This window comes from Marinomonas rhodophyticola (assembly GCF_026113935.1).
GTDB classification, from domain to species: domain Bacteria; phylum Pseudomonadota; class Gammaproteobacteria; order Pseudomonadales; family Marinomonadaceae; genus Marinomonas; species Marinomonas rhodophyticola.
Map to the genome: position 1 here is coordinate 459,397 of NZ_JAPEUL010000004.1, position 57,671 is coordinate 517,067.

Annotated in this window: 53 protein-coding genes and 6 pseudogenes (2 of these 59 only partly in view); 28 read left to right on the forward strand and 31 right to left on the reverse strand. The window is 43.2% G+C overall.

Annotated features, from left to right (window positions below):
• On the reverse strand, positions 1-989 hold the start of the coding sequence (gene rapA, locus ONZ52_RS02900; RefSeq protein ID WP_265217187.1) for an RNA polymerase-associated protein RapA. The gene continues 1,840 nt to the left of window position 1, outside the view; 989 of the gene's 2,829 nt are visible here — the first part of the coding sequence; its start codon is at positions 987-989; the stop codon falls past the left edge of the window.
• Between the two features lie 2 nt (positions 990-991).
• Positions 992-1,609, reverse strand: a complete 618-nt coding sequence (locus ONZ52_RS02905) for a YigZ family protein (RefSeq protein ID WP_265217189.1) — start codon at positions 1,607-1,609, stop codon at positions 992-994.
• Between the two features lie 139 nt (positions 1,610-1,748).
• On the opposite strand from ONZ52_RS02905, the gene ONZ52_RS02910 reads away from it, so the two are divergent.
• Together ONZ52_RS02910 and ONZ52_RS02915 are read left to right on the forward strand one after the other, a co-directional pair.
• Positions 1,749-2,075, forward strand: coding sequence for a hypothetical protein (locus tag ONZ52_RS02910; RefSeq protein ID WP_265217190.1), 327 nt, complete (start codon positions 1,749-1,751; stop codon positions 2,073-2,075).
• A complete protein-coding gene (locus ONZ52_RS02915) occupies positions 2,057-3,061 on the forward strand; it encodes a DNA recombination protein RmuC (protein ID WP_265217191.1) in 1,005 nt (334 codons plus the stop codon). Before ONZ52_RS02910 ends, ONZ52_RS02915 begins: the two co-directional genes overlap by 19 nt.
• Positions 3,062-3,277: 216 nt before the next feature.
• On the opposite strand, the gene ONZ52_RS02920 is transcribed toward ONZ52_RS02915, so the two are convergent.
• The 7 genes from ONZ52_RS02920 to ONZ52_RS02950 form a co-directional block, all read right to left on the reverse strand.
• On the reverse strand, positions 3,278-4,444 hold the full coding sequence (locus tag ONZ52_RS02920; protein WP_265217192.1) for a cation diffusion facilitator family transporter: 1,167 nt from the start codon (positions 4,442-4,444) through the stop codon (positions 3,278-3,280).
• A 300-nt stretch (positions 4,445-4,744) separates the two neighbouring features.
• Complete coding sequence (locus ONZ52_RS02925) at positions 4,745-5,641, reverse strand: recombination-associated protein RdgC (RefSeq protein ID WP_265217193.1); 897 nt, start codon at positions 5,639-5,641, stop codon at positions 4,745-4,747.
• Between the two features lie 2 nt (positions 5,642-5,643).
• Positions 5,644-6,222, reverse strand: coding sequence for a thymidine kinase (locus ONZ52_RS02930; RefSeq protein ID WP_111606654.1), 579 nt, complete (start codon positions 6,220-6,222; stop codon positions 5,644-5,646).
• A gap of 97 nt (positions 6,223-6,319) precedes the next feature.
• The gene (gene ybfE, locus ONZ52_RS02935) at positions 6,320-6,649 is read right to left on the reverse strand and encodes a LexA regulated protein (RefSeq protein WP_265217194.1); all 330 of its coding nucleotides are present in this window, start codon (positions 6,647-6,649) and stop codon (positions 6,320-6,322) included.
• A 96-nt stretch (positions 6,650-6,745) separates the two neighbouring features.
• Positions 6,746-7,711, reverse strand: a complete 966-nt coding sequence (locus tag ONZ52_RS02940) for a carboxy terminal-processing peptidase (RefSeq protein WP_265217195.1) — start codon at positions 7,709-7,711, stop codon at positions 6,746-6,748.
• 80 nt (positions 7,712-7,791) lie between these two features.
• Positions 7,792-7,965, reverse strand: a complete 174-nt coding sequence (locus tag ONZ52_RS02945) for a hypothetical protein (protein WP_321160264.1) — start codon at positions 7,963-7,965, stop codon at positions 7,792-7,794.
• 14 nt (positions 7,966-7,979) lie between these two features.
• Complete coding sequence (locus ONZ52_RS02950; protein ID WP_265217196.1) at positions 7,980-8,702, reverse strand: carboxy terminal-processing peptidase; 723 nt, start codon at positions 8,700-8,702, stop codon at positions 7,980-7,982.
• A gap of 216 nt (positions 8,703-8,918) precedes the next feature.
• Between ONZ52_RS02950 and ONZ52_RS02955 the strand changes: the two are divergent.
• Positions 8,919-10,215 (forward strand): annotated as a pseudogene (locus ONZ52_RS02955) (M18 family aminopeptidase).
• 74 nt (positions 10,216-10,289) lie between these two features.
• On the opposite strand, the gene ONZ52_RS02960 reads toward ONZ52_RS02955, so the two are convergent.
• The 3 genes from ONZ52_RS02960 to ONZ52_RS02970 all read right to left on the reverse strand — a co-directional run bounded on the left by ONZ52_RS02960 (position 10,290) and on the right by ONZ52_RS02970 (position 13,039).
• Complete coding sequence (locus ONZ52_RS02960; protein ID WP_473482582.1) at positions 10,290-11,201, reverse strand: TolC family protein; 912 nt, start codon at positions 11,199-11,201, stop codon at positions 10,290-10,292.
• A 73-nt stretch (positions 11,202-11,274) separates the two neighbouring features.
• Entirely contained in the window at positions 11,275-11,616 is a 342-nt protein-coding gene (locus tag ONZ52_RS02965; RefSeq protein ID WP_265217197.1) for a TolC family protein, read from the reverse strand.
• A 196-nt stretch (positions 11,617-11,812) separates the two neighbouring features.
• Entirely contained in the window at positions 11,813-13,039 is a 1,227-nt protein-coding gene (locus tag ONZ52_RS02970) for a hypothetical protein (protein WP_265217198.1), read from the reverse strand.
• A 149-nt stretch (positions 13,040-13,188) separates the two neighbouring features.
• Between ONZ52_RS02970 and xni the strand changes: the two genes are divergently transcribed.
• Complete coding sequence (gene xni / locus ONZ52_RS02975) at positions 13,189-13,980, forward strand: flap endonuclease Xni (protein ID WP_265217199.1); 792 nt, start codon at positions 13,189-13,191, stop codon at positions 13,978-13,980.
• Positions 13,981-14,082: 102 nt separating this feature from the next.
• On the forward strand, positions 14,083-15,564 hold the full coding sequence (gltX, locus tag ONZ52_RS02980; protein ID WP_265217200.1) for a glutamate--tRNA ligase: 1,482 nt from the start codon (positions 14,083-14,085) through the stop codon (positions 15,562-15,564).
• Between the two features lie 99 nt (positions 15,565-15,663).
• Here the strand turns inward: gltX and ONZ52_RS02985 are convergent, their stop codons facing one another.
• From ONZ52_RS02985 to ONZ52_RS03040, 12 genes are all read right to left on the reverse strand, one after another.
• Positions 15,664-17,553 (reverse strand): methyl-accepting chemotaxis protein, encoded by a 1,890-nt coding sequence (locus tag ONZ52_RS02985; protein WP_265217201.1) that lies wholly within the window; start codon positions 17,551-17,553, stop codon positions 15,664-15,666.
• A 268-nt stretch (positions 17,554-17,821) separates the two neighbouring features.
• The gene (locus tag ONZ52_RS02990) at positions 17,822-18,136 is read right to left on the reverse strand and encodes a DUF3301 domain-containing protein (RefSeq protein ID WP_265217202.1); all 315 of its coding nucleotides are present in this window, start codon (positions 18,134-18,136) and stop codon (positions 17,822-17,824) included.
• A 242-nt stretch (positions 18,137-18,378) separates the two neighbouring features.
• Positions 18,379-18,915, reverse strand: coding sequence for a flavodoxin (locus ONZ52_RS02995; RefSeq protein WP_265217205.1), 537 nt, complete (start codon positions 18,913-18,915; stop codon positions 18,379-18,381).
• Positions 18,916-18,928: 13 nt separating this feature from the next.
• Positions 18,929-19,816 carry a helix-turn-helix domain-containing protein gene (locus tag ONZ52_RS03000; protein WP_265217206.1) on the reverse strand — a complete coding sequence of 296 codons (888 nt, stop codon included), beginning with the start codon at positions 19,814-19,816 and terminating at the stop codon, positions 18,929-18,931.
• A 162-nt stretch (positions 19,817-19,978) separates the two neighbouring features.
• The gene (locus ONZ52_RS03005; protein WP_265217208.1) at positions 19,979-20,407 is read right to left on the reverse strand and encodes an AAA-type ATPase lid domain-containing protein; all 429 of its coding nucleotides are present in this window, start codon (positions 20,405-20,407) and stop codon (positions 19,979-19,981) included.
• 17 nt (positions 20,408-20,424) lie between these two features.
• Entirely contained in the window at positions 20,425-21,165 is a 741-nt protein-coding gene (locus ONZ52_RS03010; RefSeq protein WP_265217209.1) for a sigma-54-dependent transcriptional regulator, read from the reverse strand.
• A 7-nt stretch (positions 21,166-21,172) separates the two neighbouring features.
• A complete protein-coding gene (locus ONZ52_RS03015) occupies positions 21,173-21,352 on the reverse strand; it encodes a response regulator (protein WP_265217210.1) in 180 nt (59 codons plus the stop codon).
• Position 21,353: 1 nt separating this feature from the next.
• Positions 21,354-23,432: a PAS domain-containing sensor histidine kinase gene (locus tag ONZ52_RS03020; RefSeq protein WP_265217211.1), complete on the reverse strand. Its 2,079-nt coding sequence runs from the start codon at positions 23,430-23,432 to the stop codon at positions 21,354-21,356.
• 82 nt (positions 23,433-23,514) lie between these two features.
• On the reverse strand, positions 23,515-24,465 hold the full coding sequence (locus ONZ52_RS03025) for an AEC family transporter (RefSeq protein ID WP_265217212.1): 951 nt from the start codon (positions 24,463-24,465) through the stop codon (positions 23,515-23,517).
• A 21-nt stretch (positions 24,466-24,486) separates the two neighbouring features.
• Entirely contained in the window at positions 24,487-25,164 is a 678-nt protein-coding gene (locus ONZ52_RS03030) for a response regulator (protein WP_111606598.1), read from the reverse strand.
• 31 nt (positions 25,165-25,195) lie between these two features.
• Complete coding sequence (locus ONZ52_RS03035) at positions 25,196-25,366, reverse strand: ATP-binding protein (protein WP_265217767.1); 171 nt, start codon at positions 25,364-25,366, stop codon at positions 25,196-25,198.
• Positions 25,303-26,601 carry a HAMP domain-containing protein gene (locus ONZ52_RS03040; RefSeq protein ID WP_265217213.1) on the reverse strand — a complete coding sequence of 433 codons (1,299 nt, stop codon included), beginning with the start codon at positions 26,599-26,601 and terminating at the stop codon, positions 25,303-25,305. Before ONZ52_RS03040 ends, ONZ52_RS03035 begins: the two co-directional genes overlap by 64 nt.
• A gap of 50 nt (positions 26,602-26,651) precedes the next feature.
• Here ONZ52_RS03040 and ONZ52_RS24540 point away from each other — a divergent pair, with 50 nt between their 5' ends.
• The 5 genes from ONZ52_RS24540 to ONZ52_RS03060 all read left to right on the forward strand — a co-directional run bounded on the left by ONZ52_RS24540 (position 26,652) and on the right by ONZ52_RS03060 (position 30,172).
• The gene (locus ONZ52_RS24540; protein WP_321160241.1) at positions 26,652-27,182 is read left to right on the forward strand and encodes an acyltransferase; all 531 of its coding nucleotides are present in this window, start codon (positions 26,652-26,654) and stop codon (positions 27,180-27,182) included.
• Positions 27,183-27,298: 116 nt separating this feature from the next.
• Positions 27,299-27,733 carry an acetyltransferase gene (locus tag ONZ52_RS24545; RefSeq protein ID WP_321160265.1) on the forward strand — a complete coding sequence of 145 codons (435 nt, stop codon included), beginning with the start codon at positions 27,299-27,301 and terminating at the stop codon, positions 27,731-27,733.
• 110 nt (positions 27,734-27,843) lie between these two features.
• Entirely contained in the window at positions 27,844-29,010 is a 1,167-nt protein-coding gene (locus tag ONZ52_RS03050; protein WP_265217215.1) for an aminotransferase-like domain-containing protein, read from the forward strand.
• 189 nt (positions 29,011-29,199) lie between these two features.
• The gene (locus ONZ52_RS03055; RefSeq protein ID WP_265217216.1) at positions 29,200-29,916 is read left to right on the forward strand and encodes a YebC/PmpR family DNA-binding transcriptional regulator; all 717 of its coding nucleotides are present in this window, start codon (positions 29,200-29,202) and stop codon (positions 29,914-29,916) included.
• 49 nt (positions 29,917-29,965) lie between these two features.
• Positions 29,966-30,172 (forward strand): DUF1289 domain-containing protein, encoded by a 207-nt coding sequence (locus ONZ52_RS03060; RefSeq protein ID WP_265217217.1) that lies wholly within the window; start codon positions 29,966-29,968, stop codon positions 30,170-30,172.
• Positions 30,173-30,185: 13 nt separating this feature from the next.
• Here ONZ52_RS03060 and ONZ52_RS03065 read toward each other — a convergent pair whose 3' ends face one another.
• Positions 30,186-31,313 carry a glycosyltransferase family 4 protein gene (locus tag ONZ52_RS03065; RefSeq protein ID WP_321160242.1) on the reverse strand — a complete coding sequence of 376 codons (1,128 nt, stop codon included), beginning with the start codon at positions 31,311-31,313 and terminating at the stop codon, positions 30,186-30,188.
• Positions 31,314-31,589: 276 nt separating this feature from the next.
• Here ONZ52_RS03065 and fabV point away from each other — a divergent pair.
• A pseudogene (gene fabV / locus ONZ52_RS03070) lies at positions 31,590-32,793 on the forward strand (enoyl-ACP reductase FabV).
• 280 nt (positions 32,794-33,073) lie between these two features.
• On the forward strand, positions 33,074-33,475 hold the full coding sequence (locus tag ONZ52_RS03075; RefSeq protein WP_265217218.1) for a hypothetical protein: 402 nt from the start codon (positions 33,074-33,076) through the stop codon (positions 33,473-33,475).
• On the opposite strand, the gene ONZ52_RS03080 is transcribed toward ONZ52_RS03075, so the two are convergent.
• The 5 genes and pseudogenes from ONZ52_RS03080 to ubiG form a co-directional block, all read right to left on the reverse strand.
• Positions 33,461-33,718, reverse strand: coding sequence for a hypothetical protein (locus tag ONZ52_RS03080; RefSeq protein ID WP_265217219.1), 258 nt, complete (start codon positions 33,716-33,718; stop codon positions 33,461-33,463). The genes ONZ52_RS03075 and ONZ52_RS03080 overlap by 15 nt on opposite strands.
• Positions 33,651-34,340 carry an insulinase family protein gene (locus ONZ52_RS03085; protein WP_428981160.1) on the reverse strand — a complete coding sequence of 230 codons (690 nt, stop codon included), beginning with the start codon at positions 34,338-34,340 and terminating at the stop codon, positions 33,651-33,653. The genes ONZ52_RS03080 and ONZ52_RS03085 overlap by 68 nt, the downstream gene beginning before the upstream one ends.
• Before the next feature lie 21 nt (positions 34,341-34,361).
• Positions 34,362-36,487, reverse strand: a pseudogene (locus ONZ52_RS03090) (insulinase family protein); the annotation flags it as partial.
• 73 nt (positions 36,488-36,560) lie between these two features.
• Positions 36,561-37,304, reverse strand: coding sequence for a YciK family oxidoreductase (locus ONZ52_RS03095; RefSeq protein ID WP_265217221.1), 744 nt, complete (start codon positions 37,302-37,304; stop codon positions 36,561-36,563).
• 20 nt (positions 37,305-37,324) lie between these two features.
• Entirely contained in the window at positions 37,325-38,047 is a 723-nt protein-coding gene (ubiG, locus tag ONZ52_RS03100; protein WP_265217222.1) for a bifunctional 2-polyprenyl-6-hydroxyphenol methylase/3-demethylubiquinol 3-O-methyltransferase UbiG, read from the reverse strand.
• Positions 38,048-38,369: 322 nt separating this feature from the next.
• On the opposite strand from ubiG, the gene gyrA reads away from it, so the two are divergent.
• The 6 genes and pseudogenes from gyrA (at position 38,370) to rpsA (ending at position 48,214) form a co-directional block, all read left to right on the forward strand.
• Positions 38,370-41,057 (forward strand): DNA gyrase subunit A, encoded by a 2,688-nt coding sequence (gyrA, locus tag ONZ52_RS03105; RefSeq protein ID WP_265217223.1) that lies wholly within the window; start codon positions 38,370-38,372, stop codon positions 41,055-41,057.
• A 75-nt stretch (positions 41,058-41,132) separates the two neighbouring features.
• Positions 41,133-42,212 carry a 3-phosphoserine/phosphohydroxythreonine transaminase gene (serC, locus tag ONZ52_RS03110; protein ID WP_265217224.1) on the forward strand — a complete coding sequence of 360 codons (1,080 nt, stop codon included), beginning with the start codon at positions 41,133-41,135 and terminating at the stop codon, positions 42,210-42,212.
• 42 nt (positions 42,213-42,254) lie between these two features.
• Positions 42,255-43,377, forward strand: a pseudogene (pheA, locus tag ONZ52_RS03115) (prephenate dehydratase).
• Between the two features lie 94 nt (positions 43,378-43,471).
• Positions 43,472-45,646: a bifunctional prephenate dehydrogenase/3-phosphoshikimate 1-carboxyvinyltransferase gene (locus tag ONZ52_RS03120; RefSeq protein ID WP_265217225.1), complete on the forward strand. Its 2,175-nt coding sequence runs from the start codon at positions 43,472-43,474 to the stop codon at positions 45,644-45,646.
• A 19-nt stretch (positions 45,647-45,665) separates the two neighbouring features.
• Positions 45,666-46,349 (forward strand): (d)CMP kinase, encoded by a 684-nt coding sequence (cmk, locus tag ONZ52_RS03125; RefSeq protein ID WP_265217226.1) that lies wholly within the window; start codon positions 45,666-45,668, stop codon positions 46,347-46,349.
• Between the two features lie 181 nt (positions 46,350-46,530).
• Positions 46,531-48,214: pseudogene (gene rpsA / locus ONZ52_RS03130) on the forward strand (30S ribosomal protein S1).
• A gap of 402 nt (positions 48,215-48,616) precedes the next feature.
• Here the strand turns inward: rpsA and tsaA are convergent.
• Positions 48,617-49,129, reverse strand: a complete 513-nt coding sequence (gene tsaA, locus ONZ52_RS03135) for a tRNA (N6-threonylcarbamoyladenosine(37)-N6)-methyltransferase TrmO (RefSeq protein ID WP_265217227.1) — start codon at positions 49,127-49,129, stop codon at positions 48,617-48,619.
• A 344-nt stretch (positions 49,130-49,473) separates the two neighbouring features.
• Between tsaA and ONZ52_RS03140 the strand changes: the two genes are divergently transcribed.
• From ONZ52_RS03140 to ONZ52_RS03180, 10 genes and pseudogenes are all read left to right on the forward strand, one after another.
• Complete coding sequence (locus tag ONZ52_RS03140) at positions 49,474-50,733, forward strand: glutamate-5-semialdehyde dehydrogenase (protein ID WP_265217228.1); 1,260 nt, start codon at positions 49,474-49,476, stop codon at positions 50,731-50,733.
• Positions 50,723-51,388: a nicotinate-nucleotide adenylyltransferase gene (gene nadD / locus ONZ52_RS03145; RefSeq protein WP_265217230.1), complete on the forward strand. Its 666-nt coding sequence runs from the start codon at positions 50,723-50,725 to the stop codon at positions 51,386-51,388. The genes ONZ52_RS03140 and nadD overlap by 11 nt, the downstream gene beginning before the upstream one ends.
• A 14-nt stretch (positions 51,389-51,402) precedes the next feature.
• Positions 51,403-51,756 carry a ribosome silencing factor gene (gene rsfS, locus ONZ52_RS03150; RefSeq protein ID WP_265217231.1) on the forward strand — a complete coding sequence of 118 codons (354 nt, stop codon included), beginning with the start codon at positions 51,403-51,405 and terminating at the stop codon, positions 51,754-51,756.
• Positions 51,757-51,766: 10 nt separating this feature from the next.
• Positions 51,767-52,234 (forward strand): 23S rRNA (pseudouridine(1915)-N(3))-methyltransferase RlmH, encoded by a 468-nt coding sequence (gene rlmH, locus ONZ52_RS03155; RefSeq protein WP_265217232.1) that lies wholly within the window; start codon positions 51,767-51,769, stop codon positions 52,232-52,234.
• Between the two features lie 10 nt (positions 52,235-52,244).
• Positions 52,245-54,128 carry a penicillin-binding protein 2 gene (mrdA, locus tag ONZ52_RS03160; RefSeq protein ID WP_265217233.1) on the forward strand — a complete coding sequence of 628 codons (1,884 nt, stop codon included), beginning with the start codon at positions 52,245-52,247 and terminating at the stop codon, positions 54,126-54,128.
• A pseudogene (locus ONZ52_RS25195) lies at positions 54,118-54,562 on the forward strand (FtsW/RodA/SpoVE family cell cycle protein). Before mrdA ends, ONZ52_RS25195 begins: the two are co-directional and overlap by 11 nt.
• Positions 54,562-55,239: an FtsW/RodA/SpoVE family cell cycle protein gene (locus ONZ52_RS25200; RefSeq protein ID WP_428981150.1), complete on the forward strand. Its 678-nt coding sequence runs from the start codon at positions 54,562-54,564 to the stop codon at positions 55,237-55,239. Before ONZ52_RS25195 ends, ONZ52_RS25200 begins: the two are co-directional and overlap by 1 nt.
• The gene (gene mltB, locus ONZ52_RS03170; protein ID WP_265217234.1) at positions 55,236-56,267 is read left to right on the forward strand and encodes a lytic murein transglycosylase B; all 1,032 of its coding nucleotides are present in this window, start codon (positions 55,236-55,238) and stop codon (positions 56,265-56,267) included. The genes ONZ52_RS25200 and mltB overlap by 4 nt, the downstream gene beginning before the upstream one ends.
• A gap of 14 nt (positions 56,268-56,281) precedes the next feature.
• Positions 56,282-57,226 (forward strand): septal ring lytic transglycosylase RlpA family protein, encoded by a 945-nt coding sequence (locus ONZ52_RS03175; protein WP_265217235.1) that lies wholly within the window; start codon positions 56,282-56,284, stop codon positions 57,224-57,226.
• Positions 57,227-57,307: 81 nt separating this feature from the next.
• Positions 57,308-57,671, forward strand: partial view of a D-alanyl-D-alanine carboxypeptidase family protein gene (locus ONZ52_RS03180; RefSeq protein ID WP_265217236.1) — the start only. 785 nt of this gene lie beyond the right edge of the window; only the first 364 of its 1,149 coding nucleotides appear in the window; it begins with the start codon at positions 57,308-57,310; its stop codon lies off the right edge, out of view.

Sequence of the window (57,671 nt, forward strand, 5' to 3'; positions counted from 1 at the left end):
TGGTAATGATCCGCATCCAATAGCTGCAGACGAGAGAAGTGTTCGCGCTCGCCCGTTTGTTCCGGCGTCGCACTAAGCAATAAGATCGATTCTGTTTTGGCGGCTAAACGCGCCACGACTTGATAGCCAATGCTAGGTGTTTCTGGATGCCAAGCAAGGTGGTGGGCTTCGTCGACAATGACCATATCCCATTCCGCATCCAACATGTGTTGAGTGGCTTTTGGGTGTTGGCTCGCCCAATCGATTGGTGAGATCACAAACGGTTGTTGTTCAAACGGGTTGTCGTCGCCTTCGATGAAGTCTTCGTACACGGATTCGTTGATCAGTGAGAAAGGCTGGTGAAAGCGACGCAGCATTTCAACCAACCACTGATGTTGCAGGTTGGTTGGTGTCAGAATAAGTACGCGCTTGCACAGGCCATTTAGTAAGCGTTGATGCAAGATTAAGCCGGCTTCTAGGGTTTTACCCATACCCACTTCATCACATAAAAGGGCGCGCGCTTTCGGGCGGTTGGCGATGTCATGCGCCAGATAAATCTGGTGTGGCAGAAGTTCTGCTTTTAAGCCCATCAAACCGCGTACTGGTGATGCGGCATTGGCTGCTTGGTGTTCGAGGGTATGACGACGCAAGTCAAACCACATGCGGCGAGCGGGCGACAATGCCAATAATGAATCTAGCTCGTTTTTGTCGTTACGTGGAAATTGAATAACCGATTCTTCTAACCAATCGTCGTCTTCGCTGATGCGGTATTCGATCAGGTCGTTAATTTCTTCTACTTCCAAAACAGTGAAGGTTTCATCCTGGAAGTGCAGTTGATCGCCGACGGTTAAGGTGCGTCGAACAAGACTGGTCTGGTCATTTGAGTATTGACGATCCGCTTCCGCATCTGGGAAGTGCAAGGTAAAAGACTTATTTTGTGTGTCTACTATCATGCCTACGCCGAGATCAGGCTCGTTGCGGCTACTCCATCTTTGTCCAGTTTGGTACATAGTTATGCGTTGTCCGGTTCAATTAAAGTTAAACTGCCTTGGCATAAATCAGTCAATGTGACTTTATGCTCAGGCCAAGTACGTTCGATGACAGCAAGGTCTATAACAATGCTATCACTGTAGGTTTTGTTGGTTATTTCTATATCGCTCTGTTCTAGCCAATATTCAACCTTACCTAATAAAGGGTAGGCGATTTTTAGCTGAACGGGGCAGCGTGGGTACACATTTTCATATTTGGTCTGCGAAAGTGCTTCTTGTATCGCCTGGCTATAGGCTCTGACCAAGCCGCCTGCACCAAGTTTTATCCCACCAAAAAAGCGTGTAACGACCACGGTGGTTTCGCCAAAGTTTGAATGCTGCAACACATTGAGCATGGGTTTCCCTGCCGTACCTTTGGGTTCGCCATCGTCGCTTTGGTCCCACAAATGGGCATTATTCGGCATACCGGCAATAAACGCCCAACAGTGATGGTTCGCATCAGGGTAACGCTGGCGTGTCTCTTCGATAAAAGCCTTGGCTGCATCACGGCCGTTGGTGCGGCAAACGGTCGTAATAAACTGACTGTTTTTTATTTCTAGATCAAAGCGTTGCGTGTGTGTTGGGCTTAGGTAGTAATCCATGTAAACTTATTGAAACCTTAGCATGATCGCTGCGCGCGCCAATACAGTGTTAAAAATAGACTCGTTTTATTTTTGTTCGCGACGTCATGTAAAGACCTCACTTTGTTAAAAAACATTTTATTAGCGAGTTTTAATTAATATGACAGATTGGCTTTCGCAATCAGTTTGGGTGTTATCGGGCTTTTGTATCGGCGCGATTCTTCTATCTGGTATTGCTGGCGCTATTGTACAGGCTATGCGCCGTCAGTGGCAGATCACACAGGAAAAAATGCAGCAACAAAATGAAGAATTACAGCGTCTTTTGCAGCAATCGAAAGATCATATTCATTATTTGGAAAAAGAGTCCCTGACTTTAGAACAACAATTCGCTGCAGCACAAAGTGTCTGGCAAGAAAAAGAAGCCTTTTACCGCGAGCAAAAAAGCAAAACGAAACCGAATTTAAGCAAATGGCTCAGGAAATTATGAGCCAGCAAGGGCAGCGGTTGGCGAAAGAAAATGAGCGCCAATTAGGGTCGTTATTAACGCCACTTGGCTCACAAATTCAGAAATTTCAAGAAAGTGTTGAGAAGAGTTATCAAGAAGAGGCCCGTGAGCGTTTTTCTTTGGTAAAAGAAATCAAAGGTTTGCAGCTACTGAATCAGAAAATCAGCGACGATGCGGTGAGTTTGACTCATGCACTTAAAGGTCAGAATAAGCTGCAGGGCGGTTGGGGCGAGGTGATTCTAGAGCGGATTTTGGAGCGCTCTGGTTTGGAAAAAGGCCGAGAATATGAGACGCAAGCATCGTATCAAACCGCAGAAGGGCGACGCTTGCAGCCGGATGTGGTGATTCATTTGCCGGAAGGTAAACAAATTATTGTTGACTCGAAAATGGTGTTGGTCAGTTATTTGGCTTACATGGAAGCAGAATCTGATGAAGATAGAAATCGTGCGCTGAAACAGCATTTAGACGCTGTGCGCCGTCATATGAAGGAATTGAGTGCCAAGTCTTATCACGATTTACCGGGTGTCACTTCGCTGGATTTTGTGTTGTTGTTTATCCCCATTGAAGCGGCGTTTGGTTTGGCGCTGCAGGCTGACAATGGTTTGTTTAGCGAGGCGTTTGAGCACAATATTATTATCGTTGGGCCGTCTAATTTATTAGCGACCCTGCGCACCATTCAGAACATTTGGCGTAATGAAAAACAAAGTCAAAACGCCATTGAGATTGCCCGTCAGGCTGGCGCGATGTACGACAAGTTTTCGAGCTTTGTTCAGGATATGGATGACATTGGCAGTAAATTAGACGCGGTGAGTCGAACGCATGATTCGGCCTTGAAAAAACTCACGGCAGGACGTGGAAACTTGGTAGCAAGAGCGGAAAAACTCAAATTGATGGGCGCGAAGACCAGTAAAGCGCTGCCAGTGGAGTATCTAAACGATGATGTTTTTACCGATGAACCGAACGAGTAATTGAATCTTTCCGTGTTTTATTACTCGTCGTTTTTGGCGTAAATTGTCGTGCCTTTAGGCCGACAAAAAAACTCCCAACACGAAATCAAAACCTTCTTCACGAGAAATGACATTTTGTTGCGCTAAAGCACGCCCCAATAAGCTCATAAGGATATATAAGGTTTTGTCGGGCTGAAGCCGCGACCTACAAAAGCCTTAGCTGATGCACTTTCTTTGTCATTCAGGAAAGACCCAAAGCACAGTGGCTTTGTTTATATAGTTTGTTGTTTGTAGTTCCTGAAGAATTCTTGCTGTCAGCTGTTTTAGGTCAGCGCCTTCAGGGATTTTTGCTGAATTGGCGATGATTTCTAAATCAAGCAGATTGTTTAGATAGTGCAAACGTGAATTTGGAATGTCCACATAGGTCGTATGTTGGCGCAGTAAAAAGCCCAAGTCAGCCAGTATTTGATGGCGAGCCGGCAGTTTTAAATGCGGCGGTTTGCCAGATTCATGAATGAAACTTTCCGTTTGAATCTTGTCATCTGTATCGATATGCACCATGACATCTTGTACTTGCGAATGGGCCTTCTTGATAGTGTAGGCGACTAAATCACCAAGATAGTGTCCTTCGCTGACGCTGGCATGGCTTGGCACATGAATGTGCATATCTAGATAAATTTTGCCTGCCATGGATCTTGCTCTGACATCATGAGGCGCCATGACGTGTTTTAAGCTGTTAGCGGTTTCTTTGATTTGTGCAATAAGCTTTGGATCGGGAGCTGTGTCTACCAGTTCCGCCAAGTTTTCCCACACCATGATGACGGCCATTTTGCCGATTAGTAGAGCAACGACAATTGATGCCACCATATCTGCCCAGCCGTAGCCAAAATACACGCCAATTAGGCCAATCAATACGGCAACAGAAGACAGTGCATCGCTGCGGCTATGCCATGCATTGGCAATTAGCATTTTGCTGCCAATTTTATCCCCAGCTTTTTTTGTATAGTGGAAAATAGCTTCTTTAATGGCAATGGTCGCAACCAATGCAGCAAGACCATACCATGTTAATTGCGCTTGTGAGGCGGGTGAGGTAATCGATTCATAAGCAATACCAAGGGCAACAACAATAAGGACAATACCAAGAAACACGGTGGTTAATGTTTCAAAACGCAGATGGCCATAGGGGTGATTTTCATCTGGCCCTTGACGGGAATTAGCCGAAGCAAAGTAGACGAAGACATCTGTGACTAAGTCGGATAACGAGTGGATACCATCCGCGATTAAGGCCTGTGATTGAGAAAAATACCCTGCCACAATCTTCGCCAGACCGAGTAGGGCATCCCATACGGCGCCGACAAGGGTGACTTTTATTGCTATGTCTTGTTCTTGCTTCTGTTTTGTCATGAGGTTTTTTTAACCTATAGTGAATATTTAAGGACGCGAATTAGTTAACACAATAGAGCTTACTTAATTTTGCTTAAATTTTTATTAAGCGCAGGAAAATTTAAGCCAAACTAAATGGAAAGTGTATAGGTTTTTTTATGCAATATTGCTTTACAAATAAGACGGGTTAATGTCTGTTTAAATTGGTGCATTTTGAGGCTTTATGGCAAGAGCGCCTTGTTGCCTAGCTTACCCGATGTTCTCCCCAACCTTATCCACGATATCTGTGGAAAAGGTTGGGGAGCTAAGAAAAGACGGGGTTTAATTGATTTCAAACCACAAGCAGTAAGAGCTGAAAAATTCTCTCATAGTCAATGACATTAGAGAAAAATTGGCGTCCATGTCAGATAAGCCACCACCTTGTGAATCATTAAAGGCGGCTTCTTTTAAGGCGTCGTCAAATTTAATTTTGCGCAATGTTAGGTCATCGTGCAGAACGAAACTGAGTTTGTCTGTCCAGCGAAGACCAAGGTTTTTGACCGCCATACCTTGTTGTAAGTGACGTGTCACGTCTTCAGATAGCGGCTCTAGGGATTTAAAACGGATCGTCGCTTTGTCTTCGGATGAGTCTTGGATTTCACACTCGTCACCCGTCTCTAGGCTTGCTGGAACTTCATTTTTTACTAACCAATCTGTCATCAATGAAGAAGGTGAAACTTGCGCTTGCAACGGTGTCATGGGGAAGCTGCCAAGCGTAGTTTGTAAATGTTTGAAGAGCAGCTCTGTCATGCTGGCATTGGTGCTGTTGAGAACCAAAATTTTAGCTTGTAGATCAATGTATGCCCAAATATCGGTGCGTTTCGAAAAGGCTTTTGGACGTAGGGTAAAAACCAATTCATCTTTCATATCGGATTTTTCTTTACGGCCAACTTTACGACCTTCTATCAATTCGATTTCGGCAACCTTGGCTTCCAGTTCTTCTCGCACCACAGCAGAAGGCAGGACTTTTTCTTCTTTGCCTGCACGGAACAATAAGCAGCGGTCGCTGGCTAGACTCCATTGTTCGCTGTTGCGGATAAGCGGCAGCCAGCCGAAAGAAAACTCTTCCTGAGAGCCGCATTCTTTTAATGGAAACTCAGGAATTTTATTGATCAATTCATTCGTATCTAGTGATTCGGTGTCTTTTAATTGGAAAATCTGGGCATTTTTGAACCACATAATTAGTCTCTCACGGCTTCTTTAAAGTGTTTTCGGCAAACGGACAAGTAGCGGTCGTTGCCGCCGATTTCTACTTGTGCGCCTTCTTTAACTGGGATTCCTTGTGCATTGAGTCGAATGACCATGGTGGCTTTACTGCCACAATGACACACGGTTTTTAATTCAATCAGTTTGTCTGACCAAGCGAGTAATGCCTTACTGCCATCAAATAGTTCGCCTTGGAAATCGGTTCGAATGCCAAACGCCAGAACAGGAATGTGTAGTTGATCGACGATTTCAGAAAGGTCGTAGACCTGTTCTTTGGTTAAAAACTGCGCTTCATCGATCAGTATGCAGCTTAATGCCTTATTTTGATGTTCCTCTTTGACTAATGCGATGAGGTTGGTGTGATTATCAAATAGGCTGGCGTTTGCTGATATGCCAATGCGGGAAGCGATTTGCCCTGTTTCAAACCGGTCGTCTATTGATGCTGTAAGGAGTAAAACTCGCATACCTCGCTCGCGATAATTATGAGCGGATTGCAATAGAACGGTGGATTTTCCTGCGTTCATCGCCGAGTAGTAGAAGTACAGTTTAGCCATATCAGGTCTGTTTATTTGTTCACTGGTGAATTGGGCCAATTAGTATAGCAAATCACTATAGTGAATGAGAGATCTTTGTAAGAAGAGTGCCGTTGTCTTATTTTGCGCTTATCGTAGTGTCTATTGCTTTGGTGGCCTTTCTAGAGGACCTTATGGTTTTTGATTTGGCGAGACTTTTGGCGATTTGTAAGGTTAGCCATTCTGCGCGCTTGAGGCCATTCAGTTCACACAACTCATCTAATTTATCAATAATGTCTTGCTCCACAATAAGCTCTAAACGTTTTAATCCTTGCGCTTTTTCTTTTTCTCGTTGGGCACGCTTGTTTAGTTTGAGCTGATCTTTTCTGGTTAGCGGCTGCGTACGAGGACGGCCAGGGGATTTGCCGAATAAATCAATTGTATTCCGATCGGATGACGCTTTTGCCATGATTCATGTAATTCGTATTGATGTGGGAGGAAGATTTTATATAAAAAAAGCCAACAACAAAACGTGATTTGTACATTTTGTTGTTGGCTTATTGACTTACTTTTGCGCGGTTTGTTTATCGGCTTGTTGCTGTGCGACCTGATTGGTAGCAATAAAGTCTAGTAGTATCTCAGAGGCCTCTTTCGCGTAGGTGTCCTCTTCAATTGGCACGATGTCTTCAACTGAAGTTAGCAGTTCTAAACCAAGGGCTTTGCGGCGCGTATTTTCGCGTTCAAGCTCTCTTTTTTTACTTTCTTCTCGTTGCTTTATTCGAGTGCTTTCCTGTAATGATACGGTCTTATAGCTTTCCGCCAATGATTTAAATTCACTGATTTGGTCGTTAATTGCCACAAAATTAGGATCTTTGGCCATTCTGGCTTCGTGGCGTGGTTCTAAAATCGGCAAGTATGCTGGTATGTTCCAATACACAGGGTAACGAGTCTCATGGATTTTGTCCCAAGGTAATGGGTTATCTAGAGCACTTTCGCCTATGGTCTCTTTATCGATTAAAGAAGGGAAAGTAATATCTGGCATCACCCCTTTATGTTGAGTGCTTTCGCCAGAAACACGATAAAACTTCGCTTGCGTGATTTTAAGTTGTCCTTTGTCCAACTCTTGCAATACCTGCACAGTGCCTTTACCAAACGTTTGATCGCCAAGAATCAGTGCGCGCCCATAGTCTTGCAGTGCGCCTGCCACGATTTCAGAGGCAGATGCACTCATGCGGTTAACCAAAACCGCCATAGGGCCACTGTAAGCGATGGCGGTATCGGTATCGCCTAAAGGGGTAACGCGTCCACTTTGATCACGTATTTGTACCGTCGGACCTGAAGGGATAAATAGCCCTGTTAAGGCATTGGCTTCTTGTAAAGAACCGCCTCCGTTGTTTCTTAGGTCGAGAATCAGAGCTGAAATACCTTCTTCGCGTAATTCATCAATTAACTGTTTGGTGTCTCTGGTGGAGCTTTTGTAGTTTTTGTCGCCAGCTTGTATAGCGGCAAAGTCAGAATAAAAAGTGGGCAATGTAATAACGCCAACTTTGTATTTTTCACCATCACGTTCAATTTCAACGATTTCTTTTTTAGCTGATTGGTCTTCCAGCTTTACTTTTTGCGCACGATGCTAATGCGTTTACTGGTTTGGGTGTCACCTTTGCTTGGGGTAACTTCCAATATGACTGTGGTGTCTCTTTCTCCACGAATCATATCCACGACGTCGTCGAGACGCATTCCCACGACATCGATCATGGGTTTGCCTTCTTGTCCTACAGCAATGATGCGGTCGTTAGGGGCTAGGTCACTTTGTGTTGCAGCTGGGCCACGGGAACAAGGCGCACGACTTTGGTGTAGTCATCGTCCATTTGTAAGACGGCACCGATGCCTTCTAGAGACAAGCTCATGTTGATGTTAAAGGTTTCGGAAGCACGTGGGGCAAAGTAGTTGCTATGTGGGTCAAGTGCCGCCGTAATGGAGTTTGCGAAAATCTGGTAAACGTCAGTGGCATTGGTTTGATCCACTTGTTTGAGCTGATTTTTATAGCGACGTTCGATGGTGGAAATGATCTTTTCTTCACTTTCGCCATTTAGTTTTAGCGTCAGGGCGCGGTTTTTAAGACGTTTACGCCAGTAATCGTCCAACTCGGCTTGAGTGGTTGCCCATTTTTGTGCGTCTGGGTCGACGTTGAGAGTTTCATCGACTTTATAATCAAAGCTTTTTACCATATTGGGTAAATTCTTCTGAATATGGTTGAGTCTGGTCTCCAAGCGTTTTAAGTAAATGTTATAAATTGTGTAGGCAACTTGTGTGTCACCATTTCTAAGGGCATCGTCAAAGCTATAGCGGTATTGAGATAATTCGTCGATGTCACTTTGTAAAAAGAAGCTTTTGCTCGGATCGAGAGCGTCGATATAGTAGTCAAACGCCTTGGACGAAATGGCATCGTCAATGTGAGGTCTGTTATAATGTATGCCCTCGATCATCTCAACGAGCCTCTTTGGAGACTTTGTCGTATTCATGAGGAGGTTGTAGCTCCTGATAAGCCGACGCCGATGTTGAGGTAAAGGTGTAGCCAATTAGAAGGCAAAGCAAAAGGCGTTTATAGTTCATCCGGTATGGAGCTCTCTCTGTCTGTTTTATGCGTCACTGGTAAAATCATATTAGACACTGGGCTGTAAGGCTAGTCTAAGTATTAAAAAGTCACTTTTTTAAAGCAATTGTGCTTATAGGACATTATGGAATTTTCATATTTTAATGATGCTTTACTGTCATTTCTTCATTCTTCTCCCACTCCTTTTCATGCAACAGATAGTATGCGTAATGCCTTACTTAAAGAAGGCTTTGTTGAGTTATTGGAAGAGGATAATTGGGTCATCGAAGAGGGGGGCGATACTTTGTTACACGTAATGAATCTTCTTTGATTGCGTTTACAACACCGCAGCTTAGTTTTAGTCAAAGTGGCTGGCGAATGATTGGACGCATACAGATAGCCCATGCTTAAAACTAAAACCTAATGCGCAGGTGGACCGCTTTGGTTATCATCAATTGGGTGTTGAAGTGTATGGCGGTGTCTTGCTTCATACATGGTTGGACCGAGATTTATCTATCGCAGGTCGTGTTACCTTAAAGACACGGTCTGGTGACATTGTAAGTCGTCTGGTGGACTTCAAAGACCCGATTGCGGTTGTTCCGAATTTAGCTATTCACTTGAATCGTCAGGCAAATGAAGGTTTTTCCGTTAATCCTCAAGAGGAAATTTTGCCAATCTTATGTGGTGCTGAAAACGATTTTGATTTACATACGTTATTAATCTCTCAGCTTCAAAAGCAATATACTGATTTAGATATTGATGTGATTTTGGATTTCGAGTTGAGCCTATACGATACTCAGCCAGCGGCTTTGGTGGGGTTACATAAAGAGTATATTTGCTCAGCAAGGTTGGATAATTTATTGAGTTGTTATGTTGGCTTGCAAGCGTTACTAAGTTCTGATTTGCAGCGTCCAAGTTTGCTGATTTGCACGGATCATGAAGAAATTGGAAGTTTGTCGGCGTGTGGTGCAAATGGCCCGTTTCTAGACGATGTTTTACGTCGTTTGACGCCTAATCCAGAGCTATATGTACAAGCTATTCAGCGTTCCATGCTGGTGTCCGCTGATAATGCTCATGGCTTACATCCTAACTATGCACATAAACATGATAAGAATCATGCGCCAGCAATTAATAAAGGGGCCGTGATCAAAGTAAATGCTAATCAACGTTACGCGACCAATAGTGAAACAGCCAGTATCTATCGTGATATCGCAGCAGAAGAAAACTACCAAGTGCAATGTTTTGTGGTGCGTAGCGATATGGCGTGTGGCAGTACTATTGGGCCAATTACCTCTGGTGAGATTGGTGTGCCAACGATTGATATTGGTTTACCGACGTTTGGTATGCACTCTATTCGTGAGCTGGCAGGAAGTCGTGATGCTTACGGCTTGTATAAGGTATTGACCCGTTTTACTCAGCGAGAGAAGTTAATGACTCGTTAATTGGCACGGATAGGTCAATAAAAAAGCCGCCCATCATTTGATCGGCGGCTTTTTCTTTCTCTATGAACGTAGTATTAGTTTTTTGCTATTAACCACTTGTCTAACTCTTTGATCTTATCTTCGGTAAGATCGCCGGTTGCTTCAAGTAGACTGAGTTTTTTTACCACAAAATTATAGCGGTACTGTTCGTAGGTATTTTGAGCATCGAACAGGTTTGATTGTGCATCAAGCAATTCAACAAGGTTGCGTGTGCCAACATCATAGCCTGCTGTAGTCGCTTCAAGCGCGCTGGCACGTGAACGAATTAACTGTTGTTGCGCTTCGATTTGAGCGACAGCAGTTTGCAGATCAAGGTAAAGGCTACGAATATTCAGTTCAATGCTTTGTAATGAACTTGCTCTTTGCTCTGTGGCAGATTCGGCTTCGGCGACAGCTTGTCTTACAGAGGCATTAATGGCGCCGCCTTGATAGAGCGGGATACTAACGCCTAGGCCAATAGACGACGTATTTGTAGCGCCATCTTGCATTGACGCAGGAGCGTCATTGTAGTTGTCATCTGCCCGAGATAGCGATCCTGTTATAGAAACCGTTGGCGTTCGGCCGTTGGCTTTTTGGATATTGATGTTGTTTTCAGCGCTGGCGACAGAAAGGTTGAGTATGCGCAGCTCTTTGTTATCACGGTGTGCTTTTTCTATCAATGAATCCACGGTCATGTTAGGGTCAAGATGAATGGGATAATCTTTTGATAGCTGAGGAATGTTTTGAATTTCTCGCCCGGTTCTTTGATAAAGTGCTTTTTGCGCATAAGACACGTCAGAACGAGCGCTTAGCTCTGTTACACGAACAGAGTCGTATTCTGCCTGAGCGTCTTGTAGGTCAGTAATAGACGCCAAACCCACTTCATATTGCTTTTTAGCACGATCAAGCTGGCTTGCTGTACTTTTTACTAAAGCTTGGGTGGTTTGTAATGTTGATTGTGCAATCAATAGATTGAAATATTCAGTTAAAGTAGTTAAAGCAAGGTCTTCTTCTGTATTGTCAAAGCTAATCCCAGCGCTTTCATAGCTGAGTCTCTACCGCATCTACCGCATAACCTAGTGCTGGGGAGTAAATAGGGTAATTCAAATCTAACGATACGGAATTGCTTTGATTGCTGTAATCGCTCGAAGGTCCGTCTACTTTACTGTAACCAAGATTACCACTAAAACTGATGTTAGGGTAAAGGTTACCTTTAGTGACAGTCACGCTTTCATTTTCAGCGCGGTAAGTAGCGGCAGCCGCCCTTAAGCCTGGATCGTGTTGTTTAGCAAGCTTGTATACTTCGTAAATGCTTTCTGCATGAGCAGTCGTACTACTTAGGACGGCTGCAGCGATGAGTGATGATATAATATGCTTTTTCATAGATCTCTGTGGAGCTCGTAGTATGAAATATAGTTATAATACTACCTCAAGTTTTTCGCTTGTGGCAGTGCCATTCTCGCTATATCTATTATGACTATTGACCATATCATAACGAAATATTTTAAATAGACCTTCAATGTGGAAAATTGATGCAAGAGCTGAACGTTTTCGGCTCAATGTGAAGGTTTTTTCCTAACTAGTTTTTTTGCTCAATTGTGTATGTGATGGTTTTTTTCGAATGGGCTTTGATTTTACCGTCTAGAGTCAGGCTATTTGCCGTGATTTTTGTAGCCTCGTTTCCTTCCAGTGCGTCGATGATGCCGTTGGTATTTTGCTCTATTGAATAATCTTGATCTTGGTTCGAAAGGTTTTCAATAGTGGCCTGCCAAGTTTGTGTGGCAGGTAATTTTTGTGAAGAGGCGTTAATCAAGGTTAGCGAACCGGTTATATCTTGGCTTTTGTTTGCGACAACATTCATTGGATAATCTGCACGTACGGTCTTTAAGAAGACAGTGTTGCTTGGGATAAGCAAATTACCTCGTTTTTGGAAGGTTCTGTATTCTCCTGGTAATCCATCTTTTTGGAAAGTGAAGCGGATGTTGTTGTAAAAACTAAGCTCCATTTTTCCGGAGCTGTTTTCATGGGTGTAAAGGCTAGCTGTGTGGGTTTGTTTTTCTACTTTACTGGTGCTGCTTGGTAAAGGAATTAGGGCGTTAGAATAGGGGGCCATCATAAGATCCTTGTTGCCAAGTGAGTAGCTAATTTCGTTGTCCTGATAGTCTATTGACTGTTGGTCAGCACTCATGGCTAGGCTATTTCGCTCTGCTTTAAATAGTCTAGTGGGGGTGTTGCTAGCGTAGTGGAGCAGGCTATCTTTTATGGTAACGGCGACGTTAGAGCGGTTGTGTATGAGGGCTTGCTGAGATACGCTGACGTTGTTGCCTTCGAAAATGAGGCTGAGTTGAGGTGTCCATGACAACTGATTGGTCTGATAGCTCACCATTAAATCTGTCTTTGGCGTGGCCGTTGTGCTCATTTTTTCTAATGGAATTAGATAAAAATCGTCTAGTGGCAGAGTGGTTGGTCGCTCATCGATCAAGATTAGAAATGTGCGGTTATCTTGCTCAATGCTTGTCAATGTCCCTGTATAATTTAAGTCTCTTTGCTTGTGTTCCACTCTCACTTTTTGGCCAATTTGATCGAACCATTGAGAGTCAAGGTTGTTTTGTAAGTGAGTAATGGGAGAAAAGTTTTCTTGTAGCGGGAGTAATGTACCTAGGTTTGGCTGAAAACTTAGCTGTGTGCTGTTTTGTACGACTTGACTGTTGTTCAGTCCAATAACGGCATTTACGGGTGAGGCAAACGCCATCGGTGCGGCTGTACCTATGAGAATACCAAAGCAGAAATAAGTTGAATTTTTCATAATAGCGTCCTTCTTGCTTGTTTATCTATACAACACTTCGTTCGCTGAAACCTTGTACTGTGAACTGGTTGTCGTGATGAGTCTTGGTACATGATATCCTAACTAGACAATTTAACAGCAATGCAATGTAGTAAAAATAAGGGCTTAGAGTGGAGAAAAAATTACTCATAATTGACGGTTTGAATTTGATTCGACGGCTCTATGCAGCCTTGGAGTCGGAACAAGACTCTGTGCGAAGGGTTGAGCGTACTCAAAGCATTGCGGTTGAAGCGTTGGCGAAATTAACTCATCAGTTCTCTCCCTCTTATGCTGTGGTTGTGTTTGATTCACATGGTAAAACTTGGCGCCATCAAATGTACCCCGAATATAAATTAGGTCGTGTTCCCATGGATGATAATCTATTAGAGTCTTTGCCTGATTTTGCTCGTGTCTTTCGCTTTAACCACTTGCCCTGTCTGAGAATTGACGGCTGGGAAGCCGATGATTTAATTGCTACTTTGGCCGTCAAAGCTTCGAGTCATAATATAAAGTCCTACATCGTATCTACAGATAAAGGCTTTACTCAATTGTTGGGTGATGAACGCATTCTGCAGTACGATTATTTTGCTAAGTTAGGTTATGACAAAATTTGGGTGCCAGGAAAATATGGCGTTGAGCCTCATCAATTAGTGGATTACTGGGCATTGGTAGGTGATACCACAAATCGTATTCCTGGTGTGAAAGGAATCGGTCCTAAAACGGCATTAACCATAATCGATGCTTTCCCGACAATAGAAGAAATTTACGCCAATGTATCATCATTTTCTGAGCGGATTCAGTCATTGCTCGCGGGTGGTTACGAGCAATGTCTGCAATCGCGCTCTCTGGTTGCTTTAAAAACCGATGTTGATATTGGGGTGCGCCTTTCACAACTTCGATATAACCCACGTAAAGTTGGGTGAATATCAAACATCTAAACACAAAAGTTGACTTGAGCCTCTTACCCATGAGTGGCGAGAGGCTTATAATAACGGCATTTCAGGCAACGGATAAATGAGAGTTTTATGTCAGAGGTAAGAACACGTATTGCGCCATCACCAACGGGTGACCCACATGTTGGGACAGCTTATATTGCACTGTTTAATATGGCCTTTGCCCGTAAAATGGGCGGTAAGTTTATTTTACGAATTGAGGATACTGATCAGACACGGAGTACACCAGAATCTGAAAAAATGATTTTGGATGCGTTGCGTTGGTTGGGTCTTGATTGGGCAGAAGGTCCAGATGTCGGTGGACAATATGGTCCTTACCGTCAGAGTGAGCGTGGCCATATTTACGGTCAATATGCTCAAGAATTGATTGATAAAGGGCATGCCTTTTATGCATTTGAGACAACAGAAGAATTGGATCAAATGCGCATTGAGCAAAAAGAGCAAGGCTTGCCGCAAAAATACGACGGTCGTGCTTTGGCACTGACGCCTGAAGAAGTGCAAGCAAAACTGGATGCAGGTGTGCCTTATGTGATTCGCATGAAAGTACCTGAAGAGGGAACTTGTGTTGTACAAGATATGCTTCGCGGCGAAATCGAAATTGATTGGGCGCAAGTGGATATGCAGGTGCTACTAAAAGCGGATGGTATGCCTACGTACCATTTGGCTAACGTGGTAGATGATCACCTGATGAAAATCACCCATGTTATTCGTGGTGAAGAATGGATTAACTCGGCGCCTAAACATATTTTGCTGTACCAATATTTTGGTTGGGACATGCCAACGTTATGTCATATGCCTTTGTTGCGTAATCCAGACAAATCTAAGTTATCAAAACGTAAAAACCCAACCAGTATCTTATATTATCAGCGCATGGGATATATGGCGGAAGCGGTGATCAATTATCTTGGTCGTATGGGCTGGTCCATGCCAGACGAGCGTGAAAAGTTCACATTAGATGAAATGGTTGAGCATTTTGATATTCAGCGTGTTTCTTTGGGCGGACCCGTTTTTGATGTTGAAAAACTTAGCTGGTTAAATGGTATGTGGATTCGTGAGAATTTAACCCCAGAAAGTTTTGCACAGAAATACGTTGAGTGGGCACTTAATCCCCAATACTTGATGAAGATTCTACCCTTGGTAATACCGCGCGTGGAAACGTTTTCTGATGTGGCGGATGTGGCAGGCTTTTTCTTAAAAGGTTTGTTGCCTATAACCAAAGAAGATTTTGCTTCCATAAAGATGGAGGAAGATACGCTTCGTAAGGCCATGCAATTTGCTTTATGGCGTTTGGAAGCGTTAAGTAAATGGGAAAAAGACAACATATTTAATGAGATGAAAGCGTTAGCGCAAGCGATGGATATCAAACCGAAAGACTTTTTTGCGCCTTTGTTTGTGGCGATTTCTGGTACCACAGCGTCGGTGTCTGTGTTTGATTCTATGGCGATTTTAGGCTCTGACATTTCTCGTGCGCGTATGCGTACGGCAGTCAATGTATTAGGTGGGCCTTCTAAAAAAGAAGCTAAGCGCTGGGAAAAAGAATTCGCTGATCTATAAAAGATCAGCGTTTCTGCGCTAAGCGTTCATAATGAAACAAACGCTTAATGAAAAAAAACCGGCTATATGTGCCGGTTTTTTTATGGTTTGCTCATTAAATTAGCGAGTCGTAAACACGCTGGTTTTCTTATCTAAACTGCTTACTTGGTTGTGAATGTCTCGAGTGTTGCCTTCGATGCTATTGATATAGCTATTATCACGTTGAAGTTGTTGGGCAATTTTGTCCATTTCTTCACTCATGTGAACGGCTGTTTTGGCCACTTCTTGAATAGAGCGCGCCATATCAATAGAAGACGCTGAGCTTGTTTGAGCGTTTCGCTCAATTTCGCGGATAGCCAATTCGGCTTTTTCGCTAAACTCCTCAATCGAATGCAAGCTTTCTTGACCACTGTGCATGGTTTCAATAGCCGTTTGCGTTGATGATTGAATCGTGCTGACGATATCCGTAATTTTTGCTGTTGCATCAACCGTTTTTTCTGCAAGAGAGCGGACTTCATCGGCGACCACAGAGAAGCCACGACCTGCTTCACCTGCTCGTGCTGCCTCAATAGCTGCGTTCAGCGCAAGAAGGTTGGTCTGGTTTGCTAGGTCATTAATCATGGCGATGACGTTATCAATGTCTTTCGACAGTTGACCCAGTTCATTCAATTGCTCACTGGTTTTGTTCACTACGCTGATTGTACTGGAAAGGTTAGATAGCGCCCCTTTGATTGTTTCAGCGCCCACTTTAGCAGATTCATATGTGTGCTGAGATTGGCTGCTTAAGTCTTCCGTTGTGCTAGAAATACTCGAAATCGTGGTGGAGATTTCTTCTGTAGCAGCCGCTAGCGAATTGGTTTGTTCACTGACAGAGCGGTTACTTTGTGCAATGTTGCTAACAGAGATGTTAAGCTCTGAAACCATGTCGTTTACGCCTCGGGTTGTGCTCACCACTTCGCCAATCACAGAGCCAAGGCCATTGGTCATTTCGTTTACTGAGCTACATAGCGAATCGAATTCATCGTTGCGCTTGTTGTTTACATGTAAGCGAGCGGTTAAATCACCACTTTTTACTTTGCCAAGGTCTTTAATGATTTGGTTAAGTGTTTTGTTAACGCTGCTGCCTATCCCCATCATCATAAGTGCGGCAATGATGGCAACTACAATACTCACAATAATTAAACTAATGCTGGCTTGTTGAGAGCTAGCTGACGCTTGTTGACGAGCTTCTACTACCGCATTTTGCATGTAATCAACAGCGGCCAAGCGGGTCTGGTTAAAGTTCTCTTTGCTTGCAGCAAACTGTGATTGTAAGTTTCTAAGCTGCTGGTTTTCTTTATCGAAGTTTTCGACAGCAGAGAAGTACTGATTAATAACTTGACCAAAGCGCTCTTCTAAACCGAAATTTGTAACGCGCTTATAAAATTTGTCGTAGCGATCCATAAAGGCCGCTTTATTATCTGGAATGGGTTCAAAAATGAAATTCTTTTCTGCTTCACGTACAGGCAAAAACTCTTGCTTTACTAGACTAAGAAAAGAAATTTCTTCGGTGACTTTTTCGCCTAACTGAGAAATTTCTCCTTTTAGACCAGAAGAACCGTTAAAGCCAACTTTTTGTCTTTGGTTAACCAATAGCTTTAAAGCGGCATTATAGTTAGTTAAAGACTCAGTGATGTTGCTTAAGTTTTTTTGTGCTTCAGGATCTTCTTTAAGGAGTTCAGTGTCTTCACTTAGTGTTGCCATGAATTTTTCGTTGTTAGCGTTCAATTGCTCAAGAAAACTGGCATAGGTACTGTTATCGATACTGGATAAAGTCTCATATTCATCCATTAAGGTGATGATGAGAGACGATAGGTCTTTATCTACTTTTGTGAGGCGCTCAAATTTTGCAGATGAAGTTTCTTGGACATTCAATCCTTGTAAAGCAACAGCAGTTACAACAACGAATCCAAGAATAGCTGCGATGAGCAAAGAGAGTAACTTGGTACGAAAACTAAGATTTGCCAACATATTATATCCTGCATTTTTTATTATAGATTGAACTGATAGGCATTCGGACATCAGTTAGTACGCATTTATTTTTACGGCCTAGCCTATCTAAAACGTTACAAATATTTACGTAAGCATTCTATTTCTACTATGGCCTTATTTGCAATTAAATGACACAAAAATATGGCACTTATCTATATCATTGCAATGAATTGATAGATCTGCAAGTTAGGCTTTGTTAAGAAAGGTAGAAATGGCGTATTTTTCTCCCTCGAATTTTTTTCTTTTTTTAAAAATCATGTGGGCTTAGCCAAATGTTTAACTGATGATTTCCTAGGTAGGTCACCTTTCCTTGGTAGCGCGCTATACCACTGGAACTGAATTCAAATTTATAGCTCCTTCTTACTTTAATCTGACCTTGTGACCAAATTGGTCGCCATTCTGCTCCTGCTACACTGTCATCAAGCAGCTGTAGGTTTAATGATTCGCAGTGTTTTTTTGCGCTAATCAGTGCTTGTTCTCGAATGGATGTATTTCGCCACCATGCATAGATACAGGCTGCAAGAATTAGAATAATCACAATATCGGTAAGTTGTAGGTTCATAGGCGCCAATGCTAGATCAATCAAAGTGATAGCATCATAACGAATTGTGGTTAGGAAAAGAAATACGTGGCTACCTCCAAGCAGGAGAGAAAGGAGAGGTAGCCACGTTCCTCACGCAATATAGAGCAAGTCTCATAATTATCGCATTGAAAATAAGCTAAATTTGGGCATTCGGGGCAGCGAATGTGTGGGAACCAAATTTGAGTCGTTTACTTAAGTTCAATGGCCAGTCAGGTGATAATTTATGCGGCTTCTACTGCTCTTTCTGCGTAAAGTTGAATAACCCACTGTTCAATGCGTTGATCAGTAAGTTCAAATTGTTGATCTTCATCGATTGCTAACCCAATGAAATGCTCTTTGTTATGAACACAAGCTCTGGAAGCCTCAAACTCATAGCCTTCTGTTGACCACTGGCCAATAAAGGTTGCACCCGTTGGTAGTAATTTTTCGTATAACCATCCCATGGCGTCGACAAAATAGTCACCGTAACCAAACTGATCACCTAAGCCATACAATGCAATAACGGTATCGTCTAACGTCAAACTGGCTAGGTCGTCTCCAATATCTTCCCAATCGGACTGAATGCCACCGAAGTCCCAAGTCGGTATACCCAGAATAAGCATAGAATATTGTTCAAGCTGGCTCAGCTCTATGTCCTTAATGTTAAATAAATCAACTTGTTCACCAAGCTCTTCCCATTGTTTGGCTATTTTATGGCCAACTTCTTCGGTGTTGTTTGTGTCTGTGCCGTAAATAAGGGCTATGGATGAATTCGCCATGGTTTTCCTATTACTAATGGATTTGTCCGTATTGGTGACTACTGACACCAAAGTGTTGAATAAATGCCGCTTCAAATTGGTCTTCGGAAAAACCGCTTTGAGCAACAATATAGGGTTTTGCCGCAGGGTCTTGTCTGAGTTTAGCGGCGGCAGACTTAATACGACTACGAGTGCAATAGCTCTCGATAGATTGTCCAACGATGAGGTTGAAACCAATTGCCAAGGCTTCTGTATTGAGTCCAACTTGTTGGGCTAGGTGTTGAATATTCAGAGCGTCGTGTTGCGGTGTTTCTATGAGATTTTGCACATGAAACAGTTTTCTTTGGCAGTCTTCGCATTGCGATAGATGACTGAGTATTTGTAACTGTTCAATAAGCGTGAATATGAGTGAGTATAGATGCCCTGCAAGACTTATTGAATGCCCCTTGTGAGCGAGAATAGGGGCAAGAGCATTCAGTGTTTTTTCAGTTACGGGTAATTGAATAACTGCATTGTCGTTACCAAGTTTATCTCGCATAGTCACAAAATGCTGAATGATTTGATCTTCTGTTTCTCCCAAGATAGCCGCTAAGTGTGCAGGGCTGATACGAGCTTGCAAAAGGCTGTACTGTTCATCTTTTGCAACAAAAAAATGACCGCTAATATTTCTTGGCTGATAAGCAATCTGCACGGAATGTATATCATGTGCTGACTTGATTGGGCCGTTCCCTAAAAAAGAAAAATACAAACCTGATTGTGCTTCTTCCTGTATAGATAGATTTGTATTGCTACTTAAATGTTGGTTTAACCAGTGTAAATTGGGGAGAAGAGTAAGCAGTTGCTTATGACCGGATAGCCATGGTGCGACTGCCTCTTTGATTCTTCCGGTATTGTCATACACATCGCGCATGCTTATTTGCATCGTATGTCGCCTCTAATCTGATAATGGTTATCATTAAAGGTCTTTTTTATTTTCAATGCAAGTGATTCTCATTAAATATTTTATATGAGAATCACTTTTTTGATATCTTTCTCTGATATCTTTTGGTGAAAAGATTTTAAATGAGTGTGGCGACGGCGAGGGTTAGTCTAAATAGTCTGCTCTGTTAAGACCATACTTCTGCATCTTTTGGTTTAAAGTACGGCGCGGCAGTTGAAGTTGCTCTAAGACTAACTGAATATTGCCTTTTTGCTGTCGTATACTTGCTTCAATTAGGCTACGTTCGAATTCTTGAACTTTTACACTAAGTGGTAGTGGGGTGATGGTGTCGATGTCGTCTTGTGCTTGATAGCCGGCTAATATTTTTGCCACGCTGGTATTTGGTTCTAGTGCATAACGGAGTGCGACGTTTCTTAATTCGCGGACATTACCAGGCCAGCCATAAAGGGTGAGTGTCTCGTGGTCTATTGGGCTAAGTTGCTTAAAGTCCTTGCCACGCTCTTTGACCGCTATACGGCAAAAATGTTCGAATAGCAGTGGGATATCAGATCCACGGTGGCGTAAATCGGGCAAATGTATTTGAGAGACGTTTAAGCGAAAAATAAGTCCTGTCGAAAATCCGCCAAAGTCTGTAAGTCGTTTTTTGCGGCTGCTACGACACGTAAATCAATGTGAATGGTGTTATTGCTGCCAATTCGCTCCAATTGATTCTCTTGTAGAACGCGCAATAATTTTATTTGCATGGCGAGAGGCATGCTTTCAATTTCATCCAGAAATAAGGTGCCACCGCTGGCGTGCTCAAGTTTGCCGATACGTTGTTTGTTGGCGCTGGTAAAAGCGCCAGCTTCGTGTCCAAACAGTTCACTTTCAAATAAATCTGCTGGAATGGCTGCGCAGTTAATGGCGACAAAGGGGTGGTTGCTTCTCGGGCTGCAATCATGCAGTGCTTTTGCAACCAGTTCTTTACCACAGCCGGTTTTACCATACACAATCACGTGAGTGTCCATACTGGCAAAGGTTCGAATCTGCTGTCTTACTCTAATGATTTGTTCATTTTGTCCTATGATGGTTTCCTCTAGGCCGTGCAAATCCCCTAGGTACTGAGATTGATTGGCATGTTGGCGTTGAACTTTTCTGAGCTGAATGGCTTTTTCGACAGTTTTAAGCAGTCGATTGGGATCAAACGGTTTTTCGAGGAAGTCAAAAGCCCCATCCCGCAGTGCATTAACGGCTGTATCTACATCACCATGGCCTGTTATCAGGATAAAAGGGATTTCTGGCTCTTTTGTCAGACAGTCCGTCATGAGTGTTAAGCCATCAATAGGGGCCATGCGGATGTCACTGACAATGATGCAGGGTAAGCCGATACTGAACTTGTTGATGAGCCTCTTGCGCGTGGTGGAATTCTTTTACGACATAATCGGATAAACGCAGCCATTGTGCTGTGGTTGAGCGAACGATGTCGTCATCGTCAAGTAACCAGATTTCAATCTGTTGGTCAGTGTTATGGTTTTCCATATTAGGCCTTTAACAGTGTTAAGAGGAAGACCAACTGCGAGTCTCCGTTATGGTTCGCGGTTAGTGTCCCGTTCATATCTTTTGCTAAATTTGCGCTGATAGCAAGCCCAAGGCCTAAGCCTTTGCCAATAGGTTTAGTGGTGAAAAAAGGCTCGAAAATATGAGTCAATTTGCTTTTTTCGATGCCTGGTCCATTATCTTGATAGCAAATGGTTATTGTGTCGTTTTGCTCATGAATAGCGATGTGAATTTTAGGAATGATTTTATGCTCAGTACAGGCTTGTATTGAGTTGCTAATCAGGTTTGAAAAGATTCTTTCGAGTCGAGTGGGTTCGGCCATCACTTTGTCCAAATCACTGAGTGTTATTTGCCACTCTATGTCTTGTGCTTCCTCGCCAAGGCTTTCTATTGCTTTGTGTACAGCGAGTTTTATGGACGTTGAAGTCAGTTGTTCTGGTCTGCGGTAGGCAAGCACTTTTAATTCACTGGTAAGCTTTTGCATTCTTACTACCAAGGACTCTAAGTCGATGAGTGTTTTTAGCGCTTGTTCTGCATCTTGGCGTTTTAATAAAAGCTCGGCGGTGTAAGCCAATGTCCTAATTCCCGTAAGGGGTTGATTGAGTTCATGGGCAATGGCTGTCGACATCTGTCCGATGGCAGCTAGCTTTTCGGTTCTTAACAGTTCTTTTTGTGCGGCCTCTAGGGCTTTGGTTCTTTCCAATACTCGTTCTTCTAAGCGGGTATTCGCTTCCAATAAATTTAGCTCTGCTTTTTTACGTTTGCTGATGTCGAGTAGTGTGACTAGATAGCCTTGTGAACCGCTCCACTTTAAAGAAGACACTGATAAAAGGGCAGGGAAAACTTGGCCATTGTCTTTTTGTAAGACGACTTCTTGTTCAAGTAAATTACGTGTTTGAGCATTGTCTAATGTCTGTGTTTGTAATGATTTTATAAAAGACAATGCGGTTTGATTTTCTGGACAGTCTGGCAAAAACTCATAGAGATAATGTGTGTTAAGTTGTGCTCTTTGGCCGAAATAGCGTATTCCCATTGGATTAACAAAGGAAATTTCACCGTATTTAGTCAGTCGTAGCAATCCTACATGCGTGTTTTCTATGAGCACACGCTGTTGCTGGGCACTGTTCGCTATCAGTATTTCGTTTTCTCGTTTCGAGGCAATTTTTAAGGCACGTTCACGACGGTATAGCCAGAAGAGAAACAGTAAGGCAAATATCCCCAAGCTGATAAAGGCAATATTTTGTGCTTTTTTTTGAATGCCTTTCAAATTAGACAGATAGTGAATTTGCCATTTAAGGTCGTCTAGAGTGACATTTTGTAACAAATAGTTTTCGTCTTTAAGGTGGTAGATTTTAGAACGAGTATTGTTTAGAAATTCAATGTCTGTGTGGTTGTCTAACCAGTTACTGACTAATAGGCCGTTTAATTTACTGGCTAAAAACAGCAGGCTGTTTTGATCTGTCATCACCACAAGATCTTCTAAAAGATTCCAGCGTTCTATTAAGTTGCTGACATTAATTCGAACGGCGACAGCCCCCGCTAATCCTGTAGAAGTATAAACAGGTGCCAGTACAAGGTGGGCAGATTTGGACTGCATAGGATTGTAGCCAGAGACCAGCATGTATTCACCTTGTTGTTCTTTTAGTACATTGCTTAGGTTTTGTTTGCTGAAATAGTCGTCTAACTCAAAGTTGGGGGACTGTTCACTTGAAACAAGCAGGTCGCCTTGAGCCGAGAGAATAAACCAATCTTGGGTCTTAGATACGTGGGTCAAATCTTCCAGTTGACGCTGCAATAGCTGTGTTAGCTTGTTGTCGTCTGGATTGTTCATAAAGTTCAGCAGGGTAGGGTTGTCTGCTAATGCATAAGGCAGTATGTGATAATTTTTTAATTCATTGCGCAAATCTATAACATAGCTGAGTAGTTGATCTTGTCCCTCTGAGTGTTTGTCTATAATCAGTGCTTGGTAAGCTATACTGTTTACAGCAAAAAATAATGCCGTCAATATGGTGCAACCCGCTGACAGGAAAAATAGACGATGTTTACGGAATTGTGAAATCAAAAAAATCTCGCAGGCTTTTATTATCGTTTTTGTTTTTCACATAATAATAGTAAAGCCATGGCTTTGTAACGCACTTAGTCAATCAGATGAGATTAAAACTACGTAATAAAGTCACCCCGATACTAGTGGTAAGTAAGGATACGATGGTAGTAATAACAATGATGTTTGCAGCCAGTGCAGAGTTCCCTTTCATCGCGCGAACCATAATGTAACTGGCTGACGCCGTCGGGGCGGATGACATTAAAAAAAGTACACCAAGTTCCACGCCTCGATAACCTAGTAAATAACCGCCAAACGTGAGTGTAAAAGGGATAAAGATAAGCTTACCAACGGAAGCGACAATGGCTCCTAGCATACCATTTTTTAAGGAACTGAAACTCAAAGAAGCGCCCGCACAAAGTAGTGCTAATGGTAGTGTCATTTGTGCGAAATAATCGCCTGCTTTATATAGAGTGGATGGTAGAGAAAGGCCAGTAAAAGAGCTAATAAAGGCCGCAGAGATTGCAATGATTAGTGGGTTTTTAGCGATTCCTTTTAGAATGCTAATTAGGTTGGCATTGGCGCCCAAAGCACGACTTAAGCCAATCACGGATAAGATATTAAACAATATTGTGACACCACCTAGATAAACTGATGCGACAGCAAACACATCATTACCATAAGCGTTTACACAATATGCTAAGCCAATGATGCCCATGTTAGAGCGAAAAGCCCCCTGTACTAAGACAGCACGTTCGGCTTTATTTGGAAACCAGATAGACAGCAGTAGTTCGAGTGCAATATAGGTGACGGTGACCGCAATCATCGCGTAGAGCACTAAAGAATAATCTGTGTCACGGGTTAAATCGGTCTTCGATATGCTAATAAAAAGCAGTGCAGGGAGGGTGACGTTGAACACCAGTTTAGAGGCAGTATCAATGAAATTGTCATTAATAATTCTTACTCGGTAAAGAACAACTCCTAATGCCAATATCAAGAATATTGGCATAGTAATGGAGAAGGAAAATACCAGTACGTCTAAAAAGTTGCTCAACGTTATTCCTTACAAAAAATGTCAATCGTTATTTTCGAAGCGGTAGCCTGCGCCGTAAACAGAATGAATAACATTTAATTCAGGTGCCACTGCAGAGATTTTTTTACGCAGTTTTTTGATGTGGCTATCAATAGTGCGGTCGCTGACGACACGACTGTCGGCATAAATACTCTTCATTATGAGGTCTCGACCAAATACACGACCAGGTTCTTTGATCAGTAATTGAAGTAGCTGGAATTCGACGGTCGTTAAGTCGATCAAATCACCTTTGTAGGTCGCACGTAGACGATCAACATCTAGATCAAAGCCATCTGTTCTAGGGGATTCAGCTTGATCCAATTCAACGCGACGTAAGTTGGCTTTAACGCGCGCCACGATTTCACGTGGACTGAAAGGTTTGCATACATAATCGTCAGCGCCCATTTCTAAGCCAATTAAACGATCGATTTCTTCCGCTTTTGCAGTCACCATAATGATAGGAACACCGCTAAATTGACGAACTTGTTTGCATATTTCTACGCCGTCCAAGCCTGGAAGCATCAAATCCAACAAAATGATATCAACTTGGTTGTTTTTGATGTAATTAACGGCGATGTCTCCACGATCAAGGTGATGGTGCTCGTAACCCGCTTGATCTAAATAGGCTGCCATTAATTCCGCTAGTTTTGGTTCATCTTCAATAATCAGTACTTTGCTCATAATCTTATTCGTTCCTATTCATTTTAAGGGACTAGTTTAAAGGGAATTCTATTCTTATTCCTAAGCCACCAGCAGGGGAGTGATAAGCACTGATCGTGCCCTGATGCCCATCCACAATATTAGAGCAAATAGCAAGGCCTAAACCTCTACCACCTGTTGCTCTGTTCCTTGAATTTTCGACACGGAAAAATTGTCTGAAAATTTTGTCTTTATCGTTTTCATCGACACCTGGGCCGTGTCTTCAAAAAGAATAATGGCTTTTTTATTCTTTTTGGATAACTTAATTGTGAGCTTTCCTGGTGCGTTTGTATATTTTAATGAATTATTCATTAAGTTCGCAAAAAGCTGATGCAATCGATCAGAATCCGCATTCATAACAATAGGGCTTTTTTGCGAATATTCAAATGCTAATTCTAGGCCAGCCTCATTGAAGGGTAACGTCATAGATTGAACGGTTTGTTCAATAATCTCATTTAACGACGTGTCTTCCATTTGGTAGCTTAAATTCCCCATATCATGCATAGATAACTGGTTTAAGTCATCAATTAGACGCGCGATGTGAAGTGTCTCTTGCTGCAATGATGCAAGACTTTCCGGTGTGACTTTAATGATGCCATCTTGCATGGCTTCTATTTCGCCACGAAGAATTGCCACTGTGGTCCTTAGTTCATGCGCTGTGTCGGCTACCCAGCGCTTACGGGCTTCGCGGGTATGCTCAAGGGTGCAGGCCAAGTTGTTAAAATCACAACTTAGCTTTGCCAGCTCATCTGAGCCTTTTACTGCAATTCGAGTTTCGAATTTTCCTGCGGCCAATTTTTTTGTCGCTTGTTGCATAGACGTGATGGGCCGACTCAACCATTGCGCCAAAGGCCAAGTGAGTAAGGCTGCAATAGCCAGCATAAATGCAGAGATGAGTAAAAATGCTTCACCTTGTTGACGCACGAATCGTAGCGTTTGATCTTGCACAAGCTCTCTAATGGAGCGCAGTCCAACATACCCCACTATTTTTTTATTTACTTTTACAGCATGTGTTTCAGCATCGGTGAAACGTACCTTACCAATAATAGGTTTTTGTTGGCTATCATAGAGCAGGAAACGCTGACGATAATATTGTGATGGATAAATCAAATCCAAATTCGGTGTGCTAGGCGGCGGGATTAGATCGCGTAAGTTGTCCAGTTTGGCTTGATGCCATTCGCTTTCCATACGGCTTTCTTGAACAAGAAAATACCAGTCATCGTAATAGATGTATAGGTTAGCCGTTCTGTTTGCCATTTGTTCTAAAAAGTCACGATCGCGTTCTGTTGCATAGGATACAAATCCTCTGTCAAAGCTCCACTGAAAGACTTGCCACATAGAAACAATAAGCAAAATATTACTCAAAACAAATACAGCGAATAGTTTATGACGAATCTTTAACCCTTTGGTAATGGTCATGGCTGGGGCTGAAATCCTATTATGTCCTGTTGAGGTGTCGCAGACAGGGGATGAAAAAAATCGATAAACAATTACTTATGCAAAGCAAAATTATGAGCAATTCTAATCGTCTGTTTACTATACAGTTTTTGAGTGAAAGCTGGCTACTTGGTTGGAGTGTAAATAATGAGGATTTCCAATCAAGAGTTTCCTTTAGTATTATGCGTCAATTTTGTATTTTAGGTCTATTTATGGCTGTTTTATCTGTGTTCAAAGGGTTAGTTTCGTTTGCCTTGATTGTCTTAAACACCTTGGTTTGTTTTGTGCCTGTTATGCTTTTGGCGCTGCTGAAATGTATTTTGCCATTGGCATCGGTACGCGCATTGTTAAATAGGATGTTGGATAACATTGCTACGTTCTGGATAGGGGCAAATAATATCAACCAGCGTTACCTTGGTCGTTCGGTTATTGATGTGTCTGGGGTCAATGATTTTGCATTAAATGATTGGTATATGGTAACGGCTAATCACCAATCTTGGGTGGATATCCTTGTTCTGCAGAGACTTTTTAATCGCCGCATTCCCTTTATTAAGTTTTTTTAAAAAAGAGCTTATTTGGGTACCTTTTATCGGTTTGGCTTGGTGGGCATTAGAATTTCCATTTATGAAACGTTACAGCGCAGAGTTGCTTAAAAAAGCCAGAACTAAAGGGAAAAGACATTGAGGTAACAAAAAGAGCTTGTGACAAATTCCAGTATTTTCCTGTGTCGATTATGAATTTTTTAGAAGGGACGCGCTTCACAACAGAAAAACATGACCAGCAATCTAGTCAGTATAAGCATCTTCTTATGCCTAAAGCAGGAGGTTTGTCCTTTGCCTTAAATGCTATGGATGGGAAGTTGCATCAATTGATTGATGTGACCATTGTTTACCCCAACGGTATTCCGAGTTTTTTTGATTATCTTTGTGGCAAGGTGTCCTTAATAAGAGTGCACGTTAGAGTTATGCCGATTGAGAGCGCCTTGCTTGGTGATTATCAAAATGATGGCGCTTATCGAACCTATTTTCAGCGCTGGGTTAATGATCTTTGGCAGCAAAAAGATCAGCAGTTCGAATATTTATTACAGGCCGAGGCGGAGCATCTCGATCAGTGAAGAACAGACTTTCTTCTGTATCCTTCAATCATTCGAGAATTGTATCTTTTCTCTTTTCTTAAAATGTCTGACTCTATTTTCTCAACTCTTAATTTGTCGAGGCGCTTGGTATGGATATCTCTCATTTATTGACTTCTCATTCACGAAGCATGGAAGCCTCTTTGGTTCGTGAGCTGCTGCATTATAGTCAACAGCCAGATATTCTATCTTTGGCGGGTGGTTTGCCTGATGAAAATCTGATGCCAGTTTACCCAGACTTGAAGCAATTAACAGACAGCCGACAATATGGCCCAAGCGAAGGTGAAAAAGATCTACGAGAATGTATTGTATCTATTGTTGCAGATCGAGGCATCCAAACATCAGCAAATAATGTGCTGGTAACCAATGGCTCTCAGCAAGGTTTAGATATCGTTAGTCGTTTGATTTTGGACGTAAACTCGACCATTTTAACCGAGCAGCCGACGTATCTCGCTGCTTGTCAGGTGTTTAAATTGCAAGGAGCGAAGGTTCAAGATGTCCTATCGGATGCAGAAGGAATGTCTGTTTCAGCTTTGCGCGATGCGATTGAAAAGCACCATCCGAAAGCGGTTTATTTGATTCCCAATTTTCAGAATCCAGCAGGGCATTGTTATAGCTTGGAGCGTCGACGCGAGATAGCTGCTTTGCTTGACGAGAAAAACATATTGTTGATCGAAGATGATCCGTATCGTGATCTTTGTTATGACAATGTCGACCTTACGCCTATTTCAACTTTGATAAAACAAGCACCCTGGCTGTATATGGGGAGTTTCTCGAAGGTTTTGTGGCCAGGATTGCGTACTGGCTATATCGTTTCTTGTGAGGTTTTTTCTCCTTACTTGGTTAAAGTAAAGCAAGCGGTTGATCTTCATACCAACCGTCTTAGTCAGAGTATGATTACGCAGTTCTTTAAGTCTGGACAATATCCAGATCACGTTATCAAGCTCCAACAAGCCTATAAAGAAAAGCGAGATGTAATGGCGGAGGCTTTGAGTGTGCAGCTTGGGGATCTCGTTGAATTTTCACTTCCGGCTGGCGGCATGTTCTTTTGGGTGAAATTGCCCAAAGGTGTTTCATCGCAATTAGTGCTAACAGAAGCGTTGAAAGATAAAGTTTTGGTTCTTCCTGGAACGCCTTTTTTTCCCTGCAAGAGTCCACTTGATGATTCGTTTCTAAGATTGAGCTTTGCTCGTGTTTCACCAGCGCAAATCCATCAAGCGATTGCTGTTCTTGCGAAAGTGATTCGACGGCTTATTTAGCTATCAGTCGCTCGTGTGCGTGTTGACGCTGCCGGTTGAGTGTCTATATTGGCTAGGTTTTTTGTTCCATAGCATTTTTGTTGTGGTAAGGCTGGCTTTTTATTGTATTTATGCTTGGCTAGCAGTTCCTTCTTTTTCGGCGACACGTTAGAATCTTATTTTTAAGATTGTATAGAATAGGAATATGTAATGGGCAGAGCCTTTCAAAACCGCAAAGAGTCCATGGCAAAAACGTCTGACCAAAAAGCCAAGGTTTACAGCAAATACGGCCGTGAAATTTATGTATGTGCAAAGTCCGGTGGTATTGATCCTAATGGTAATTTGGCGTTGCGTTCACTGATCGAGCGTGCGAAAAAAGATCAGGTGCCTACTCACGTTATCGATAAAGCGATTGATAAGGCGAAAGGTGGCGGTGGAGAGGATTTCGACACGGCTCGCTATGAAGGTTTTGGTCCTGGCAACACCATGGTGATTGTGGATTGTTTGTCTGATAACCCAAACCGTACTTTTGGTGACGTGCGTACCTGTTTTAACAAAGTAAAATGCAAAATCGGTAGCCAAGGCAGTGTGAGTCATATGTTTGATCACAGCGCTATCTTTGTTTTTGCTGGCACTGATGAAGAAGCGGTATTAGAAGCTTTGATGTTGGCCGATGTGGATGTGACGGATATTGAGCTAGAAGATGGCAAAGTAACGGTATTTGCGCCACATACTGATTATAGTAAAGCAAAAACGGCGTTAACCGATGCGTTTGGCGATATCGAATTTGAGGTCGATGAAATTCAGTTTGTCGCGCAAAATACAACAGAAATTCAAGGTGAAGAAGTTGAGCAGTTTGATCGCTTCTTGGATCTTTTGAACGACTTGGACGATGTTCAGCGCGTTTATCATAACGCTGAATATTAGCATCAAAGGCCTTGGTGAAGTATTTCTCCAAGGCCTTTTATCTTTTTGTATGTTGGTAAAAATGACCAAGCCTAAGCCTCAGTTAAAATCTCCTTGTGTCAATGTGTGTCTTCTTAATGATGAAGATATCTGTGTTGGCTGTTATCGAACAGGTAAAGAAATCAGCCAGTGGGGAAGTATGAATAAAGCTTCGCAGCAGGCGGTGATGAAGAAGGTTCGTGAGCGAGAGGCCAAAAGCAGCTTGGTTTCTGACTAGCTGCTTCGAGTTGCTAGTGTTGGTCTTCTTGATTTTTGTTTTTCAGCTCAATCCATTGCGACATGTATTGTGTGCTTTTAAGGCTGTGGTGTCGCAGCATTAATCCCAAAAAGTGTTTCTTTCTCAAGCTTTCCTTTAGCTGATATTGCAGCTTCAGTCTATTGATGAATTTCGGTTCCCATTCATCTGCTTGATAGCGGTTTTTTAGGATTCTAATGCCATTGTGTTGCATTAATAGCCAGCTTTCTTTGTCTTGATAGAGAGAGACAGCGGCGTCGACAAAGGTTTCCATGTCATCGGTGATGACGCCATTCCATGGTAATTCCCCGTGCATCGACTCTGCGCCAATGCTGGTGGTGATGCTCGGTGTGCCGACTTGCATGGCTTCCACTAATTTGCCTTTGATTCCCGCGCCAAAGCGTAATGGTGCTAGGCAAAGTCGCGCTTGTTGCATCACAGCTTGAGCATCTTCAGCCCAACCTTTTACTAAAAAGCCTTCTTTTGTGTTGTGTAATTGCGTGGCTTTTGGTGGAGGGTAAGCACCGTAAATATGCATTTCTGCTTTTGGCAGACGTTTGCGAATCTTTGGCCAAATTTCCGTTTTTAACTGCAAAACGGCATCCCAATTGGGTGCATGTCGAAAGTTGCCGATGCTAATAAAGTGTTGGCGCTCTTCGAAGCAGGGTAAAGAATCGATGTCTTGTGGTTTCGGCAGCATAAATGGCAGATGAAATACGTGAGTTTCTGGTACGTGAAACTTATCCACTAATAGTTTTGTTTCGACTTCGGAAATCATCAAGGTCAAGTCGCAACGGTGGATAGCGGCTATTTCACGAATGCCATGCTCACTAAAAAGGTCTTCAGGCGCAAATGGCCTATTTTGTCTAATCGCATCATGCCTAGCTTGTCGTAATGAGTGAAGGTCTTCCGTATTCAGTACGCGTAGTGAATCTGGACTGAACTTTTCTACTCGCCAGCCAAATTGCTCCTCCATCATAAAGCGATCAAATATTACAATGTCTGCTTTTTTGTCTGCAATGTAGGTGTCAAATGAGGCACTGTTAAGTTCAATACGTTCGGCTTTTATGCCTAATTTGGAAAGATCTGTCATGTGCTCGGTTTGTTGAGCAGGTACTCGCAAAGGATATTTGCCATTGCTGTTTATAAAAGCACTGTAGCAGTTGCAGCATTCTACTGCCCGCGGCAGAAGAGTTGGGTTCAGGCCAGACGTAGCCGATGATAAGTAGGTGCACGGTGATTTTTCTTGGCCTCTGTGAGCATTTGGTTCTGTATTTTAACGAGAATCAGGACATATTCGTCTGGCTATTGTATCATGACGCACAGATTTGTCTTGCCTACCTCATTTGACGGGATAGTCGGGCAAGATGTAAGCAAAACATGACGTTGAGAAGATATTATGATCATAAAACCAAAGATTCGCGGATTTATTTGTACAACAACACACCCAGTAGGTTGTGAGCAAAATGTAAGAGATCAAATTGCTTTTACTAAAAGCAAAGGGGCGATTGTAAATGGTCCTAAAAAAGTACTCGTAATCGGTGCATCAAGTGGTTATGGCTTATCTTCTCGTATCGCTGCGGCATTTGGTTCTGGTGCGGCAACCATTGGTGTTTTCTTTGAAAAACCAGGCACAGATAAAAAGCCGGGGGACAGCGGGTTGGTACAACTCTGCAGCATTCGATAAAGTGGCGAAAGAAGAGGGTTTGTACGCGAAAAGTATTAATGGTGATGCTTTCTCAAATGAAGCACGTGATACCGTGATTGACTTGATTAAACAAGATCTTGGTCAAGTGGATATGGTGGTTTACTCTTTGGCTTCTCCGGTTCGCAAAATGCCAGATACAGGGGAAGTAGTGCGCTCTGTTCTTAAGCCGATTGGGCAGCCATACCGTTCTACGGCCATTGATACCAATAAAGATGTGATCATCGAAGCGGAAATTGAGCCAGCTACTGAAGAAGAGGTTGCTGCAACAACGACGGTAATGGGTGGGCAAGATTGGGAGCTTTGGATGTCGGCTTTGCAAGAGGCGGGCGTGTTAGCGCAAGGGGATCGTACAGTAGCTTATTCTTACATTGGTTCTGATATTACTTGGCCAATTTACTGGCATGGTGCGCTTGGCAAAGCAAAAGAAGATTTAGATCGCGCTTCTGCGGCTATCGATGTTCAATTGGCTAAGATTGGTGGTGGCGCGAATGTGGCAGTATTGAAGTCTGTGGTGACGCAAGCATCTTCCGCTATTCCTGTTATGCCTTTGTACTTGGCAATGGTGTTCAAGGTGATGCGTGAAAAAGGCCTTCATGAAGGCTGTATGGATCAGATTTATCGTATGTTTGCAGAACGTTTGTACAACAATCATAATCCAGCAGAATTGACCGATGATAAAAACCGTCTTCGTCTGGATGATTGGGAATTGCGTGAAGATGTTCAGCAAGCGTGTCGTGATCTTTGGCCGCAGGTAAATGACGCTAATCTCTTTGCCGAAACCGATTACCAACTTTATAAAGATGAGTTTTTGAAGTTGTTTGGTTTTGGTTTGGATGGCGTTGATTATGATGCTGATGTCAATCCAGAAGTTGACTTTGATGTTGTGACACTTTAAGTGTTGTGAGTTTTAGATAGTAAAGACTAAAAGGAGCTTTCAGCTCCTTTTTTTATGGCTTGTTATCTCCTATAGTGAAGGGGATTAGGCTTTGGAGTGTATATGAGATATTCAATGGTGTTGTTCTGTGCTGTTTCTATGTTTGCGAATGCTCAGACAATTGAGCGTCAACCAGTGGATATTATTTATGGTAATCAGATAATCCGCACTCAACATCAAGTTGTCGTGAGACTCGAAAGACGAAGTGGCCGTTATTCCGGCAGAAAAGGTAAGAGATGGTTTGGGGCCAAATATTGTCATAACGGCGGATGGTCAGGGATTGTCTTATTTGGAAGAAAACGCGATCGCTGATCGCGAGCAAGCTATTTACGATGAAGTAAATAAGCGAACCGAAGAGGCGCCTTTTACGGTTTTGTTTACAGGTAATATTCCCGAAGAGATTCAAGAGAAACGTCTTCGGATGATGCCTGAAATTGGGATTTTTGGTGACCAAGTTGAACCTAAAAAAGAGCCTGTAGATGGCTCTGCTCCCAATGTTGGTGATTTCTCTCCTATCGGGAAAGGTGTTTCTTCTGGCCAATCTAGCGAGGCAGTCCAGTCTGGCGGGGCAGATCAGCCTAATGGGGCAAAAAGTGCACCCGCTACGGATAAAGAGAGGCTTGAGCAGTTAATTGGCGGTTAATTTATCCGGAGAGGTTTCTATCCAGCCTTGCGACGTTAATGCTGCTGGAAAGGCTTTGTTGTGAATGATGATGTTGCTAATACTCTCTGACCGCAGTTTGTTCTCTAGAAAATCTATGAAGTCTGTTTTGTCTATGGCTTCTACACTGTCTATCCATTCTTTCTTGGTGTGAAAATCAGGAGTGGGTTTGGCTATCTGATGCCATTCCTCTAAGGCGTTGTCGCTTAGATTTTTGGCGGTCATATTGAGGCTCGTCTAGCAGTGCAATTTTTGTGGTGTCAAATTCTTCCTTAGTTAAGGCGAGAAGTCGTTTTTCCTCTTCCTTTAAAAAATCTTCAATAGTACTGATGATGGTTGCCATGTCTTGGTTTGGTGATTGCACCAGCAGCCCTAGAATTGGGGTGTTTCGAATGCTTAGGTCTTGTGCTCCAACGATGTAGCCTAGTTGTTTTTGGGTTCTAAGTTCTTGGTAGAATCGGCTGTTGACGAGCTTTCTTAGCATGGCGAAGTAAGCTTTTTCAGTGATGGCCTTGTTTGATGTTGACGTTTCTGGGCTTGTGTCAATCAAGGTATACAGCACTACATTGTCGCTGCTAGTTGATGTAAATGGATAGTGCATTTTTTGATTTGCTGGGATGGGTTTGGTTTGTATCTCGATTGGTTTTTTGGGGACCAATCGTCCAACAAAGCGCTGATGCAAGGAGTGGGCGAGGGCCTGAGTTTGCTCCTTGGTGACGTTGCCTGTGCTATAGCCAACTAGATCAAAGCTTGCGCGGGCCTCTTTTATATACTGTTGTAAGTCTTCAAATGACAGGTGGGGCAGGGCGTTTTCTAGTTGTTCTATTGTGAAGCTGTCTTTTGTAATAAGAGTGCTAAAGGTGCTATAGGCATTACTGTAGGCCTGTCTACTTTTTTGATTGGCAAAGTCTTTAGCTAATTGGGTTTTTATTTGAGCAAAGCGTTCGGCGCTTGGGCGAAATAAAAAAACTTGGTCTATTAGCCAAGTGGTATAGGTGTTTTGCTTATCTGAGTAGCCGCTTGTGCGTAAGGTCATGCCGTTTGCATGCGGGTAAAATTGATAGCCTAATCCAGCGATATAGGGTGAATAGGTTAATTCGCTTATGCTGTCGTTATAGAGTCGGCTCCATAGTTGATTCAGTAGGGCGTTTTGGGGGAGTCGGCGGCATGGTTAAATCGTATTGCAATAAAATTCATTGCTGTGGGTTTGCCAAAGCTTGGGTCGGACTTGTGCCAGAAAGTGAAGCCTTGTTGATGAAAGACAATGTTTGGTGTGGTGTCTTTTTCGGTGATTAGGTCTAGGTGTTCTGGAATAAAGCGATTTTTTTCTGGAAGAGTGACATGGGTATTTTTTACGGATAGGTTGATGAAGTCCAAAAATGCAGAGCTGAACTCATTGTTGCTATAGGTGCTTTGGTACCAAGGTTCAGTCTGCCATGTTGGTTTTTGCTTTGCCCAATGTTTGGGGAAGGCTTTGTTGGTAGCAACCTGCACTAATAGATGTTTTGTATCGAGTTGTTTTAGTAGTTGGCGAACCTGTTTATTGTCGGCGGTCTTTTCAATGCGAAAGCTGCTTAGTATGTCAATAGCTGGAATTTTAAGTAGTTTTGCTGACAGCGTGCGAGCAAGGTTTTGTGGAGCGGTGTAGTTTTGATTGTTGTACATAAGTTGGCTAAGTTGCACCCCCTCTAATTGATACATGGGGTTGATTGGTGTTGATTGTAATAGGCCTATTGTGGCGAAAATGCGCTTCGCAACAGTATCTATATTTGTTAATCCGCTGTTTGTTAAGTGTGCCGTGACGGTGAAAAAAGCATTGTTTCCATAGTCTGGACTAACGCCTGCAGAGAGGCTGTTGATCAGTCCATCTGCTTTGAGTGAGGCATACAGAGAGCCCTCATTTTCGTTGCCTAAAATATACGATAAGTAGCGAGTGGGTCGGGTTTTGTAATGATTTTCTTGGGCGTCAATTTGGTATTGGAAGGATAGTGTATTGCTGTCTATTAGGGATTGAACAAATTGTAGCTGTGGTTGGTTTGTTTTCATTAATGTTGGGTAATGTTGTTTTGTTGGTGTCTGTTTGCTGGGTATGTCAGAAAAGTATTGTTTGGCGAGAGTGGCCATGTCTTGGTGGGATAGATTGGTAACGAGTACAAGTGCCATATTCTCACTGAAATAGTGTTCGTTATAGAGTGTTAAGAGCTGTTTTCTTAGGGAGGCTTCAGGTCTGTCTTTTAATGTTTCAAGGTTGCCAACGGTAAATCGGCTGTACGGGTGTTTGGGATTGAGTAGTGTTTTAAAAGCTTGGTTGTTGCGGCGACTTTCGTCTTTCAGTTTTGCTTTATACTCTGAATCAACAGCGTTTTTTTCTCTTTGAGTTAAGGACTCGCTAAATAAGGGGGTCGTAAAAAATTGTGCAAACCTATCTAGAGCGCCTTCGTATGCCGAAGGTTTAATGTCGAAATAAAAATTTGTTGTATCTGTACTGGTGTAGGCGTTATTTGAGCCGCCATGATGGTTTATGTAGGATTGGTAGTCGCCCGGTTCTGGGTATTTTTCGGTGCCAAGAAACAGCATGTGTTCTAAAAAGTGTGCTAAACCTTGTTGATTGTCTGGGTCTTGAAAGCTGCCAACATTGACGGCTAACGAGGCTGAGAAGCGCTCTGCTTGAGGGTCGCTGACCAGTAGTACTTTGAGGTGATTAGGCAGTGTTATAAGGCGATAGTCATTTTTGTCTGTTAGGCTTTTGTTGGGGATCTCTAGCATGTTCATGCCTGTTGGAGAAGTGGAGAGATCATCGTCTTTTGCTCTGTTTATTTCGTTGCTCGTCTGTGTCGAACGTGCTGGTGTGATGCTTGTCATTATGGCGTTGCTTATATTTGGCTGAAGGTGGGTTTCTGTGGAGATAGAATTGCCTGCTTGAATCGAAAAACAGGCAAGTGCGATAGTGAGTGCAAACCAATAGGGGATGATTTTTCTAATAGTGTTTATCATGGCTTCAGATTACTTAAGCCTGTGATGAGATGCAATGGACAAGTTTTTGTCCATTGCTAAAAATGGGCCAACTTTATTGAGCGTCTAAAGATTGGCCGTTTACATTCAGGCTGTCATCACCCATTAAATAAAGATAAAGTGGCATAATATCTTCTGCAGCAGGCAGGGTTGTTGGATCCTCGTCAGGGTAGGCGTTTGCCCTCATATTCGTCCTTGTGGCTCCAGGGTTTATGGCATTTGCCCGGACATTTGGTGAGAGGCTTTGTAGCTCACTAGAGAGCAGTTGCATCATTGCTTCTGTGGCGAATTTAGAGATGGCATAGGCGCCCCAGTTGGCTTTGGCTTTTCTCCCTACGCCTGAGGAGGTAAAAATAATAGATGCGTTATCTGCTTTCTGTAAAAGAGGGAGTAGGGCTTGGTTTAGCAGTAATTGACTGGTGACATTAACGCGCATCACCTGTTCAAACAGTACTGGGTCGTAGTTTGCTAGATTGGTGCGCTCACCAAGTAGGCTGGCGTTATGAAGAATGCCGTCAAGGTGGCCAAACTCACTTTCAATGGTATTGGCAAGCTCTATGTAGTCGTGTCCTGCGGCACCATCCAAGTTTAGTGGGACAATGGCTGCCTGGGGATATTGCTGCTTTTCTATATAGTCGTAAACTGCTTCAAGTTTCTTGGTGGTGCGCCCTAACAGAATAACAGTTGCACCGTGTTTTGCATAAGTAATGGCGGCGGCTCTTCCTATGCCGTCACCTGCGCCTGTAACAAGGATTGCTTTGTCTTTGAGTAGTTGGCTCGGGGCTTGATAATCAAACATATCTCCTCCTTGCGTCTTTATCAGACTTTGATTTTTTGAGTATGCATTAGGTAATTGACTGACACGTCTTTGTCATTCAATTTGTACACTTTGCTCAACGGGTTGTAAGTCATGCCTGTCATGTGGGTGACTTCGTCTCCCGCTTGTCTTGCGTAATTATTGAGTTCGGCCGGTTGGATGAATTTGGCATAATCGTGGGTGCCTTTAGGTAGCATTTTGAGTATGTATTCAGCCCCGATGATAGCGAATAAGTAAGCTTTGGGGTTTCTGTTTATGGTAGAGAAAAATACGTGACCACCTGGTTTTACTAACGCCATGCAGGCATTTATTACAGAGGCGGGGTCTGGTACGTGCTCTAGCATTTCAAGGCAGGTAACGACATCGTATTGGCCAGCTTCGCGTTGTGCGATTTCTTCTGCGGTGATTTTCTCGTAATCAATATTGAGCTTGGATTCTGTCAGATGCAGTTTGGCAACGGCTAGAGGAGCTTCGCCCATATCGATGCCTTTGACATCGGCACCTAGCTTTGCCATTGCTTCAGATAAAATGCCGCCGCCACAGCCTATGTCGATAACTTTTTTACCTTGTAAGCCTTCTGAGCGTTCATTTATATAGTTGGTGCGCAAAGGGTTAATGTCGTGCAGTGGCTTGAATTCATTTTCTGTATCCCACCAACGGCTCGCGAGCGCTTCAAACTTGGCAACTTCATCTAGATCTACATTGTTTTGCTGAGGGTTTGTCATTTGTTTGGCTTCCGTTTTTCAGTGTTGCTGAGGTTGGAGTAAAGTGATGTTGTATATGGATAAAGTTTATTTTGACAGTATAGCGCCAACCCTGCAGGTGACCAATAGTAAACTTCTTTTGTCCTAATAGTATAACCACTTAGCGCGCTTGGGTGAAATGGGAGGCGTTGAATTGAGATTGGGGAGAGCATAATTGTTAGATTGAGCTACAAAACATGCTCCTCAAAGGGGTGTTATTTATTTCCTTATGTTACAATACGGCGCTTATAAAAAGATATTAGGGAGTCTTCTTGACTCCAAGGCATAAGGATCGATTGTATCTATGGGTGAATTAGCCAAAGAAATTATTCCCGTCAGTATCGAAAATGAACTTAAGGGATCTTACCTAGATTACGCAATGAGCGTTATTGTCGGTCGAGCATTACCTGATGTACGAGACGGGTTAAAGCCTGTTCACCGTCGCGTTCTATTTGCGATGAATGAACTTAAAAATGATTGGAATAAACCGTACAAAAAATCGGCGCGTATCGTCGGTGATGTAATCGGTAAATATCACCCACATGGTGATTCTGCTGTATACGATACGATTGTTCGTATGGCGCAGCCTTTCTCAATGCGTTATACCTTGGTCGATGGTCAAGGCAACTTCGGTTCTGTTGATGGTGACAGTGCCGCGGCAATGCGTTACACAGAAATCCGTATGGCGAAAATTTCTCATCATCTTCTGATGGATTTAGAGAAAGAAACCGTCGACTTTGTGCCTAACTATGATGGCACTGAATTTATGCCAGAAGTATTGCCTGCACGTGTGCCTGGACTGTTAGTGAACGGTTCGGCTGGTATTGCAGTAGGTATGGCGACTAATATTCCACCTCATAATCTTGGTGAGATTATTGATGGTTGTTTGGCGGTGATTGATAACGCTGACATTACTATTGATGAACTTATTGATCATATACCAGGGCCAGACTTCCCAACAGGGGCGTTTATTAATGGTCGTGCTGGTATTATTGAAGCTTACAAAACTGGTCGCGGTCGTATTTATATGCGTGCTCGTCACCATTTCGAAGACATGGAAAAAGGCAATCGCCAATCCATCGTTTTCACTGAGATTCCTTATCAGTTGAACAAAGCGAAGGTGATTGAAAAAATCGCTGAGCTAGTTAAAGAGAAAAAACTGGAAGGTATTAGTGAGCTTCGTGATGAATCCGACAAAGACGGTATGCGCATCGTAATAGAGTTGCGCCGTGGTGAAAACCCAGACGTTGTTGTTAATAATATTTTCTCGCAAACTCAGTTACAGTCTGTGTTCGGCATGAACATGGTTGCCTTAGTTGATGGCCGTCCTCAACTGTTAAATCTTAAACAAATTCTTGAATGTTTCGTTAAGCACCGTCGCGAAGTTGTTACTCGTCGTACTATTTATGAGCTTCGTAAAGCGCGCGAACGAGGTCATATCCTTGAAGGCTTGGCGGTTTCCCTAGCGAACATTGATCGTGTTATTGAACTAATTCGTACCTCGCCAACTTCGGCTGAGGCCAAAGATAAGTTGGTGAATGAGTCTTGGCAGCCAGGCAATGTCATGGCCATGCTTGAGCGTGCTGGTGCTGATGCATGTCGTCCAGATGATTTGGATGCTGCTTATGGCTTTGTTGATGGTGCTTATCATTTATCACCAGACCAAGCGCAAGCGATTTTGGATTTACGTTTACATCGTTTGACTGGTCTAGAGCATGACAAGTTGCTTGGTGAGTATAAGGCGCTTATTGAGACTATTGGTGAGTTGCTGAACATTTTGTCTAACCCTGATCGTCTGATGGAAGTCATCCGCGAAGAATTAGAAGAAGTTAGAGACACGTTCGGTGATGCGCGACGTACTGAGATCTTAACGTCTCGTCAGGATTTGACGATCGCAGATTTGATTGATGAAGCCCCTATGGTGGTGACAATTTCGAATACTGGTTATGCGAAATCTCAGCCATTAGTTGAGTATCAAGCGCAGCGTCGTGGTGGTCGTGGTAAGTCTTCTGCTAGCATGAAAGATGAAGACCACATCGAGCATCTATTGGTTACCAGTAGTCATGACACCATCATGCTATTTAGTAATTTTGGTAAGGTTTACTGGTTACGTGTGTTTGAAATTCCGGTCGCTAGCCGTAGTGCGAAAGGTCGCCCCATTGTTAACCTGTTACCGTTGAGAGAAGGCGAATCTATCTCTGCGCTATTGCCTTTGCCGGTTGTTGAAGCGGTTGAAGCTGATTCGGAGTCGGATGATGACGTTGCTGATGATGCTATTGTTGAGGCAAGTAGCTATATCTTTATGGCGACGGCAAACGGAACGGTTAAAAAGACAGCGATGCAGCACTTTGCTCGTCCTCGCTCCACGGGATTGATTGCGCTTAGCTTGGATGAAACCGATGAGTTGGTTGGCGTGTCTGTGACCAATGGTGAAAACGATATTATGTTGGTTTCTTCTTCTGGTAAAACAATTCGCTTCAAAGAATCTGATGTTCGCGCCATGGGGCGTACTGCAGCAGGCGTTCGTGGTATTCGTTTGGGTGAGGGTGCTAAGGTGGTATCGCTTATCGTCCCTCAAGAGGGTTCAGCGGTATTGATGGCCTGTGAAAATGGTTATGGCAAACGTACTTTGGTAGAAGACTTCCCTGTGTATGGTCGTGGCGGTCAAGGTGTTATCGGTATTCAGGTGTCAGAGCGTAACGGCCCGGTAATTGGTGCTGCTCAGGTTGATGAAACGGATGAGATTATCTTGATTACTGACCAAGGAACCTTGGTTCGTACTCGCGTGACCGAAGTGTCTTGTCAGGGACGAAATACTCAAGGTGTGACCTTGATTCGTTTGACTAATGATGAGCATCTGGTTGGTATTGAGCGTGTCGTTGAACACGATGAAGGTGATGTTGAGATAGATGAGGCGGACGAAGTTGTCATCGATCAATCGACAAATGATGGCGAAGAGTCACCCGATAATCTAGATTCCGATACGGAATAGAAAATAAAGCGACGCACCTAGGTGCGTCGCTTTTGTTGTAGATAGGTCCTGAAAATACTAGAGGTAATAAGCAGGATGAGCCGAGTATATAATTTTTGTTCTGGTCCAGCAGCGCTTCCCGAAGCGGTTTTGAAAAAAGCACAGGCTGAAATGTTAGATTGGCATGGTGCGGGTGTTTCTGTAATGGAAATGAGTCACCGTAGTGCTGAGTTTATGTCTATTTTGGCATCGGCTAAAGCGCGCTTGTCGCGTTTAATGAATATCAGTGACGACTATGAAATCTTGTTTGTTCAAGGTGGTGCGTCTACTTTATTTGCTCAAATTCCTGCAAACCTAGTAAACGGATTTGATTCTGCTTGCTTTTTAGATACAGGTGCATGGTCTTCAAAAGCCATTAAAGAGGCAAAAAGATACACTAAGGTTAATGTTGTGGGTTCATCAAAGGAGCAGAACTATCTTACGGTTCCTGACTTTTCAACTTTATCATTGGATGAAAGTGCTGCGTATTTACATCTTTGTCCTAATGAAACCATTGGTGGCTTAGAGTTTTCTGATTTGCCAGAGACTAATCTTCCTATCGTTGCTGATCTGTCTTCTACTATTTTGTCTCGAAAAATCGATGTCAGTAAATATGGTCTTATTTACGCTGGTGCGCAAAAAAATGTCGGTCCAGCGGGTGTGGTTATCTGTATCATTCGTAAGGATCTGTTGGCGCGCAGCAGTGATGAGTTGCCGTCAATATGGAACTTTGCCAATTTGGCGGCAAATGATTCTATGATCAATACGCCGCCAACCTTTGCGATTTATTTGGCGGATTTGGTGTTTGAGTGGCTGGAAGCTCAGGGTGGTGTTGAGGCGATCGAAGCCATTAATATTCGCAAGGCGCAAGCTTTGTATGACTTTATTGATTCAAGTGATTTTTATTCAAACCCTGTTGACCCTGCTTACAGATCGCGTATGAATGTGCCGTTCATTCTGGCGGATGAGTCTTTAGAGTCTCTTTTCTTGCAAGAGTCTGAAGCCGCAGGCTTGCGCACATTGGCTGGGCATCGTTCAGTTGGCGGCATGCGCGCGAGTATCTATAACGCTATGCCGATGGAAGGGATTGAAGCTTTGATTGACTTTATGCGTGCCTTTGAGAAGCGTCACGGATAATAGATACCTAATAAGCAATAAGAACCACGGATAACAAATAGCATGTCAAACTCTAAGCAAACAGTACCCGATACGCTGCCTTTATTGCGTGATCGTATCGATTCTATTGATTCGCAAATACAAATGCTGATAAATGAGCGTGCTAGATGCGCTCAAAAAGTAGCGGAAGTAAAATTGGCTGAGCAGGGCGGAGACGCGGTCGTCTTTTATCGTCCAGAGCGCGAAGCGCAAGTGTTACGTAGAGTGATGGAGCGTAACGAGGGGCCTTTGGGGAATGAGGAAATGGCGAAGATCTTTCGTCAGGTGATGTCTTCTTGCCTTGCGCTTGAGAAGCCAATGCGCATTGCTTTTTTGGGGCCTGAGGGTACGTTTACACAGCAGGCCGCATTAAAGCACTTTGGTAAGTCTATTATCAGTGCGCCTATGGCAGCCATTGATGAAGTGTTTCGTGAAGTTGAGTCTGGTGCGGCTAATTATGGTGTCGTGCCGGTTGAGAATTCGACAGAGGGTGTGGTGAACCATACCTTAGATAGTTTTCGCGATTCACGTTTAAAAATTTGTGGCGAAGTAGAAGAGCGCATTCATCACCATCTTTTGGTGAGTTCCAAATATTAACGCGGATGATGTTACGCACATTTATTCCCATCAGCAGTCTTTGGCGCAATGTCGTGCTTGGTTAGATCGTTATTGGCCACACGTTGAGCGTGTTGCGGTGAGTTCGAATGCTGAAGCGGCTCGTCTTGCGGCTGATGCGGGGCGAAGTGGTCGAGCGATTGCAGCGATTGCAGGTGAAGTGGCTTGTGAATTATATGGCTTATCAAAAGTATCCTCTAATATTGAAGATCGCCCTGATAATACGACGCGCTTTTTGATTGTTGGTAATCAGGATGTACCGCCCAGCGGTAAGGATAAAACGTCATTGCTCATTAGTGCTAAAAATGAGCCGGGTGCTTTGTATCGATTACTTGAAGCCTTCGAGCGTCACGGTGTTGACATGACACGTTTGGAGACTCGTCCTTCTTTAATGAGTCGATGGGGTTATATTTTTTATATTGACTTCGTTGGTCATTATTTGGACGACGACTGTCGCGCTGTGATTGATGATTTACGTGAACGAGCTTCGGAAGTGAAAGTGTTGGGTTCCTATCCTGTGGCTGTGCTTTAGCAATTATTTAAGAGTGTTATGCTTTGATTGGTGAAAGTGATTTTCAGGCGTCCGTTGATATGGCGTCTCAGGAAAAAAGAAGTTTGGCAATGTCATGATCATCGGTCTTGGTATGATCGGTGGTTCGTTCGCTAAGGCGTTGAAAGAGCGCGGTTTAGCGACCCTGTATGCGGTGGATCGTCGTGACGGCGAACTGGCTTTGGGTGTGTCGACAGGAGTGATTGATTATCCTGCCGAGTTGTCTGCTGAGTTTGTCTCAAAAATGGATGTTATTGTTCTGGCAACGCCTGTTAGAGCAATGGAGTCTGTTTTGGCCGATCTTAAGCCTTTTTTGTCTGAGCAGACGCTAGTGACGGATGTGGGGTCGACAAAAGGTAGTGTGGTTGAGGCTGTGCGTCGTGTCTTTGGGCATGTTCCGGCTAATTTTATTCCTGGTCATCCTATTGCTGGCGCAGAGAAAAGTGGGGTGTTGGCCTCTAATTCACAGCTTTTCGAAAAACACATGGCGATAGTGACTCCCTTGGCGGATAGCAATCCTGTGTTATTGGATCGCTTGCACCGTCTTTGGCGTGCGGTTGGTGCGGATGTGGTGAGCATGGATGTTAATCATCATGATCATGTGCTCGCCTCTTCAAGTCATTTGCCTCACTTGCTGGCCTATACTTTGGTCGATGCGCTGGCCAATGGGGAGCGTAGTCAGGATATCTTCAGGTTTGCGGCGGGCGGCTTTCGTGACTTTACTCGCATCGCTTCCAGTGATCCGGTTATGTGGCGAGATGTTTTTTTAGCCAACAAAGATGCAACGCTAGCGACTCTAGATCACTTTACTGATCGGTTGGCTGACATGCGAGCTGCTATAGAGAAGGGTGATGGCGCTAGTATGTTTGGTGTGTTTACTCGAGCAAAATCTGCGCGAGATCATTTTCTTCGCTTGTTAGAGCAACGTACAATTGGTTCTACCAAAGAAGTTCGTCCTGTGTCTGTCTCCGTTTTACCAGCTTCTGCGATTAAAGGTGAGGTGTCTTTGTTGGGTGACAAATCTTTGTCACATAAAGCGATTACCATAGCCGCGCTGTCAGAAGGTGTGAGTGAAATAAAGAATATTGATTTAACGGGTGATGTGCGCATTACCATGCAAGCTTTTCGAGATATGGGGGTTGTCATAGAAGAGGCCTCGGTTGATCATTTGCGTGTTCATGGTGTGGGTGTTAGAGGGTTAAAAGCACCGATTGCCCCTATTAATGTCCATCAATCCAGAGAAAGTTTGTATTTATTGTTGCCAGTTTTGGCTGGACAGTCGTTCCCTGTTTCTGTGATTGCTGAAGGCAAGCTGCTAAATCAGTCAATGGCGGATTTATTTTCTTTGGTGCGCCAAATGGGTGGGAGTGTCATATCTGAAATGGCGGATTGTTTGCCTGTTAATCTGTTGCCAGGTAAGTCTTTGGATGTGTCGGTTAATTTAAAGGCGGGTTCTGAGAGACTGCGTATGTCTGCTTTTTTGGCCGCCTTGTATTCGCCTGTTGAGGGTGTTGTGACAACATTGTCTAAAGACTTGTCTCATTGTGAAGTGTTGTTGCGACATTTTGGTGTGAAAATATTTGACCAGGTCGAAGGGTTTAAGGTTGCTCCGGCTCCATTCGTCGGTGCAGATATAGTGCTGTCGGGTGATGAGTACGAATTGGCTTGGCTCGTATTGTTGTCAAGTCTTTTGCCAGGTTCGGATTTATCTATTGAGAATGCTGGTTTAGATTCAGTGTCCTTTGCATTGTTGGCTTTTTTGCAGTCAATTGGTGCCGATGTGACTATTCCTGTGCAAAGTGGTTCTGGGTTATTCGAGGGTAAGGTGCAAGTCGGTTTTGCAGAGCTTCGTTCGTTTCATTTGCCGTCTGAGCAAAGTTATCGCTTTAGAGATCAGCTACCTTTGTTGTGTGTCGCAGCGGCATACGCTAGAGGCGAAAGTTTTATTCAGGGAGTCGGTTCTCTGCCTTATTATCATGAAGATAGAGTGTTAGCGTTTATTGATGCACTTAAACAGATGAAAATCGCTTGTGTTTATGAAAATGGTGATTTGCGAATCAAGGGTGGATTGCCTCAAGGTGGCGAGTTGGATTGCGCTGGTGATGATAAATTAGCGCTTGCTATGTTGGCGTTAGGTGCGCGCAGTCAATCCATAACGAAAGTTAATGATTGTCAAAAATTATTAGAAGAATTTAACGAGTTGGAGAGTGTTACTGTGCAATTAGGTTTTCATTGTTCAGTGACGCAGTAGTTTTTTAAGAGGAATAGTTATGATCAACCAAGGCCCAGTTATTACGATTGATGGTCCAAGTGGTGCAGGTAAGGGCACTGTAAGTCAGTTAATCGCAGAAAAGCTGGGATGGCATATATTGGACAGTGGCGCTTTATATCGACTGCTCGCACTGGCTGTATCTCATCATGGTATGTCTTCTGATGATGTTGATACTTTAAAGGTGCTAGCTGAACATTTAGATATACAGTTTCAACAATCAGCAGAAGGTAAGGTTGAAATTATTCTTGAAGGCGAAGTCGTAACTCAAGCTATTCGCACCGAAGGTGTTGGAAATTGTGCGTCAAAATTGGCAGCTATTCCAGAAGTTAGAGAGGGATTGTTGTTGCGTCAGCGTGCTTTTTCGCAAGCGCCAGGGTTGGTTGCGGATGGCCGAGATATGGGGACGGTGGTGTTCCCTTCCGCGCAGATTAAAATCTTCTTAACCGCTTCCGCAGAAGAGCGTGCACAGCGTCGGTTGCAGCAATTGCAGCAAAAAGGTGAAACGGTTAATCTGGATGAATTGGTTAAGACCATCAAAGAGCGAGATGAGCGGGATGCGAATAGGGCAATTGCCCCTCTTGTGCCAGCGGCAGGCGCTTTGGTAATAGACAGTACGACGTTGACGATAGAGCAGGTTGTTGAGATTGTTTTTGCAGAAGCTGTGAAGGCGGGTCTTGTGTAATCTGTTGTTTTTTGCGTCTACTTTTTTGTAATTAGAATGTGCTATAATAGTTTAAATGTTATTCAAGTCGATAAAAGTGCCAGCAAGCTTTTATCGCATCATCCAAAAAAACTGACCCGCATTCGCTGGCAATGTGGATATGGCCTAGTTATTTGCATAGGCCGACTATATAGGAAATACAATGACTCAAAGCTTCGCAGAACTGTTTGAAGAAAGCCTATTAACCGTCGAAATGGCGCCAGGCTCAATTGTTACTGGTATCATTGTTGATATTGACAGTGAGTGGGTAACTGTTCATGCAGGTCTTAAATCTGAAGGCGTAATTCCTCGTTCTCAGTTCCTAACGGAAAGTGGTGAGTTCAACTTAAAAATCGGTGACGAAGTTAAAGTTGCGCTTGATGCTGTTGAAGATGGTTTCGGTGAGACTAAATTGTCTCGCGAAAAAGCTAAACGTGCAGAAACTTGGTCTGTTCTAGAAAAAGCTTACGAAGAAAACGCCATTGTTCACGGTGTTATCAATGGTAAAGTCAAAGGTGGCTTCACAGTTGATATCGCTAATATCCGTGCTTTCTTGCCTGGTTCTTTGGTAGATGTTCGCCCAATTCGCGACACATCTCATTTGGAAGGTGTGGATCTAGAGTTCAAACTTATCAAGCTTGATCAAAAACGTAACAACGTTGTTGTATCTCGTCGTGCCGTTATGGAAGCGACTAACAGCGCTGAACGCGAAACGCTACTTGCTTCTCTTGAAGAAGGTCAAGAAGTTAAAGGTATCGTTAAGAACCTTACTGACTACGGTGCGTTCGTTGATCTTGGTGGTGTTGATGGTCTTCTACACATCACTGATATGGCTTGGAAACGCATTAAGCACCCAAGCGAAATCATTGCTGTTGGTGATGAGATCGATGTTAAAGTTCTTAAGTTCGACCGCGAGCGTAACCGCGTGTCTCTAGGTCTTAAACAGTTGGGTGAAGATCCATGGGTTGCTATCAAAGCCCGTTACCCAGAAAACACTAAAGTTACTGCGAAAGTGACTAACTTGACTGATTACGAGCTGCTTCGCAGAGCTTGAAGAAGGCGTAGAAGGTCTAGTACACGTTTCTGAAATGGATTGGACTAACAAAAACATTCACCCATCTAAAGTTGTTCAGATCGGTGACGAAGTTGAAGTTATGGTTCTTGACATTGATGAAGAGCGTCGTCGTATTTCTTTGGGTATCAAGCAGTGTACAATGAACCCATGGGAAGAGTTTGCAACTTCTTTCAACAAAGGTGACAAAATCTCTGGCGCAATCAAGTCTATCACTGACTTCGGTGTGTTCATTGGTCTTGATGGCGGTATTGATGGTCTTGTTCACTTGTCTGACCTATCTTGGGATGAAACGGGTGAAGAAGCCGTACGTCAATACAAGAAAGGCGATATGCTAGAAACAGTTGTATTGTCTATCGATGCTGAGCGTGAGCGTATTTCTTTGGGTGTTAAGCAACTTGAAGAAGATCCGTTCCTTGCTTTCGTTGCAGAAAATGACAAGGGCACTATTGTAAACGGTACTGTTTCATCAGTAGACGCAAAAGGTGCGGTTGTTGCTCTTGCTGAAGGCGTAGAAGCGACATTGAAAGTGTCTGAAATCAGCCGTGAGCGTATCGAAGATGCAACTACAGCATTGAAAGAAGGTGATAAAGTAGAAGCTGCGATCATTAACGTTGATCGTAAAGCTCGTACTATCACTCTATCTATCAAGCAGAAAGATGCGACTGAAGAGAAAGCTGCGTTGAAATCTCATTCTGAGAAGCAACAAGCGGAATCAAATGGCCCTACTACCATTGGCGATTTGATCAAAGCACAACTAGAAAACCAAAACTAAGATTTGATTTTTAGTTGTGATAAAAAGCGGACCTAGGTCCGCTTTTTTTTGATTTTTTTGTCGATTCTTTCCGAATTTATTGACAAGAAAACTATACACATAACATGTGGATAACCATGGGTATAGACTCGGTGTATGTTTTTCTAGCGTAGCGAGTTCAGTAGCTTTTCGGTGTCTTCTTCGGTCCAGTTGTCTTTTTCCAGTAATGCTTTTAGGGCTTTGCTCTGTTGTGCATTGTGAAGGTTTTTTTGAAACTTTGCATAATGAAAGTCTTTTATAAGGCGTTCATCGTGCTCCGAGCGATAAAGTGTTGGTTTTTCGCTCGCTTGTGCCTTTTTTTCTCAAGAGCATCGATTTTTTTGTAAGTGTTTAAGAACTGTTTCTTATTCATTTCTTACTCTCTTATGTTTGCTCAATTCGAAGTATTTCAAAGTGATCAATTCTTGCGCACCACTTCACATTAATGTTCCAAAGTTTGATGCCGTGCTCTCTGTCAAGTTGTTCTGATAAATAAGAAGGCCTAGGGTCTTGTTCAATAATCTGTTTTATTAAAGTGGCTATTTCTTTGTTATGCAAGTTTTGGTATTGCATGCATTGGCTTTTTGCGAGTTCGGAAAATAAGACGGGCTTTTTCATTGTTTGTGCTGGTGTCGGAGCAAAACCACCTTTTGCGTCAGTGATACTATCTGCATAAGGTAGATAGGGTTTTATATCTAGAACGGGAGTGCCATCTAGTAAATCCGCTCCATGCAGATCAATAAAGGTTTTTTTGTCTTCTTGGTAGATTCGTCCAATTTTGACGACAGAGAGTCCAATAGGGTTGGGTCTATGGGTTGCGCGCGTAGCAAATACGCCCATTTTCGTTTTTCCACCTAGGCGCGGAGGTCGTATTTTTGCTTTCCAGTTTTCCGTCATACAAGCGTGAAAAATGAATTGTATCCAGATGTGTGAAAAACCGTCGAAGCCCTTCTAAAGCGTCTAGTCTATTGTAGGGTGGGATGGTTCTCTAAGCGCGCTGTAGCTTCTGTGACAAGCCCTGGTTGGCGTGGAATGCCGAACTTTTCTTTGTAGCAAGAATGTATTACGCCAATAGTGGTTAAGTTAAAAGAATTATGGGATGACAATGAGCGATCCTTTGATATAAATCTGCGCTAAACGAATAAAAATATTGTGATAGTATACTGCTTACATGAAACGAACTGCGATTTAATTTAGCGATTCGTTGTTCTGTTCTTTTTAACTTTTATCAGAGAGTAAAAATGTCTTTAGAATCTTATATGAATCAAATTGGTCAGCAAGCTAGGGCGGCTTCTCGTCTGCTTGCTAAAGCATCCACAAAGCAAAAAAACATGGCTTTATTTGCTATGGCTGACGCTTTGGAGAGTGCTCGACCTCGATTGATATCTGAGAACGCTAAAGATATGGATAATGGCCGTGCTAAGGGCTTGGACTCGGCATTACTTGATAGGTTGCTTTTGGATAATAAGCGTATCGATAGCATGATTGAAGGTTTAAAACAGGTAGCTGCTTTGCCTGACCCGATTGGTGAAATATCTGATATGGTGTATTTACCATCAGGTATTCAACGTGGGCAAATGCGCGTTCCTTTAGGTGTAATTGGTATTATCTACGAGTCTCGCCCAAATGTGACGATTGATGCAGCGAGCTTATGCCTAAAATCGGGTAATGCGACTATTTTGCGTGGAGGGTCTGAGGCGTTTTATTCCAACCAAGCTATTGCGGAGGCCGTTACTTCGGGGGTTGTTGCGGCAGGATTGCCTGAGCATGCGGTGCAAGTTCTTAATACGACTGACAGAGATGCTGTTGGGATGTTGATCTCTATGCCAGAGTTTGTTGATGTGATCGTTCCTCGAGGCGGCAAGAGTTTAATAGAACGTATTAGTAAGGATGCTCGTGTCCCCGTTATAAAGCATCTAGATGGCAACTGTCATGTGTATGTCGATGATGAGGCTGATTTGGAAAAGGCGTTTGCTATTGCTATGAATGCAAAAACACGTCGTTACGGTGTGTGTAATGCGATGGAGTCCTTGCTAGTGCATTCGGCTGTTGCTGATAAATTTTTGCCCAAGTTAATAGGCGCTTTGCAAGAGAAAGGCGTGTCTTTAGTAGGGTGTGAGCAAACTCGTGCTATTGATTCTTCTGTTGAGTTAGCGACAGAGGAAGATTGGTATACAGAATATTTAGCGCCTAAGTTGTCTATTAAGGTTTTAGCCAATATGGATAAAGCGATCAGTCACATCAATCAGTATGGTTCTCATCATACTGATGCAATTGTTTCGCAGAATTATTCTAAAACACGTGCGTTTTTGACCGAAGTGGATTCATCATCCGTTATGGTGAATGCATCGACATCTTTTGCTGATGGTTTTGAATATGGGTTTGGGGCTGAAATTGGCATATCGACCGACAAAATTCACGCTCGTGGCCCCGTTGGCTTATTGGGGCTGACCAGTCAAAAGTACATTGTCCTTGGCGATGGTCATACTCGTGACAACTAGAGTTAACGATAACGTAAAGACTTCTGGGTTGGCTATTATGGGTGGGACATTTGATCCCGTTCATAATGGCCATCTAAGAACAGCGGTTGAGATTTTAGATCGTTATCATTATTCGACTATGAAGCTAATACCTTGTTTTCAGCCCGTTCATAAAGACCGACCAAGTGTTCTGCCTGAACAAAGACTTGAAATGACAAGGCTTGCTGTATCTGGTGACGATCGATTGAGTGTTGATTCTCGTGAAATTGATAGGGAAGGTCCAAGTTATAGTATCGATACGTTGCGAGACCTGCGTGAGGAAATCGGTCCTGATGAATCGCTAATTATGGTGTTGGGAATGGATAGCTTTTTATCTCTTCCAACGTGGCATGATTGGCAGCAGATAATCCAGTATGCTCACTTGCTGGTTGTCTCTCGACCTGGTTGGGAGCCCGATTTAATCTCTGAATTGAGTGGTTTTTGCGAAAACTATCGTGCCGCATCGTCGCATGAGTTACAATGCGCGCCCTCAGGGCGGGTCTGGTTCGAGACTCTTACTCCTTTGGGGATATCCTCTAGCATGATCAGGGCGCTTGCTCGTAAAAACGAGTCGATTGCTTACCTATTGCCGGAGCCAGTCCAAAAATATATAGAACAACATCAATTATATCGATAGGGTAACGTAATTATATGAGTCAGCTTAACTTAACAGCAGATCAAATTTTGGCTTTTGCTGTTGAAGCATTGGAAGATGTGAAAGGTGATAAAATCACCGTACTAAACGTAGGAAATCATACTGATATGATGGATTACATGGTGATTTGTACTGGCACGTCAAAGCGTCATGTTAATGCTTTGGGTCAAAATGTATTTGAACATTTGAAAGCGCAAGGTCTTCAGCCACTTGGTTCAGAAGGTCGTGGTATGGGCAGTGATTGGGTATTGGTCGACTTACATGACGTTGTTGTGCATGTCATGACAGAAGAAGCGCGAGCGTTTTATGATCTCGAGAAGTTATGGGATATTAAACCAGAAATAATGTAAGGTTTTTTTAATGCGCGTTCGTTTGATTGCTGTTGGTAGCAAAATGCCAAAGTGGGTGACTGAAGGTTACGATGAGTATGCAAAGCGCTTACCTAAGGATTTTGCTTTAGAGCTGGTTGAAATACCCATGTCACCTCGCGGGAAAAATACGGATATATTGAAAGCCATTCGTAAAGAAGGAGATAGCATGTTAGAGGCTATCCCCTCAGGTGATAAAGTCATTGCAATGGAAGTGCTTGGCAAGGAATGGTCCACCGATCAGCTGGCTGACCAGACCGAACAGTGGCGAATGGATGGTCACAATGTGAGTTTGTTGGTGGGTGGGCCAGATGGCTTAGACCCTAGATGTACAGCTCGCGCTGATCAAGTTTGGTCTTTATCGCGTTTGACATTGCCACATCCTATGGTGAGAATTATTTTGGCAGAGCAAATTTATCGTGCTTGGACGCTCATGAATAATCATCCGTATCACAGATAAGGTAAACCTGGTGAGCCGTCGACATCAAAATTTTCGTAATTACCGCCAAGAACAGCGACTAACACAGGGGCGTGTTATTGCGTCTGCTATTTTTGTTATGTTAATGGCATTGGTGTTGATGGCACGATTGTTTTACCTTCAAGTTGTTCAGCATGAAATCTACCAAACCAAGGCGGACGATAATCGTGTTATGTTGGTTACCGAGCCGCCTCCGCGAGGATTAATTTATGACCGTAATGGTTTGGTGCTGGCTGATAATCGACCAATACACAGTTTGACTGTGATTCCTGAGCGCGTTGACGATTTTGCTAAATTAAGACAAATGCTTGCCGGCATAGTTAATATTAGTGATAGCGAATGGGATGACTTTGATAGTCGGTTGAAAGAGTACCGCAGACCTTATCAATCACTTACGTTAAAGTCACAATTAACTGATGAAGAGTGGGCTAAGGTATCTGTTGATCTTTATCAGCTTGATGGGGTTCAAGTAGAAGCGCAATTAACGCGATACTACCCCTACGGTGAAGCTTTTGCCCATGCAATTGGCTACGTTGGTCGAATTACAACGGACGATTTGGAACGGGTGGATCGTCTTGCTTATCAAGGTGCTTTGTTTATTGGTAAAACAGGTGTTGAAGGTTTTTACGAAAAAACGTTATTTGGCGAAGCAGGTCTAAGCAAGGTTGAAGTAAACGCTCGTGGCCGTATTATGTCTGAATTGGATCGACAAAATCCCACGCCAGGTAAAGATTTGCATTTATATTTGGATGCAAGGCTTCAGCAGTATGCCTATGATCTTTTGGGGGATTATACAGGGTCAGTTGTGGCAATAGACCCGGCAACTGGAGGGATTTTGGCACTTGTTTCTAAGCCAGGTTTTGATCCAAATCTGTTTGTGCGCGGCATTTCGTATGATGATTACTCTGCACTTCGGAAGTCGCCAAAGTTACCTCTTTTCAACCGCGCGCTTCGCGGAGGCTACCCTCCAGCTTCAACAATTAAGCCTTTCATGGGGTTGGCTGGACTAGAATACGGCTTCTCTACTTGGACAGAACGTTATTTCGCCAGAGGTTATTATCAAATTAATCCGGATGGACGCCGTTATCGTGACTGGAAGCGAACGGGGCATGGGTGGATTGATTTGGAGCGCTCTATTATTGAGTCGGTTGATACTTATTATTACCAGTTAGCCAATAAAATGGGCATCACACCCATTCATAATTTTTTGTCGCGATTTGGTTTTGGACGCAGTACTTTGCTTGATTTGAATGGCGACAGTATTGGTTTATTGCCTTCAAATGAATGGAAAAAAGCGAAGTATAAAGAGCCTTGGTATCCGGGAGACTCGGTCAACGTCGGTATTGGTCAGGGCTTTATGGTGGCGACTCCTATGCAAATTGCTTCAGCAACGTCTGCACTGGCAAGCCGAGGGCATTATTTTTATCCAAGAATGACTGCTATGGTGGGGGATAAACCGGCTGAGTTTGAAGATGGTCTTGGTGATGAACACGATATCGTTCTGAAAGATCAACGTAACTGGGAGAGAATGATTGAGGCGATGCGCAAAGTCATTACGGACTCTCAAGGGACAGCACGACGCCTGCAAGGTACACCCTATGACATTGCAGGAAAAACAGGGACAGGGCAGGTGTTTAGTCTTCAAGAAGACCAAGAATATGACGCGGATTCGTTGGAGAAACGTTTGCATGATCATGCGTTATTCATCGGTTTTGCTCCGGCCGAAAAACCTAAAATTTCAGTATTTGCCATTTTTGAGAATGGCGGAAGCAGCTCGAAACCTGCGGATTTAACCAAGAAATTATTCGATGCTTATCTCTACGATGATTATCCTGCCGAATATGACTATTTAAAAGGTAATAAAAATGAAGGATAGCTTTTATCGCAGGGCGATATCTTTTACCAATGCGCGTTTATGGCTATTGGTGCATGTCGATATTCTGTTGATAGGGTCTTTATTATTACTGATTAGCGGCGGTTTGGTTATTCTGTACTCAGCGTCAGGGCAAGACGTAGCGATGGTAGAACGGCAAGTGTTTCGCTTGGCAGTTGGGATGTTTGTTTGTCTAATATTGGCGCAGTTACCACCAAAATACATGCGGCGAGCTTCGCCTACATTGTTTATTTTTATTACGTTATTATTGGTTTGTGTATTGTTGTTTGGTGTCGGAGCAAAAGGGGATTCAGCGTTGGCTGGCTTTGCCTGGAGGTTTGCGTTTTCAACCTTCGGAAATCATGAAAATTGTGATGCCTATGATGATTGCATGGTATTTTTCAGATAGGCAGCTGCCCCCACCTTTAAGCAAATAATGACTGTCATAGTATTGATCGCTATTCCAGTGGTATTAATTGCAAAACAGCCAGACCTGGGAACCTCTTTGTTGGTGGCGGTTTCGGGGATCTTTGTCCTCTTTCTTGCAGGACTTGGTTGGCGTTATATTATCGGTGCAGCGGCATTGGCACCCATTGCGGGCTATACATTGTGGCAATTTATGCGAGAGTATCAGCGTCAGCGAGTGTTGACGTTTTTGAATCCGGAAAGTGATCCTCTTGGCTCTGGTTGGAATATTATTCAGTCTAAAACGGCTATTGGTTCTGGTGGTCTGTATGGCAAAGGTTTTTTAGAAGGGACTCAGGCTCAGTTGGATTTTTTGCCTGAAAGTCATACCGATTTTATTATTGCCGTTTTGGCTGAAGAGTTTGGGATGGTAGGGTGTGGTGTTTTGATCCTTGCTTATTCTCTTGTTATTGCTCGTGGTTTGTATATTGCGGCGAATGCTGAGGACAATTATGCACGTTTGTTAGCCGGTAGTTTGACGCTTACTTTTTTTGTATACATGTTTGTAAATATTGGCATGGTATCAGGCATTCTGCCGGTTGTTGGGGTACCCTTACCACTGGTCAGTTATGGTGGTACTTCTATTATTACTATCATGGCGACATTTGGGATTTTGATGTCAGTACAAACACATAAAAGAGCGAGATGATGATTAAGCAAGCTGCATTGGTATTTTTAACGCTTGGTCTAACTGCGTGTAGTAGTGTGGATCATTCTACGTTGCCTTTACATTCTGGCGTTAGTGAAACGCTTCTAGAGGATATGCCAGCAGAATGGGTAGATTCTTACGCTGGTAATCCAGAGGTGCAGAGTTTTATTTCGCGTCTTGTAAAAGAGCATAATTACGATAGAAACCGTCTAGAATTGGCATTTTCTCACATCAAGGTGCGCCCTAAAGTGATTGAGAAGTCCGATAACCAGCCGGAAGTGTTGATACCTTATTATGAATACAAAACGCGATTTGTGAACGAGGAAAGAGCCAAACTTGGCTATCAATTTGCTCAGAGCAACCTCGAATGGTTACATAAAGCCGAGCAAGAATTTGGTGTTGACCCAAATGTAATTGTTGCACTCATTGGAGTGGAAACGTATTACGGACGTATTACAGGTTCTAATGATGTTTTTACTTCACTGACGACTCTAGCGTTTGATTATCCCAGACGTAAAGCGTACTTTCAAAGTGAGCTTGAAGCTTATTTATTGCTAGCTCGTCAAGAAGGATGGAACATTGGGCAAACAAAGGGGTCATATAGTGGGGCGATGGGGATGGTGCAGTTTATGCCCAGTAACTATCAAAAATTGGCTATAGATTACGACAAAAATGGTCATATTGATCTATGGGGTTCTGCTGCGGATGCTATTGGCAGTGTTGCGAACTATCTTAAACATCACGGTTGGCAGAAAGACCAGCCGTGGTTTGTGATGGCTTCTGTTGGTGATCCTGAGAAAGTCAAAGATGAAATCAATCGTGGTAGAGAGCCTAGTAAAGACATGGTCGATTGGTCGGCACTGACTGTGCTGCCTACTCAGCCTTTTATTCCTCAGAAAACGGGTTTGATTGCTCTGAGAACTGGGCCGGAAGAGATGTCTTACTGGTTAGGATATAAGAATTTTTTTACCATTATGGATTACAACCCAAGTAGGCGATATGCCATGTCGGTATTGGAGGCTCGCTAAGAGTATAGGAAGCTATGAAAATCATTAACATACTATTGGTTGCTGGCTTAAGCTTGCTGGTACTGAATGGATGTATGAGTACGCGTCATGTGCTGGGAAAAGATGAAATCGACTACGAAAAAGCGTCAGGCGGTGGGCGCTATTCTATATTGCAAGACCACGGTCCGGACGGTGATTTTGATGCTGATAATATTCCTGAGCCGATTCCAAAGTGGGAGCCAAGAAGTCGAGGTGGCAATAAGAGTCCGTATGAGGTTTGGGGAAATAAGTACTGGGTAATGGCTTCAGCCCAAGGTTATGTTGCTGAGGGTAAAGCTTCTTGGTATGGCAACAAATTCCATGGTCATAAGACGTCAAATGGGGAAACATATGACATGTATGGGTTTTCTGCTGCGCACAAATCTCTGCCGCTACCCACTTATGTCAAAGTCACCAACCTCGATAATCATCGCTCTGTTATTGTTAGAGTAAATGATAGGGGACCATTTCATGGTGATCGCCTGATAGATCTTTCTTATGCGGCAGCAGCGAGACTGGACTATCATAAAAAAGGTGTCGCACGAGTGCGAGTCGAAGCAATCACGCCAGCAAAAGGCGATGTATATCGACCCTCTAAAGCGGTTCTTGAAACGCCGGCTAAACAAGTAAAAAGCTTGCCTGCTAAGGCTTCGCCTAGTATTTCTTCGTCACCAAGAGAGTCATCAAATACATCATCTGATATGGTTTTTTCCCATCTTCAGCTTGCTGCTTTCAGTGCCGAAGAATCGGCAAATAAATTAAAGCGGCGGCTCTTTGAGGCATTTGATACCAGTATTAAAGTCGTTATAAATAAGCAAGATGACGGCTTGTATAAAGTGTTGGTCGGTCCTTTTGAAAGCCAAGATTCATTGACCGAATGGCAGCAAAAACTACAACAGGAAGGTTTTGGTAGCCCCGTAAGGGTGGCTTTATTGCCTTAGTGTTACTTTTTTTAGGCTAGAGATTCATAGAATGCTCTAGTATCATTTACCCACATTTTTTAGAAGACGATATTTTTGAGTATGAAAAAACTTCTGGTTACTTTATCCCTTGTGTTTGGCTTTATTAGTGGCTCTGTATTCGCCGCACCTGCGTTGATACCGACGCCTCCCCAGTTATCGGCAAGCAGTTATATTTTGATGGATGCCTATACTGGTGATGTGTTGGTGGAACATAACGCTGATGAGGCTTTGCCGCCAGCGAGTCTGACTAAATTGATGACGGCCTATATTGTTGAGTATGAACTTGCTCGTGGAAACTTGTCTTTGGAAGATAAAGTTACAGTGAGTGAAAACGCTTGGCGCATGGAAGGGTCACGTATGTTTATCCGCGAAGGTACGCAAGTATCTATAGAAGACTTGCTTCGTGGAATTATCATTCAATCAG

Bases quoted from the DNA above. Each gene is read 5' to 3' on its own strand.
- ONZ52_RS02905 (WP_265217189.1), bottom strand. From the start codon at position 1,609: ATGGATTACTACCTAAGCCCAACACACACGCAACGCTTTGATCTAGAA.
- ONZ52_RS02910 (WP_265217190.1), top strand. From the start codon at position 1,749: ATGACAGATTGGCTTTCGCAATCAGTTTGGGTGTTATCGGGCTTTTGT.
- ONZ52_RS02915 (WP_265217191.1), top strand. From the start codon at position 2,057: ATGGCTCAGGAAATTATGAGCCAGCAAGGGCAGCGGTTGGCGAAAGAA.
- ONZ52_RS02920 (WP_265217192.1), bottom strand. From the start codon at position 4,444: ATGACAAAACAGAAGCAAGAACAAGACATAGCAATAAAAGTCACCCTT.
- ONZ52_RS02925 (WP_265217193.1), bottom strand. From the start codon at position 5,641: ATGTGGTTCAAAAATGCCCAGATTTTCCAATTAAAAGACACCGAATCA.
- ONZ52_RS02930 (WP_111606654.1), bottom strand. From the start codon at position 6,222: ATGGCTAAACTGTACTTCTACTACTCGGCGATGAACGCAGGAAAATCC.
- ybfE (WP_265217194.1), bottom strand. From the start codon at position 6,649: ATGGCAAAAGCGTCATCCGATCGGAATACAATTGATTTATTCGGCAAA.
- ONZ52_RS02950 (WP_265217196.1), bottom strand. From the start codon at position 8,702: ATGAATACGACAAAGTCTCCAAAGAGGCTCGTTGAGATGATCGAGGGC.
- ONZ52_RS02965 (WP_265217197.1), bottom strand. From the start codon at position 11,616: ATGAAAAAGCATATTATATCATCACTCATCGCTGCAGCCGTCCTAAGT.
- ONZ52_RS02970 (WP_265217198.1), bottom strand. From the start codon at position 13,039: ATGAAAAATTCAACTTATTTCTGCTTTGGTATTCTCATAGGTACAGCC.
- gltX (WP_265217200.1), top strand. From the start codon at position 14,083: ATGTCAGAGGTAAGAACACGTATTGCGCCATCACCAACGGGTGACCCA.
- ONZ52_RS02985 (WP_265217201.1), bottom strand. From the start codon at position 17,553: ATGTTGGCAAATCTTAGTTTTCGTACCAAGTTACTCTCTTTGCTCATC.
- ONZ52_RS02990 (WP_265217202.1), bottom strand. From the start codon at position 18,136: ATGAACCTACAACTTACCGATATTGTGATTATTCTAATTCTTGCAGCC.
- ONZ52_RS02995 (WP_265217205.1), bottom strand. From the start codon at position 18,915: ATGGCGAATTCATCCATAGCCCTTATTTACGGCACAGACACAAACAAC.
- ONZ52_RS03000 (WP_265217206.1), bottom strand. From the start codon at position 19,816: ATGCAAATAAGCATGCGCGATGTGTATGACAATACCGGAAGAATCAAA.
- ONZ52_RS03010 (WP_265217209.1), bottom strand. From the start codon at position 21,165: ATGGCCCCTATTGATGGCTTAACACTCATGACGGACTGTCTGACAAAA.
- ONZ52_RS03015 (WP_265217210.1), bottom strand. From the start codon at position 21,352: ATGGAAAACCATAACACTGACCAACAGATTGAAATCTGGTTACTTGAC.
- ONZ52_RS03030 (WP_111606598.1), bottom strand. From the start codon at position 25,164: ATGAGCAAAGTACTGATTATTGAAGATGAACCAAAACTAGCGGAATTA.
- ONZ52_RS03040 (WP_265217213.1), bottom strand. From the start codon at position 26,601: ATGACCATTACCAAAGGGTTAAAGATTCGTCATAAACTATTCGCTGTA.
- ONZ52_RS24540 (WP_321160241.1), top strand. From the start codon at position 26,652: ATGAAAAAAATCGATAAACAATTACTTATGCAAAGCAAAATTATGAGC.
- ONZ52_RS03050 (WP_265217215.1), top strand. From the start codon at position 27,844: ATGGATATCTCTCATTTATTGACTTCTCATTCACGAAGCATGGAAGCC.
- ONZ52_RS03055 (WP_265217216.1), top strand. From the start codon at position 29,200: ATGGGCAGAGCCTTTCAAAACCGCAAAGAGTCCATGGCAAAAACGTCT.
- ONZ52_RS03060 (WP_265217217.1), top strand. From the start codon at position 29,966: ATGTTGGTAAAAATGACCAAGCCTAAGCCTCAGTTAAAATCTCCTTGT.
- ONZ52_RS03080 (WP_265217219.1), bottom strand. From the start codon at position 33,718: ATGACCGCCAAAAATCTAAGCGACAACGCCTTAGAGGAATGGCATCAG.
- ONZ52_RS03095 (WP_265217221.1), bottom strand. From the start codon at position 37,304: ATGTTTGATTATCAAGCCCCGAGCCAACTACTCAAAGACAAAGCAATC.
- ubiG (WP_265217222.1), bottom strand. From the start codon at position 38,047: ATGACAAACCCTCAGCAAAACAATGTAGATCTAGATGAAGTTGCCAAG.
- gyrA (WP_265217223.1), top strand. From the start codon at position 38,370: ATGGGTGAATTAGCCAAAGAAATTATTCCCGTCAGTATCGAAAATGAA.
- serC (WP_265217224.1), top strand. From the start codon at position 41,133: ATGAGCCGAGTATATAATTTTTGTTCTGGTCCAGCAGCGCTTCCCGAA.
- ONZ52_RS03120 (WP_265217225.1), top strand. From the start codon at position 43,472: ATGATCATCGGTCTTGGTATGATCGGTGGTTCGTTCGCTAAGGCGTTG.
- cmk (WP_265217226.1), top strand. From the start codon at position 45,666: ATGATCAACCAAGGCCCAGTTATTACGATTGATGGTCCAAGTGGTGCA.
- tsaA (WP_265217227.1), bottom strand. From the start codon at position 49,129: ATGACGGAAAACTGGAAAGCAAAAATACGACCTCCGCGCCTAGGTGGA.
- ONZ52_RS03140 (WP_265217228.1), top strand. From the start codon at position 49,474: ATGTCTTTAGAATCTTATATGAATCAAATTGGTCAGCAAGCTAGGGCG.
- rsfS (WP_265217231.1), top strand. From the start codon at position 51,403: ATGAGTCAGCTTAACTTAACAGCAGATCAAATTTTGGCTTTTGCTGTT.
- rlmH (WP_265217232.1), top strand. From the start codon at position 51,767: ATGCGCGTTCGTTTGATTGCTGTTGGTAGCAAAATGCCAAAGTGGGTG.
- ONZ52_RS25200 (WP_428981150.1), top strand. From the start codon at position 54,562: ATGACTGTCATAGTATTGATCGCTATTCCAGTGGTATTAATTGCAAAA.
- mltB (WP_265217234.1), top strand. From the start codon at position 55,236: ATGATGATTAAGCAAGCTGCATTGGTATTTTTAACGCTTGGTCTAACT.
- ONZ52_RS03175 (WP_265217235.1), top strand. From the start codon at position 56,282: ATGAAAATCATTAACATACTATTGGTTGCTGGCTTAAGCTTGCTGGTA.